The following is a 57,323-nucleotide window of genomic DNA, read 5'->3' on the forward strand; positions in this document are numbered from 1 at the left end:
GCAGCTTGTTGATCAGGCCGATCCCGCGGCCTTCGTGGCCGCGCATGTACACGACGACGCCGCCGTCCTTGTCGATGGCGTCCAGCGCGGCATCCAGCTGCGGTCCGCACTCGCATTTGAGCGAGCCGAACGCTTCGCCGGTGAGGCACTCCGAGTGGACGCGCACGAGCGGCGCCGCCTCGGAGAGATCGCCCGACACGACCGCGATGTGGTCCGTGCCGGTGATGCGGTCCTTGTACGCGAGGAAGCGGAAGGAGCCGTGCGACGTCGGCACCTGCGCCTCCGCGCGCAGGCTCACGCGTCGCTTGGGCGCATGGTCGGCGACGGGAGCGGGGTCGGTGCCGTCGAGGTGCGCGATCAGCTGCTCGATCGTGATGACGGGGATGCCTTCGCGCTCGCCCATCTCGATGAGGCCGGGCAGGCGCATCATCGAGCCGTCTTCGGCGACGACCTCGCCGATCGCGGCGACCGGCTGGAGTCCGGCGAGCTTCATGAGCTCCACGCCGGCCTCGGTGTGCCCGGCGCGCTCACGGACGCCGCCGTCGACGGCGCGCAGCGGCAGGATGTGGCCCGGCCGGATGACGGACGCGGGCGTGGATGCCGGGTTCGCGAGGACGTTCAGGGTGTGCGAGCGGTCGGTCGCGCTGATGCCGGTCGACACCTTGTCCGCCGCATCGACGCTCACGGTGTACGCGGTGCCGCGGGAGTCCTCGTTGACGGCGACCATGGGGGGCAGGTCGAGCCGATCGGCCCACTCCGCGGGCATCGGGGCGCAGAGAAAGCCGCTCGACCAGCGGATCGTCCAGGCGAGCCACTCGGGGGTGGCGAGCTCGGCCGACAGGATGATGTCGCCCTCGTTCTCGCGGTTCTCGTCGTCGGCGACGATGACCGGCTTACCGGCGCGCAGCGCGTCGAGCGCCTCGGCGATGGTGGACAGGCGCAGGGCCGGGGAAGGGCTCATCGGGAGCCTCCTTCGTTGGGGGTGTCGTTCGGCGCCGGGGATGCCGGCGTGGTGGTGAAGGCGAGGAGGCGCTGCACGTGGCGCGCGAGGATGTCGGTCTCGAGATTGACGACGTCGCCGGCGCGGCGCCCGCCCAGCGTCGTGACCTCGAGGGTTTCGGGAATGAGCGAGACCTCGAACCATGGGTCCGGCTCCGCGGCATCCGACACGGCGCTCACGGTGAGGGAGACGCCGTCGAGCGTGATCGAGCCCTTGTCGACGACGAGCGGGGCGAGATCCGCCGGGAGCGAGACGCGCAGCACCCGCCACTCGTCGCCGGGGCGCACGTCGAGCACCGTGCCCGTGCCGTCGACGTGGCCCTGCACGATGTGACCGCCGAGGCGGGTGTGCGTCGCGAGGGCGCGTTCGAGGTTGACCGGAGCGCCCGGTGCGATGCCGCCGAGGCTCGTGACGGCGACGGTCTGGTGCATGACGTCGGCGGCGAACCAGTCCTCGCCCTGATCCACGACCGTGAGGCACACGCCGCTGACCGCGATCGAGTCGCCCTGCGCGGCATCCGACACCGCCTGCGGCCCCCGGATCGTGAGCCGCAGGCCGTCGCCGGACGCTGCGACGGCGATGACCTCGCCGCGCTCTTCGATGATGCCCGTGAACATGTCAGTCCTCTCCGTCGTCCGCTGATCGCCCGTCAACCGGTGGTCGAGTGCCGGCGCGGGGGTCAACCGGTGGTCGAGTGCCGGCGCGGAGCGCCGGTGTATCGAGACCATCCCGCAGCGCCGGCCGCGCGACGATGAGGAGGTCGTCGCCGAGCAGCTCCGTGGCATCCACCCGCAGGCGCCGCTGCGCACCGATCGTCGCCACGCCGAGGTCGCCCGTCGCGAGGCGGTCGCCGCCGAGCAGCGTCGGCGCGACGTACACGAGCACCTCGTCGACGAGCCCGGCCCGCAGGAACGCCGAGGCGAGGGTCGGGCCGCCCTCGACGAAGACGCGCTGGATGCCGAGTTCGCGGAGGCGGCCCAGCAGGTCGGGCAGGTCGTCGCCCTCGTCCTGCATGAAGGGGAGGGGGTGCGCGCGCACGCGCGCCTCCTGCGGAACGGCGCGGGTGCCCACGACGACAGGCCGCGGCTGCGTTTCGTAGAGGGTGCCGTCCGTGCGGCGGGCCGTGAGCGCGGGGTCGTCGGCGAGGAGCGTTCCGGTGCCGACGACGACCGCATCGGCCTCCGCGCGCCGCATGTGCACGTCGGCGCGTGCGGCGGGTCCGGTGATCCACTGACTGGTACCGTCGGATGCCGCGGCGCGCCCGTCGAGCGACTGCGCCCACTTCACCGTGACGTGCGGACGGCCGAGCCGCTGCACCGTGAGCCACGAGTCGAGGAGTGCCCGTGAGTCGGCTTCGCCGACGTGCGCCGTCACTTCGATGCCCGCGGAACGCAGGCGTTCGGCGCCGCCGCCGGAGAGGGCTCCGGGGTCGTCGACCGCATAGACGACGCGGGCGACGCCGGCGTCGATGAGCGCCTCGGCGCACGGGCCGGTGCGGCCGGTGTGGTTGCAGGGCTCGAGGGTGACGATGGCGGTGGCGCCGTGGGCGGCATCCCCCGTCACCTTGGAGAGGGCATCCACCTCGGCGTGCGGGGTGCCGGCGCCGCGGTGCCAGCCCTCGGCGATGATCTCACCGGCGGGGGAGAGGAGGACGGCACCCACTTGCGGATTGAGTCCGCGCGGGCCGCGGCGCGCGAGTTCGAGCGCGCGCGTCATCGCGCGCTCGTCGCCCGCGCTGCGGTCGCCTTCGCTCCGCTCGTGCTCGTCTGCACCGGTCATCCGTCGTCCTTCGTCGGTGTCCGGGGTGTGCGATGCGCGATCGGCACGGCGAGCGCCGCGAACGGCTCCGCCCGTGCTGCCTCTCATCCGGACTCGCGGCTTCTTCCTCGCGGAAGAGCACCGCATCACCGTCGGTCCCGGAATTCCACCGGGTCGACCCGCGTCGCCTTTCGGGCGACGGGGCTCGCGGACTGTCACCGCCGGTTCGGATTCTCACCGACCCCGGAGCACGTGTGTTCTGCTCTCGATCCTACTCAACGCGCGCCGTCCGGTTTCATTCCGTGTCGGCGGCCCGGCGATACCGGTTGTCCCCGGTGATCGAGTGCCGCCGCGCCGCGGCGGTGCCCCCGGTGATCGAGTGCCGCCGCGCCGCGGCGGTGCCCCCGGTGATCGAGTGCCGCCGCGCCGCCGCGGTGTATCGAGATCACTTCAGCAGCCGGGAGAGCCGCCGATCGGCCAAGAGCTTCCCACCCGTCTGGCACGTGGGACAGTACTCGAGAGAATTGTCCGCGAAGAAGACGCTGCGGACCTTGTCCCCGCACACCGGACACGCCTCGCCGCGGCGGCCGTGCACGGCCATGCCGCGGCGCTTCGCGTCCTTCAGGTCAGCGGGCGGCCGACCGGATGCCTGGGCCACGGCATCCGTCAGCGTCGACCGCATCGCCTCGTAGAGGCGCGTGCGCTCGCCGGGGTCGAGGTTCGCCGCGAGGGCGTACGGCGACATCTTCGCGGCGTGGAGGATCTCATCGGAGTACGCGTTGCCGACCCCGGCGATGATCGACTGGTCCCGCAGGACACCCTTGATCTGCGTGCGCCGCCCCTCGAGGAGCGCCGCGAAGACGTCGCGCGTGAACGCCGCGTCCAAGGGGTCGGGACCGAGGCGGGCGACCCCCGGAACACCCTGCGGATCGCGGACCACGTAGACAGCGAGCGACTTCTTCGTCCCGGCCTCGGTGAGGTCGAGCCCCGAGCCGTCGTCGAAGCCGACGCGCAGGGCGATCGGCGTCTTCCCCGGTCGGATGACGGTGCTGGGGAGTTTCTCGTACCAGCGCAGCCACCCCGCCTTGGCGAGATGGAAGATGAGGTGGAGCGGGGCGTTCGCGGCATCCATCGACAGGTCGATGAACTTGCCGTGCCGGGTTGCCGCAGTCACGTGAGCGCCGCGGAGCGCCTCGATGGGCGGGTCGTAGGTCTTCAGCGCGGCGATGTTCGCGACCATCGCCGTCGTGACCCCGAGGCCGACCGCGCGCTCGGCGAGGAAATCGACGAGACCCTGCACTTCGGGCATCTCCGGCATGGGGCCATCCTGGCACGTTGCACCGACATGCGGGTCGGACGTCTGGCCCAGGCGCGTGGCTCGGATGCCGGGCTCAGCCGTGGGGCGACGGCCACACCTGAGGGGTGCGATCGTCGGCCTGGAGGAGTGCCGCCGCCCAGCCGTCGACGCGCCCGGCCTCGCCGATGAGCGCGTCGCGCCGCACGCCCTCGAATCGGAACCCGAGCGCCTGCGCGACGCGCGCCGAGGCGTCGTTGCCGACGACGGCGTGCCATTCGATCCGGTGCAGTCCCGCCCCGCTCGGCGCGAAGCCCCAATCGAGCACCGTCCGTGCGGCTTCGGTGAGCAGTCCGCGCCCCCGCGCGGGTGCGGCGAGCCAGTACCCGAGTTCACCCGATCCACGTCCGTCGACGCGGTACAGCCCGACGATCCCGACCAGGGCGCCCGCGTCGCGGATCGCCCAGACGAGGTGCTCGCCGCTCGCCCAGCCGGCGTGCGCCTTGGCGATGAGCTGGTCCGCGTCTGCCCGCGCGAACGGGGAGGGAACGGAGGTGTACCGCGGGATCTCGGGGTCCTGACACGCCGCCAATACCGCGTCGGCGTCCGCCGCCTCCGGCACCGACAGCTCCAGGCGGGCCGTCCGCAGCATCACCGGTTCCATCCTCCGACCCTATCCGCCGCCCTCGGCGCGGTGGCGCCGGTTGTCCCGACGTACCGTATTCAGTCTCGCGGGTACCGCGACGGGCGCGCCTGCGCGTAATCCCGCAGGCCAGCGTCGTTTCCGTGCCCGCGCAGACTGAATACGGTACGCGCCGCGCTGCCCAGCCGTCGTCATCGTGACCTCCACAAGGCCGCATTCGGAGGATTGATCCACAGATCGCGATCTCGGCCGCCGCGCGCACGGCGTGCGCAGGAGAGTGGCCGGATGTTCGATGTCTGGACCCGCGCCGAACTCCGCGGGAAGGGGATGACCGTTCGCCAGATCCGCCACGCGCTCGCGTCCGGCGCGCTCGTCCGCGCGCGTAAAGGCTTCTACGTCTCCGGGGACGCGCCAGACGCACACCTTCGCGCAGCGCGCATCGGAGGACGGCTGGCGTGCCTTTCGCTGCTCGCCGAGCTCGGAGTGTTCGTCTTCGACGCGTCGACGCTGCACGTGCACATGGAGCGTGGTGACAGCCGCATGCGCACGCCGCACGGCGGCGGTGCCCTGCGCCCGCGGCGTGACCGACGTGATGTCGTCCTCCACTGGCGGCGACTCGCCGAGCCCGCCTCAGCCGGCGCGGTCGACATCGTCGACGCGGTGGCGCACGCGGTCCGGTGTCAGGAGCCGGGTCGGGCCATCGCGACGATCGACAGCGCACTGAACACGCGGCTCCTCTCCGAAGGCCAACTCGACGATGTCTTCGCCCAGCTTCCTCGCCGCCATCAGGTGCTGCGACTTTTCGTCGACGGTCGCGCGGAGGCCGGCACCGAGACACTGATGCGGCTCATCCTGGTGAAGCTGGGATGCCGGGTCGAGGTGCAGGTCCGCATCGATGGCGTCGGGCGCGTCGATCTCCTCGTCGACGGGTGGCTGGTCGTCGAATGCGATAGCAAGCAGTTCCACAGCGAGTGGGCGCAGCAACGCACCGACTATCGCCGTGACATGGCGCTCGCCGTGCGGGGGTACTTCCGCATCCGGTTCCTGGCGGAGGACATCTTTTACCGGCCCGAGACTGTGATCGCAGCCCTCCGAGGTGTGCTGCGGTCGGTCCGGCGCCCGGTCTGACTGTCGGGACGCCGACAGCGGATCGCGCGTCGCGTACCGTATTCAGTCTCCCTGAGCGCTTGCAGGCCGCTCGACCCCGCATTCGGGCGGGATCACGGATACAGCGCGCAACGCAGAGACTGAATACGGTACGCCGCGCGGCCCGACGAACCGCCCCGAAGCGCGGCCCGGCGAGCCCAGGTTGGCCCGGGGCGGCCCGGATCAGCCTCGGCGCAGCAGCCCGACTTTGTCGTACACGTCGGTGAGGGTCGCATCAGCGACCTCGTCGGCGCGCGCGGCGTTCGCGGCGAGCACCCGATCGAGCTCGGCGGGGTCGGCGAGCAGCTCGAGCGCGCGCTGACGGACGGGTCCGAACTCGTTCACGACGACCTCGGCGAGACCCTTCTTGAAATCGCCGTACCCGCGACCGGCGTACTCGTCCTCGATCGACGGGATCTGCCGACCGGTGAGCGCCGCGTAGATCGTGAGCAGGTTCGAGACGCCGGGCTTGGACTCGCGGTCGTAGCGCACGGTCCCGTCGTTGTCGGTCACGGCGCGCATGATCTTCTTCGCCGAGACGGCCGGGTCGTCGAGGAGCCACAGCACACCCGCGTCGGACTCGGCCGACTTCGACATCTTCGCGGTCGGGTTCTGCAGGTCGTAGATGCGCGCGGTCTCCTTCTGGATGACCGGGATCGGCACCGTGAAGGCCGCGCCGTACCGCGAGTTGAACCGCTCGGCGAGGTCGCGCGTGAGCTCGACGTGCTGCTTCTGATCGTCGCCGACCGGCACGATGTCGGTCTGATAGAGCAGGATGTCGGCGGCCATCAGGACGGGGTAGGTGAAGAGTCCGACGTTCGTCGCGTCGGTGCCGTAGCGGGCCGACTTGTCCTTGAACTGCGTCATCCGGCTCGCCTCGCCGAAGCCCGTGATCGTCGACAGGATCCACGCGAGCTCCGCGTGCGCGCGCACGTGCGACTGGACGTACAGGGTCGACTTCGACGGCTCGATCCCGGCGGCGATGTACTGCGCGGCGGTGCGGCGGGTCTTCTCGCGCAGCTCCGCGGGGTTGTTCGGCTGGGTGAGCGCGTGCAGGTCGACGACGGAGAAGAAGGCCTCGTAGGCATCCTGCAGGTCCCGCCACTGCAGCAGCGCACCGATGTAGTTGCCGATCTGGAGGGAGTCGGCGGACGGCTGCATTCCGGAGTAGAGGCGGGGCCTGGTCATCCCTCCAGTCTATTGAGTGGATGCCACGGGCCCGATCACGTCCGGACTGAGCGCAGCCCGCGTGCGGCCGGCACCCCGCCGCCGATCAGAACGCGTAGTCGGCGACGACGGGGGCGTGGTCGCTCCAGCGCGTGTCCCACGACGGCGCGCGCACGATGCGGTAGTCGACCACGCGCTCCGCGAGCGCGGGCGTCGCGAGGTGGTAGTCGATGCGCCAGCCGGTGTCGGTGTCGAACGCCTTGCCGCGGTTCGACCACCACGAGTACGGCCCATCGACCTCGCCCGCCCAGCGCCGACCCACGTCGACCCAGCCGAGCCCCGGTCCGGTCGATCCGTCCACACCCGTCACCGCCTCGCCCGCGGGTCCGAGGAACCGGTCGAAGTAGGCGCGCTCCCGCGGCAGGAACCCCGCCTTCTTGACGTTGCCCCTCCAGTTGCGGATGTCGAGTTCTCGGTGCCCGACGTTGAGGTCGCCCGTGATCACCGCGAGGGGGCCGAGCTGCGGCATCCGCGCCGTCATCGCGTCGAGGAAGGCGTACTTCGCGTCCTGCTTGGGTGTGCCGTCTTCGCCGGTGAAGACGTAGGCGCTGACGATCGTGACGGTCTCATCGCCCATGCGGATATCCGCCTCCACCCACCGGCCCTTCGAATCGAGCGCGTCGTCGCCGAGCTCGATGCGCCAGACGTCGAGCGGCTCCCGGGTGGCGATCGCGACGCCCGCGCGCCCCTTGGCGAGCGCCTCGTCGTTCACGACGTGCCACCCCGGGAGCGCCGCAGCGAGGTCGGATGCCTCGGCGCGCACCTCCTGCAGGGTCAGGACGTCGACATCCGCGGCATCCAGCCAATCCCGCATGCCCTTCCGGACGGCGGCGCGGATGCCGTTGACGTTGACGGATGCGAGGCGGAGGTTCTGGGGCACCGGGACAGCCTAACGAGGGCCGCCCACACCGCCGATTCCGGCAGGCGTCTCCGCCTCGAGCCGGGCGAGTTCGTCCTCCGCGCGCCGCAGGTCGCGGGTCGCGGCCCAGCGTCCCCACCACGCCGCGTCGGCGCGCGCGACATGCGCATCGCGGACGCGCACCCGCGCGGCGATCAGCAGCGCCTCGTGCTCCTGTCGCCGGCGTTCCTCCTCGGTGACCGGCACCATCGGCACGTCGGCATCCCGCGCGGCGAGGGCGACCCAGGATGCCGCGACGAGGATGACGATCCCAACGAGTCGGAACCACAGCAGGAAGCCGATGAACACCGAGAAGGTCGCGAGGAGCGGGTTCGAGGGGGAGTAGTAGAGGAGGAGCCCCGCGCCGAGCTGGAGGACGACGAGCGCGCCCCCGCCGAGCGCGGCGCCGGGGAGGATGAGCCGCCAGCGCAGCGAGGTTCCAGTGAGGAACCGGATGAGCGCTGCGAGGGCGGCCGTGTTGATCACGAACGCGACGAGCGCCGACGCGAGACGCCCGGCGATCCAGACCCATCCCGACGAGCTCTTCCAACCGAAGAACTCGAAGACCGCCTCGATCACCCCCGTGGTGACGCCGGCGAGAGCCGCGCCGATCAGCAGGGCCAGGCCGAACATCGCCGCGGCGACGAAGTCGCGCGCCTTCAGCAGCACGTAGTTGCGCGTGTCGAACGGCAGGCCGAAGATGTCGCGCACGGCGCGGCGTGTGAAGGTGACGAACCCGATCGCCGTCCACAGGGCGACGACGAATGCGACCGCACCGGTGATCGCGAGGACGCTGCCCGACTGCTGGGCGATCTCCGCGACATCCGTCTCGGTGACGAGGCCCTGCCCCTCCTCCTTGCCGATGATCCCCGGGATGTACGAGTTCATGATCGAGATGAGCCTGGCGACCGCCGACGCGCTGCCGCCCAGCCAGATGCCGACGACGGCGAAGGCCGTGTAGATGACGGAGAACATCGCGAACAGCGACTGGTAGCTGATCGCCGCGGCGAGGAGGAACCCGTTGTTGCGCAGGAAGTTCCGCCACACCCGGATCGGGAACCATGCGAGCGTCTTCCGCGTCAGGTTCGTCGCCCGCTCGATCGGCTCGTCGAGCCGCTCCCGCAGGGGAGACTGCTCCCAGCGGGCACGCCAGACGTCGTCGATCCGGTCGGGTGTCTCGCTCACGCTGTCAGGATATCGAGCGCGGATGCCGGGCCGAGGACGCGCCCCGGGTGCTGACGAGCCGCGGGCGCGGTCAGTGCCGCAGGACGGCCTGCTTGACCTCGGCGATCGCCTTCGTGACCTCGATGCCGCGGGGGCACGCCTCGGTGCAGTTGAAGGTCGTGCGGCAGCGCCACACGCCCTCCTTGTCGTTGAGGATGTCCAGTCGCGTCGTCGCCGCGTCGTCGCGCGAGTCGAAGATGAACCGGTGCGCGTTGACGATCGCCGCCGGCCCGAAGTACTGCCCGTCGGTCCAGAACACGGGGCACGACGAGGTGCACGCCGCGCACAGGATGCACTTGGTCGTGTCGTCGAAGATCTCGCGGTCGACGATCGACTGGATGCGCTCCTTACCCGCTTCGGGCTTGGAGTTCGCGATGAGGAACGGCTGCACCTCGCGGTACGACGCGAAGAAGGGCTCCATGTCGACGATGAGGTCCTTCTCCAGCGGCAGACCCTTGATCGCCTCGACGTAGATCGGCTTCGAGATGTCGAGATCCTTGATGAGGGTTTTGCAGGCGAGGCGGTTGCGGCCGTTGATGCGCATCGCGTCCGAGCCGCAGATGCCGTGCGCGCAGGAGCGGCGGAAGCTCAGCGATCCGTCGACCTCCCACTTGATCTTGTGCAGCGCGTCGAGCACGCGGTCGGTGGGATAGAGCTCGACGTCGTAATCGACCCAGCGGGGCTCGGCGTCGGTCTCGGGGTCGAACCGGCGGATGTTGAAGGTGACGAGGTACGACTGGATCGGGGCCTCGCCCGTCGATTCCACGACGGCGGTATCGTCGGCGACGAGCGTCATCAGTACTTCCTCTCCATCGGCGGGTAGTTCAACTCGCCCGCCTCGTTCTTCGTGAACACCACCGGCTTCCAGTCCAGACGGATGTGGTCCTCCGGGTCGGGGGAGTGCGGGTCGCCCGTGAGATAGGCCATCGTGTGCTGCATGTAGTTCTCGTCGTCGCGCTTCTCGTAGTCCTCGCGCATGTGGCCGCCGCGGCTCTCCTTGCGGTTGCGGGCGGCGTAGGCGACGATCTCGGCGAGGTCGAGGAGGAACCCGAGCTCGACGGCCTCGAGCAGGTCGGTGTTGAACCGCTTGCCCTTGTCGTCGACGTGGATGTTCTTGTAGCGCTGACGCAGGTCGTGGATCGTGCCCATTACGTTGGTGAGGGTCTCCTCCGTACGGAAGACCTGCGCGTTGGCATCCATCTCCTCCTGCAGCGTCTTGCGGAGAACCGCGATGCGCTCGGTGCCCGGGTTGTTGCGCAGGCCCTCCAACATCTCGCGGACCTCCTTCGCCGGGTCCTCGGGGAGCGGGACGAACTCGGCCGTCTTGACGTACTCGACGGCCTGGCGACCCGAGCGCTTGCCGAACACGTTGATGTCGAGGAGCGAGTTCGTGCCGAGGCGGTTGGCGCCGTGGACGGACACGCACGCGCACTCGCCGGCGGCGTAAAGGCCCGGGACGACGGTGTCGTTGTTCTGCAGCACCTCGCCGTTGTTGTTGGTCGGGATGCCGCCCATCGCATAGTGCGCGGTCGGCATGACCGGGACCGGCTCGGTCACCGGGTCCACGCCCAGGTACGTGCGCGCGAACTCGGTGATGTCGGGGAGCTTCGTCTCGAGGACCTCGGCGCCGAGGTGGGTGCAGTCGAGGTAGACGTAGTCCTTGTGCGGGCCGGCGCCGCGCCCTTCGAGCACCTCCTTGACCATGCAGCGGGCGACGATGTCGCGCGGAGCGAGGTCCTTGATCGTCGGGGCGTAGCGCTCCATGAACCGCTCGCCCGAGGCGTTGCGCAGGATCGCGCCCTCACCGCGGGCGCCCTCCGTGAGCAGGATGCCGAGGCCGGCGAGACCGGTCGGGTGGAACTGGAAGAACTCGATGTCCTCGAGCGGCAGCCCCTTGCGCCAGACGATGCCGACGCCGTCGCCCGTGAGGGTGTGGGCGTTGGAGGTCGTCTTGTAGATCTTGCCGAAGCCGCCGGTCGCGAAGATGACCGCCTTCGAGTGGAAGACGTGCAGGTCGCCGGTGGCGAGCTCGTACGCGACGACGCCCGCGACCTGGGTGTCGCCCGCGGCATCCTTCACCGTGATGAGGTCGAGCGCGTAGTACTCGTTGAAGAAGTTGATGCCGAGCTTGACGCAGTTCTGGAACAGCGTCTGCAGGATCATGTGGCCGGTGCGGTCGGCGGCGTAGCACGCGCGGCGCACGGGCGTCTTGCCGTGGTCGGCGGTGTGACCGCCGAAGCGGCGCTGGTCGATCTTGCCCTCGGGGGTGCGGTTGAAGGGCAGCCCCATGTTCTCGAGGTCGATGACGGCGTCGATCGCCTCCTTGGCGAGGATCTCCGCGGCGTCCTGGTCGACGAGGTAGTCGCCGCCCTTGACGGTGTCGAAGGTGTGCCACTCCCACGAGTCCTCTTCGACATTGGCGAGCGCGGCCGCCATGCCGCCCTGCGCGGCGCCCGTGTGCGAGCGTGTCGGGTAGAGCTTCGTGATGACGGCCGTGCGGGCACCGGGGCCCGCCTCGATCGCCGCACGCATGCCGGCGCCGCCGGCACCGACGATGACGATGTCGAACTCGTGGTAGTACACGCCGTCACGCAGGACGGCTTCGGGATGCGCGGTGGTCGCGGTGCTCACGTCAGGGATGCCTTCGTCTTCTTCTTCGTCGTCTTCTCGAGCGCGCTCAGGATGCCGCTCAGGCGGCCGAGCACATCTCGATCAGCCAGTCGGTCGTCGAGTTCTCGATGCCCAGGCACGGGTCGAACGTGAAGACGACGAGCGTGCCGAGGAGGATCAGGAACCCGGCCGCGATCCACAGCGCCCACACCAGGACCTTGCGGGTGGTCGCGCCGGTCACGTAGTCGTTCACGATCGTGCGCATGCCGTTGGCGCCGTGGATGAGGGCGAGCCACAGCATCAGCACGTCCCACCACTGCCAGAACGGGCTCGCGAACTTTCCGGCGACGAACGCGAAGTCGATGCCGTGGATGCCTTCGCCGAGCATCAGGTTCACGAAGAGGTGCCCGAAGATGAGCACGACCAGCAGCACACCCGAGATGCGCATATACAGCCAGCCGAACTTCTCGAGGTTGCGGCCCCGGCCGCGCGGGCGGGGAGTGCGGGGGGCGGCGATGTCGGCGAGGTGCGCGTCGAGCTCGCGTTCCTGTGCGTCGTGGACGAAGGACATCAGTGACCCCCTCCCGCGTTCGCGAAGACGTTCATCAGGTGGCGCGGCGCGAAGCCGGCGAGCGTCACGGCCCACAGGCCGATGACGCCCCACCACAGCTGACGCTGGTGGCGCGTCGCCCAGGGCCAGAGATCGACCGCGATGATGCGCAGGCCGTTGTAGGCGTGGTAGGCGATCGCGGCGACGAGGAACACCTCGCCGATGCCCATGATCGGGTTCTTGTACGTGCCGATGACCGCGTCGTACGCCTCGGGGGAGAGGCGGATGAGCGCCGTGTCGAGCACGTGCACGAGCAGGAAGAAGAAGATGGCGACGCCGGTGATGCGGTGCAGGACCCACGACCACATGCCCTCATTGCCGCGGTACAGCGTGCCGCGCGGGGTCTTGGACGTGGTCTGGGCTACCGACGGTGTGACGCGTGCTGGTGCAGACACGGTCGTCCTCCCTTGGTGTGATCGGACGCGACGCTGCGGCGAGCGGGACGTCCGCGGGGCCGCGGGGCCCGACTCGTCGCACACGGGGCGCAATCTCATCCTAAGTCGCCCTCCCGCGACCCGGCGAGGAAGGGGACCCTAACTTCTCTCGATATCGAGAGATCGGCAGGAAAGGGCCTTCTTTCGGATGGGCGGCGGTCCCCCGTCTTTCGGGGGTGGAGCGTGGATGCCGCGGGGGATGCGCGCGGACCCTCCCGGAAACATGGGACCGATAGTCTCGAACCATGGTGCACCCCATCGACGACTTCTACGCCGTGATCCCCGCCGGAGGGGTGGGCTCGAGGCTCTGGCCCCTGTCGCGGGCCGATGCGCCCAAGTTCCTCCACGACCTCACCGGGTCCGGCCACTCGCTGCTGCGCGACACGTGGGACCGGCTCGAGCCGCTCACCGGACACGACCGGATCGCCGTCGTGACCGGGCGCGCGCACCGCGCCGCCGTCGAGGACCAGCTCCCCGGCATCCCCGACGCGAACGTCATCCTCGAGTCGGAACCGCGCGACTCCGCGGCGGCGATCGGTCTGGCGGCCGCGATCCTCCACCGCCGGGAACCCGACGTCATCATCGGCTCGTTCGCGGCCGATCACGTCATCCGCGTGCTGCCGGTGTTCCACTGGGCCGTCGAGCAGGCCGTCGCCGTCGCCCGCCAGGGGTACATCTGCACGATCGGGATCACCCCGACCGAGCCCTCCGTCGGCTTCGGCTACATCAAGAAGGCCGACATCCTCACGGTCGAGGGCGCGCCCGAAGGAGCTCTCGTCGAGCGCTTCGTCGAGAAGCCCGACCTCGAGACCGCCAAGGAGTACGTGGCATCCCGCGACTACCTGTGGAACGCGGGCATGTTCATCTCGCGGGCGGACGTGCTCCTCGCCGAGATCGAGGCGAACAACCCCGAGCTGTACGCGGGCCTCATGGAGCTCGCCGAGGCGTGGGACGACCGCGAACGGCGCGGCCCCGTCGTCGACCGGGTGTGGCCGCGGCTGGAGAAGATCGCAATCGACTACGCCGTCGCCGAGCCGGCCGCCGCGAAGGGCCGCCTCGCCGTCGTGCCGGGCCACTTCGACTGGGACGACGTGGGCGACTTCGCGAGCCTCGCGAAGCTCAACTCCGGCGGGCGGAAGAACGATCTCGCGATCCTCGGCGAGAACGCCCGCATCCTGTCGGATGCCGCGAGTGGCATCGTCGTCAGCCACACGAACCGCGTCATCAGCCTCATCGGCGTCAAGGACATCGTCGTCGTCGACACCCCCGATGCCCTCCTCGTGACGACGAGCGAGCACGCGCAGCGCGTGAAGGGCGTCGTGGATGCCTTGAAGCTGACCGGTCGCGGCGACGTCCTCTGACGCGCCACCGTTGATCGAGTACCCGCGCGAAGCGCGGGTGTATCGAGATCCGCGCTCGTATCGGGATCATTGCGTCTTTGTAACCATTCGCATCCACACGGGCGCTCGGCGTGCAAACCGGTCGTCACACTGGGTAACTTCGATCCGTGCGCCCGCGAGATCCGCGGGTCTATCAATGTGGAGGCTGCATTGACCATCTCGACCCCTAAGAAGCTCGCGGGCATCACTGCCGCCGCCGGGCTCATCATCGCCCTCGCCGGCTGCGGCTCGGCGCCCGACGCATCGAACACGGGCACCGCCGGTGCCGGTGGCGCCGTCGACGGCTTCAAGCCGTGCATGGTCTCGGACGCGGGCGGCTTCGACGACAAGTCGTTCAACCAGCTCGGCTACGAGGGCCTGGAGAAGGCCGCCGGCGAGCTCGGCGTCGACTTCAAGGCCGTCGAGTCCAGCTCCGAGTCGGACTACGCGCCGAACCTGCAGAGCCTCGTCGACGACGGCTGCAAGCTGATCATCACGGTCGGCTTCGCGCTCGCCGCCGCTGCGGGCGAGTCGGCTGCCGCGAACCCCGAGATCGAGTACGTCTCGATCGACGACATGGTCGACAACGACTTCGACGGCAAGACCGACCAGCCGAACATCAAGCCCATCATCTTCGACACCGCGCAGGCGGCGTTCATGGCGGGCTACGCCTCGGCGTCGTACTCCACCGCGAAGAAGGTCGGCACCTTCGGCGGCATGAACTTCCCGACGGTCTCGATCTTCATGGACGGCTTCAAGCAGGGCGTGGAGTACTGGAACAAGGAGAAGAGCGACAACGTCCAGGTCATCGGCTGGGACGGCACCGACGGTGTCTTCACCGGTGGTTTCGAGGCCAACCAGGACGCGATCAACGCCGCGCAGGGCATCGTCGACCAGGGTGTCGACGTGCTGCTGCCCGTCGGTGGCCCGATCTACCAGTCGGCCGCCTCGGTCATCCGCTCCTCGGGCCGTGAGATCGCGCTCATCGGCGTCGACGCCGACGTGTTCGAGACCGACCCGTCGGTCGGCGACCTGCTCCTCACCTCGATCCGCAAGCTCATCGACGTGGGCGTCGAGGACGCCGTGATGGCCGCCGGTCAGGGCAACTTCGACCCGACCCCGTTCATCGGCACGCTCGAGAACGAGGGCGTGGGCCTGGCCCCGTTCCACGACTTCGCGTCGAAGGTCTCGCCCGACCTGCAGGGTGAGCTGGACAAGATCAAGGCCGGCATCATCGACGGCTCGATCACCGTCAAGTCGTACCTCGCGGGCTGATCCCGCACGCGGGCGGGGAGGCCGGTTCGCCGGCCTCCCCGCCTTCTTTTCGTCCCCTGCATCCGTGCGCCCGGTCCACCCTCAACCGGCGCTCGCCCGTTAACTAGGATCGAACCCATGAAGCTCGAACTCCGCGGCATCACGAAGCGGTTCGGCAGTCTCGTCGCCAACGATCACATCGACCTCGTCGTGGAGCCCGGTGAGATCCACTGCCTGCTCGGTGAGAACGGCGCCGGCAAGTCGACCCTGATGAACGTCCTCTACGGGCTGTACACGGCCGACGAGGGCACGATCCTCCTCGACGATCACGTCCAGGCCTTCCGCGGCCCCGGTGACGCCATGCGTGCCGGGATCGGCATGGTGCACCAGCACTTCATGCTCGTCCCCGTCTTCACCGTCGCCGAGAACGTCATGCTCGGTCACGAGCCGACGAAGACCGGCGGCATCCTCGATCTCGCCACCGCGCGCGAGCGGGTGCGCGAGATCTCCGCGCGATTCGGGTTCGACGTCGACCCGGATGCCGTGGTCGAGGACCTGCCCGTCGGCGTCCAGCAGCGCGTCGAGATCATCAAGGCCCTCTCGCGCGACGCGAAGGTGCTCGTCTTCGACGAGCCGACCGCCGTCCTCACCCCGCAGGAGACCGACGAGCTCATGGCGATCATGCGCCAGCTCAAGGCATCCGGCACCTCCATCGTCTTCATCACGCACAAGCTGCGGGAGGTCCGCGAAGTGGCGGACCGCATCACCGTGATCCGGCTCGGCAAGGTCGTCGGCGAGGCCAGCCCGACCTCGTCGAACACCGAGCTCGCCTCCCTCATGGTGGGCCGAGCTGTCGAGCTCACCGTCCACAAGAACCCGCCCGTCCTCGGCGAGGAGGCACTCGTCGTCGAGCACCTCTCGGTGATCGATCCGGGGGGTCAGATCGTCGTCAACGACGTCAGCTTCACGGTGCGCGGCGGTGAGGTGCTCGCGATCGCGGGCGTCCAGGGCAACGGCCAGACCGAGCTCACTGAGGCGCTCATCGGCATGCAGCCGCTCGTGCGCGGCTCGATCACGCTCAGCGGTGAGCAGCTCGTCGGGCGCAGCATCCGCCGCGTCCTCGACGAGGGCGTCGGCTTCGTCCCCGAGGACCGCAACGTCGACGGCCTCGTCGGCGAGTTCACGATTGCCGAGAACCTCATGCTCGACCGGGCGAACGGGGCGCCCTTCGTCAAGCGCGGCACGGTCCAGCGACGCGTCCGCGACGAGTTCGCGCAGGCGAAGTTCACCGAGTTCGACGTGCGCGCCCCCTCCCTCGACACGCCCGTCGGACGTCTCTCCGGCGGCAACCAGCAGAAGGTCGTGCTCGCGCGCGAGCTCAGCCGCGACCTGTCGCTCTTCGTCGCGGCCCAGCCGACGCGCGGCGTCGACGTGGGATCGATCGAGTTCATCCACAAGCGCATCGTGGAGACGCGGGACTCCGGCATCCCCGTGATCGTCGTCTCCACCGAACTCGACGAGGTGTCGGCTCTCGCCGACCGGATCATGGTGATGTACCGCGGCCGCATCATCGGCATCGTGCCCGGCGACACGCCGCGCGATGTCCTGGGCCTCATGATGGCGGGGGAGAACCCCGACGGGGAAGGGGTGGCCGCGTGAGCAGCACGTCCAGCGCGACCGACACGCCAACGCCGCGCACGGCGCGGGGCATCGAGACACCGCCGCCCGGCAAGTGGCACGACACGTTCGTGCGCATCACGCAGGGCAACGCCCTGATCTCGGTGCTCGCCGTGGTCCTCGCCCTCATCGTCGGCGGCATCATGATCGCCGCGACGGATGCCGAGGTGCAGCGTACGGCGGGGTACTTCTTCGCCCGCCCCGGCGACATGCTCGCCGCGATCGGCAACGCCGTCGGCGGGGCCTACGCGGCCCTCTTCCGCGGGTCGATCTACAACACGGGCGCGCCGGACTTCGCCCGCGGCATCCGTCCGTTCACCGAGACGCTCACCTTCGCGACGCCCCTCATCGCCGCGGGTCTCGGCGTCGCGCTGGCGTTCCGCATCGGCATGTTCAACATCGGCGGGCGCGGGCAGATGCTCATGGCGTCGGCCGGCGCCGGCTGGATCGCGTTCGGCTTCGACCTGCCGTTCCCGCTGCACATGGCGCTCGCCGTCCTCGTCGGCATGCTGTGCGGTGCGCTGTGGGGCGGCATCGCGGGCCTCCTGAAGGCCCGGACCGGCGCGCACGAGGTGATCGTGACGATCATGCTGAACTACGTCGCGTTCTATCTGATCTCGTGGATGCTGCGCACCCCCGGCCTCCTGCAGGCGCCGGGATCGAGCAACCCGAAATCGCCCGCGATGAAGGAGACGGCGGTCTTCCCGGACCTCCTCGGCACGGGCTACAACCTGCACTTCGGGTTCATCCTCGTGATCCTCGCGACTGTCGTCGTGTGGTGGATCCTCAGCCGCTCGAGCCTCGGATTCAAGTTCCGCGCCGTCGGCGAGAACCCGAACGCGGCGCGCGTGGCCGGCATCGACGTCAAGAACATGTACGTCTACGGCATGCTCATCGCGGGCGCCCTCGCGGGCCTCGCGGGCGTCAACCAGGTGCTCGGCACGATCACCACCGGTTTCACGGCGGGTATCGACGCGGGCATCGGCTTCGACGCGATCACGGTCGCGCTGCTCGGGCGCTCGACGCCGTGGGGGACCTTCGCCGCCGGCATCCTGTTCGGCGCGTTCAAGGCCGGCGGATTCGCGATGCAGGCCAGCCAGCAGATCCCGATCGAGATCGTCACCGTCGTGCAGTCGCTCATCGTGCTGTTCATCGCGGCGCCGCCGCTCGTGCGCACGATCTTCTTCCTCCCCTCGCCCGAACGCGACGCGCGTCGTCGCGAGAAGGCCCGCGAAAAGGAGCTCAAGCGCAAGGTGGATGCCGATCCGTCGACCGACGCTCAGGGGATCGAGTCGAAGGGGGTGTCCGCATGACCATCACCGGAGACGCCGTCGTCACGACGCCGCCGAGCGCGCAGCTGCCCGAGACCACCGTCATCCGCAGCTGGAAGACGCCGATCGCCCTCGCGATCTTCTCCGTCCTGTTCGGCGTGCTGCTGCTCGCCGCTCCCCGCACGGGGGAGACGACGTTCCACCTCTCCACGGCGGCCGACGTGCTGCAGCTGCCCGAGATCCTGGCGCCGGTCATGCCGACCGCGTGGGTCACGCTCGTCATCGGCATCCTCCTGACCGCGGCGGCCGCGTACTTCGTGCGCGCGTTCGGGCGCGCACCGCTGTGGATCGTCGCGGCATACATCATCGTGGTCGTCGTCGGCTTCCTCACGTGGGCCGCCGCCGGCGGCACCGTGCCGATCGCGGGTCTGCTGGCGGGTTCGCTGGGACTCGCCGTGCCGCTCATCTACGGTGCGCTCGCGGGCGTCATCGGCGAACGTGCGGGCGTCGTGAACATCGCGATCGAGGGGCAGCTGCTCGCCGGCGCGTTCACGGCCGCTCTCGTGGCATCCCTCACGGGGCAGCCGATCCTGGGGCTTCTCGCGGCCGCGGTCGCCGGCATGCTCGTCGCTTTCGTCCTGGCCGCCTTCGCGATCAAGTACCTCGTCGACCAGGTCATCGTCGGTGTCGTGCTGAACGTGCTCGTCGCCGGTCTCACGAGCTTCCTGTTCTCACAGGTGCTGCAGCCGAACGCGGCGACCCTCAACACGCCGCCGCGCTTCGACCGCATCCCGATCCCGATCCTCAGCGAGATCCCCGTCCTCGGGCCCGTGCTGTTCCGGCAGACGATCATCGTCTACCTCATGTACATCGCCGTCGCGCTCGTCTGGGTCGGGATGTTCAAGACGCGCTGGGGCCTGCGCCTGCGCGCCGTCGGTGAGCACCCGCAGGCTGCCGACACGGTCGGGATCAAGGTCAACGCGACCCGGTTCTGGAACGTGATCCTCGCGGGCGCCATCGCGGGCATCGGCGGCACCGTGTTCACGATCGGAAACGGCATCGCGTTCAACAAGGAGATGACGGCGGGTGCCGGCTTCATCGCCCTCGCGGCGGTCATCTTCGGTCAGTGGGACCCGATCAAGGCGACGCTCGCGGCGCTCCTGTTCGGGTTCGCGTCGAGTCTGCAGAACACGCTCAGCGTCATCGGGTCTCCCGTGCCGAGCGAGTTCATGCTCATGCTGCCGTACCTCGTGACGATCTTCGTCGTCGCCGGGGTCGTCGGAAAGTCCCGTGCGCCCGCCGCTGACGGCGTCGCGTACGTGAAGGGGTGAGGTCTGTGACGGATATCGATTGGGACGAGCTGCGCTCGGTCGCCACCGAGGCGATGGCGCGTGCGTACGCGCCGTACTCGCGCTATAAGGTGGGGGCGGCCGCCCTCGTGAGCGACGGGCGGATCGTGTCGGGCTGCAACGTCGAGAACGCCTCCTACGGCGTCGGGCTCTGCGCCGAGTGCGCGCTCGTCGGCGATCTGCACATGTCGGGCGGCGGCCAGCTCGTCGCGTTCGTGTGCGTCAACGGCGAGGGCGAGACGATCATGCCGTGCGGGCGCTGCCGGCAGCTGCTCAACGAGTTCGCGCTCCCCGGCATGCTCCTCGAGACGGTGTCCGGCATCCGGACGATCGCCGAGGTGCTGCCGGATGCCTTCGGTCCGCGAGACCTGGAGGCGGCGCGATGACCGCGGCATCCGATTCGGCGGCGGAGGCTGCGCCGGAGCCGTTCGACGCGGTCGACGTCATCCGCACCAAGCGCGATAAGGGCGCCGTCCCCGAGGACGCGCTGCGCTGGATGATCGATGCGTACACGCGCGAGTACGTCGCCGATTCGCAGATGGCGGCGTTCGCGATGGCGGTGCTCCTCAACGGCATGACCCGCGACGAGATCCGCGTCATGACCGACGCGATGATCGCCTCGGGCGAGCGGATGAGCTTCGCGGGTCTCTGCAAGCGCACGGTCGACAAGCACTCCACCGGCGGAGTCGGCGACAAGATCACGCTGCCGCTGGCGCCTCTCGTCGCCTCCTTCGGCGTCGCCGTCCCGCAGCTCTCCGGCCGCGGACTCGGTCACACCGGCGGCACGCTCGACAAGCTGGAGTCGATCCCGGGCTGGCGTGCCGCCCTCTCGAACGAGGAGATGACCGCGCAGCTGCGCGGCGTGGGCGCCGTCATCTGCGCGGCCGGCTCGGGCCTCGCACCGGCCGACAAGCGGCTCTATGCGCTGCGCGACGTCACCGGCACCGTCGAGGCGATCCCGCTCATCGCGTCGAGCATCATGTCGAAGAAGATCGCCGAGGGCACCGACGCGCTCGTCCTCGACGTCAAATTCGGCTCGGGCGCCTTCATGCGCGACGTCGAGAAGGCGCGCGAGCTCGCGCGCACGATGGTCGCGCTCGGCACCGACTCGGGTGTCGCGACGACCGCCCTCCTGACCGACATGAACACGCCCCTCGGGCTCGCGATCGGCAACGCCAACGAAGTCCGGGAGTCGGTCGAGGTGCTCGCCGGCGGCGGCCCCGCCGACATCGTCGAGCTGACGGTCGCGCTCGCGCGCGAGATGCTCGCGCTCGCCGGCCAGCCCGACGCCGACGTCGAGCGCGCGCTGCAGGACGGGCGTGCGATGGACGCCTGGCGCGAGATGATCCGAGCGCAGGACGGCGACCCGGATGCCGCGCTCCCGACCCCGCGCGAGACCCACACGGTCGTCGCGCCGTCGTCGGGCGTCGTCACCCGGATGGACGCCCTGCCGTTCGGCGTCGCCGCCTGGCGCCTCGGCGCGGGGCGCGCGCGTGCGCAGGACCCCGTGATCCACGCCGCCGGCATCGATCTGCTCGTCAAGCCGGGCGACGAGGTCGCGGAAGGTCAGCCGCTGTTCACCTTGTCGGCGGATGATGACAAGCGGTTCGCCCGCGCGCTCGACGCCCTCGAGGGAGCGTACGAGATCGGGGCGGAGGCCCCGGCATCCACCCCGCTCGTCCTCGAGCGCATCACCGCCTGATCTTTACCCACCGGTCCCTGAGCTCGTCGAAGGGCCACCCGAAGGAGCCCCTCATGGCCATCGCACAGCACGGCGACCCCACGCTCGAGGGCGTCTCGATCCGGTCGCTCCCGAAGGTGTCGCTGCACGACCACCTCGACGGGGCGCTGCGCCCGCAGACGATCATCGAGCTCGCCGACGAGATCGGTCACGAGGTGCCGACCGGCGACGCCGATGACCTCGCGGACTGGTTCGAGGACCAGAGCGACTCGGGGTCGCTCGTCGAGTACTTGAAGACGTTCGACCTGACGACAGCCGTCATGCAGACCGCCGACGGGCTGCGTCGCGTCGCGCGGGAGTTCGTCGAGGACCTCGCCGCCGACGGCGTGATCTACGGTGAGGTGCGCTGGGCGCCCGAGCAGCACCTCGCCCGCGGCCTGTCTCTCGAAGAGGCGGTCGAAGCCGTCCAGGAGGGCATCGAGGAGGGGGAGGATGCCGCCTCCTCCGACCGTCGAGGCGGCCGCGACATCCGCGTCGGCCAGCTCATCACGGCGATGCGGCACACGAACCGGTCGCTCGAGATCGCCGAGCTCGCGGTCGCGTTCCGCGGGCGCGGGGCGGTCGGGTTCGACATCGCCGGCCCCGAGGACGGCTTCCCCGCGTCGAATCACCGGGTGGCGTTCGACTACCTGGCATCCGAGTTCTTCCCGGTGACGGTGCACGCGGGGGAGGCGGCGGGTCTCGATTCGATCCGCTCAGCGCTCATCGACGGGCGTGCGCTGCGGCTCGGCCACGGCGTGCGCATCGCGGAGGACCTCGAGATCGTGCAGCAGAAGGGTGACGAAGTGCTCGTCACCTTCGGCGACCTCGCCCGGTGGGTGCGCGATCGCGAGATCCCGCTCGAGCTGTCGCCGTCGTCCAACCTGCAGACCGGCGCGATCGCGAAGTGGGGGACGGCCCTCGAGGACCACCCCTTCGATCTGCTGTACCAACTCGGGTTCGCGGTGACGGTCAACGTCGACAACCGCACGATGAGCCGCACCTCACTGACCCGCGAACTGGCTCTTCTGGCGGAGACGTTCGACTACCGCCTGGAAGACCTGGAGGCCTTCCAGCTGAACGCCGCCGCCGGTGCCTTCCTCTCCGTCGAGGAGCGGGAGGAGCTCATCGAACTGATCGGTGAGGGCTTCGCCGGCTGAGCCGCGTGCGGCAGGGCCGGCCGCGGTTATCGCCGCGAAAACTCCGGTGATCCGGCGGCGATCAGGACGATAACCGCCCGCGAAGCCGCGATGATCGCCGAGATGGTGGAGTTGTCGCGTGCCGCTGGTCGAGCGTGCGCCGGAGCATCTCGAAGACCACTTCGGGCCGATCGAACACGTCCTCTGCGATCGGCCGGACCGTCGTGTACCCGAGGGCCGCCGCGGCGAGATCCCGACGTGTGTCGCGTCGACGATCCTCCCACGATCCGTGGTGGGCGCGGCTGTCGCACTCGACGATCAGCCAGCCGTCGACGAGGAGGTCTACGCGCCCCACGCTCTGAATGTCGACCTGGAGCTCGACGGTGCAGCCCAGAGCGCGCACCATCAAGCGAACCAGACTCTCGGATCCCGCTTCGGCACGACGATCGAGGAGAGCTCGGAGCACCCGGTAGCGGCGGGGGAGTCGCGCGAATACCGCCGCCACCCCCGCTTCGTCGACGAAGCCGAGGTGCCAGGCGCTGTCCAACGTGGCGATGGCGTCGCGCGGCGCCTGGCAGCGGCACGCCTGAGCCAGCGCCTCGATGATGTCCGCGGCCAGACGGGTGCGGTCACAGGCGGTGTGGCGCCAGTGGCGACGGATGGCGGCATCAGGTGCAGGCAGCCGACTGGAGTCGGCGTCGATCTGGACGTGCAGCGGACCGTGGCGTTCGCGCACGAATATGCCGAGCGCGGTCAGCAGCGACACGCAGTCGAGGCGCCCGCCCGCGCGGGCCGCGGCCGCGAGCGCCGGAAGACAGTCCGGGCCGACGTAGCGACCGTTGCGAAGACGGATCAGCGCACCAGACTGCACGAGCCGTCGTATCCGGTGCGGGCTGAGCCCATGCGACGCGAGATCGGACGGCGAGAGGTATCGGGCGAAGAGAACCGCCGCGGTGTTGTCGGACATTCCCGTAGTCGACACGGTCAGGGGACCGGGCGGGCGCCGGAGGAGACTTCTGTGGACGGTTCGACGAAATCCCGCGTTGGGGAGGAGTCGATGAAACTCCACCGATTCGGGGGTGCAACGACACGATCGGCGGGTTATCGGCCGTAGGAGGGTCCGATGGGTGGAGTTTCGCGCAGCGGCGGGCGCCGATCAGCGGCGGGCGACGCCGGGATGGGCGGCCAGGTAGGCGTCGAACGCCTCGGCGGAGGTGAGGCGGGGGGTGTAGCCGAAATCGCGCTTCAGCGCGTCGTTCGCGAGGACGGGCCGGTAGCGCAGAAACCCGACCTGCTCGGGTCCGTGCACGGTCAGGCGCAGGGCGCGGCCGATGCGCAGCCCCGCCGCGAGGACCGATGCCGGAACCACCAGCAGGGGCTTGCGCAGCCGCGCCGCGATCTCACGCACCGTGAGTCGACCGTCGCCGGCGACGTTGTAGATGCCCGGCGGGCCGTCGGTGGCGGCGCGGGCCATCGCCCCGGCGACGTCGTCTACCCAGACGAACACGAAGGGCGAGTCCGATCCGCGCACGGCGAGGATCCGGCGGCCGTCCCACAGCGCCGTGATCTGGTTCCGCACCGTCTCGCCGAGGATCGTGCCGATCCGGAAGACGACCTGCTCGAGCTCGGGATGGGCGCTGCGATAGCCCGCCAGCATCTCTTCGACGAGGCGCTTGTGTCGCGAGTAGGCGAACTCGTCATTGCCGCGCACGGGGTCGCTCTCGCGCAGCCAGTCCGGGTTGTCCGGGTGGTAGCCGTAGGCCGCGCCCGACGACGAGACGACGATGCGGCGGACCCCCGCGTCCACGCAGGCCTGCAGGACATGTCGCGTGCCGTCGACGTCGACGCGGTACTCGAGGTCATGGTCGCGGCCCGGGTTGACGATCGCCGCGAGATGGACGACCACGTCGATCCCGTGGCGCTGCAGCAGCGGCGCGAGCGCGCCCGCGCGCGTCACGTCGCACGTCTCGTAGACGACGCCCGGCACGAGGTCGGCGGGCATCCGCACGTCTCCCGCGACCACCAGCTCGACATCGGCACGGGCGGCGAGGGCGGATGCCACGTGCCCGCCCAGGAACCCGGCTCCGCCGGTGATGAGCACCCGTGTCACGCCGCCGCCCCCGCACGCGCGCGCCGCGTCGCGTCCCCCGATGCGGATCCCGTCCGCACCTTCGTGTGCCGCGCCCAGAGGCCGGCGACGACGAGCCCGGCGATGATGTCCCAGATGCCCCACCAGCCGGCGACGATCGCCATGCCGCCGAGCCCACCGAAGAACGTGAAGATGAGGCCGAGGCCCAGTCCGGCGTTGCGGATGCCGACTTCGAACGTCATCGCCTTGCGTTCGCGTGTGCCGAGCCCGCCGACGGTCGCCGTCGTCCATCCGATCGCGAGGGCGACGGCGTCGTGGATCGTGACGGCGAGGAGGATGAGGCCGAGGAAAGCGACGAAGTACTGCCAGTTCCCCGCGAGCGCCGCGACGATGAAGGCGAGGAGTGCGAGGAGTGAGAACCACTTCACGAACGGCTGCACGCGCCCCGCGAGCCTCGGCGCCCGGTGTCGCACCCACAGCCCGACCGCGAACGGCACACCGATGACCAGGAGGATCTCGAGGAGCATCTGCCAGCCGTTGAGCGACACGACGTGCAGGAGCTGCTTCGTGTCGGGCCGCAGTGATCCCCAGAAGGCGACCGAGAGCGGCAGCACGAAGATGTAGATGAGGTTCGACACCGCGGTCATCGACACGGACAGCGCGACGTTTCCGCCCGCCCGATGCGTCAGGACTTGCGAGATGTTGCCCGGCGGGCAGCAGGCGACGAGGATCATCCCTAGCGCCATCGACGGCGTCACCGGCAGCACCAGGGTGAGCCCGAAGGTCACGGCCGGCAGGACGACGAGCTGCGCGATGATCGCGATGATCATGGGTTTGGGCTTGCGCGCGACGATCCGGAAGTCGTCGACCGTCACGTCGAGGGCGACCCCGAGCATGATGAGCGCGAGCACGACGTTCAGAGCGACGAGCGTGCCGGGGGTGAAGTTCAGGAGGACGTCGTCCGGGTTCATCGCCGTGCCTTCCGGGAGGGGGAGGGGATGCTGCCGCGCCGCGCCGAGGCGCCGGGTGCCGACCCGCGCAGAGCCGTGACCGCGCGGCGCACGGCCGCCCGGTAGGCATCCTTATTCACGTAGTAGGACATGCGCGCGAGCCCGAGGTAGCGGTACCCGCCGGTGAGATCGGGCCAGGCGTCCTCGCGCACGGCGCGACGGAACTCCGTCTGCGCCGCGGGCGTCGCGGTGAGGTAGGCGGCGATGAGGTCGGCCTGCTCGTAGCGGCCCTGCCAGCCGATGCCCGACGCCTCGATCATGCCCATGACGTAGAGGCCGTCGAACGCGGGCGGGAAGACGTTGAGGTAGAGCCGCGGCGACGCCCCCGTCCAGTTCAGCGCCGCACGGTCCACGAACGGGTAGTCGAGGGTGTAGCCGGTGGCCAGCAGGACCGTGTCGTACTCGCCGCTCGATCCGTCCCGGAAGTGCACCGTGGTGCCGTCGAAGCGGTCGACGTCTCCGCGGATGCCGAGGTCGCCCTGGCCGAGGTGGTTCAGCACGAGGGTGTTGACGATCGGGTGCGATTCGTAGATGCGGTAGTCGGGCTTCGGGAATCCGAACCGCACCGGGTCGCCCGTGAACGCCCGGAGCACGCGCGTGTCGACGAACTGCTTGATGCGCGCCGGCAGCGGACGGCCCTGATTGAGCGTGTCGGAGGGTTTGCCGAAGAGGTATCGCGGCACGAAGTAGTACCCGCGCCGGACGCTCATGTCGACGGATGCCGCGTGGTGCACCGCGTCGACGGCGATGTCGCAGCCGGAGTTGCCCGCGCCGACGATGAGGACGCGCTTGCCGTCCAGCTGCCGTGCGTTCTTGTACTGCGACGTGTGGAAGATCTCGCCCGTGAACTCGCCTCGGAAGGCGGGCACCTGCGGCTCGGCGAGCGTGCCGTTCGCGAGGATCACGGTGTCGAAGTGCTCGGTGCTCTCGCCGGCCGGTCCGCTGGAGGCCACGTCCCATCCGCCGCCCGCGGCGGCCGTGACGGCGGTGACCTTCGTCTCGAAGCGGAAGTGCGCCGTGAGGCCGAAGCGGTCGGCGTAGCCGCGGAAGTAGTCGATCAGCTCGCGGTGGCTCGGGTAATCGGCATCCGTCTGCATCGGGTACTCGGCGAACTGGGTCGTCGTCCGCGAGGAGATGAGGTGCGCGGACTCGTACATCGTCGAGCGCGGGTTGTCGATGTCCCAGAGCCCGCCGACGCCGGTGGATGCCTCGAAACCCGTGAAGGCGATGCCGGCGCGTTGCAGAGCGCGGGCGGCGGCGAGACCGGACGGGCCCGCGCCGATGATCGCGCATCGCGCCGTGATCTGCGTGTCAGTCATGTGCAGTTTCCCCAGCCTTGCCCGCGACGGTGCGGGATCGTGTCGACGTCGACCGCTCCAGGTTAGTGGTTCATAACTGAAATGCGGAATCAGCGCGTCAGGACGACAGCGCCGCGGCGCCGCGCACGATGACGAGGACCGCCCCGCCCCAGGCGATGACCAGCATCGCGCGGCGCGCGATCCCCGGCGGGACGGCGCGCGCGAGGAGGGATCCGGCGACGATCCCCACGGCGGTCGCCGCCGCGAGGAGCGCCAACTCGGTCGGCGGCTCGGCCGGGAGGCCGCGCAGCGCGACCGTGATCACGCCGAACGCCGCGAAGATGACCTGCACGCTCGCCGAGAAGGACCGTTGCGGCCAGCCGTCGCCGACGGCGTGTGCGGCCAGCGGGGGGCCGGCCAGCCCGCTCGCGACGTTCATGAAGCCGGCCGCCGCGCCGGCCGCGACCGCGCCCGAGCGCCCCGTGAGGGCACGCGCGAACTGCGGGATCCGCCCCGCGACGAGGGCGAACACCGCCAGGGCGCCGATGACGAGGAGGAGCGCGGGCTCGGGCAGCAGCCGCACGAGCAGGAGGCCGGCGGGCGCCGCGACGAGACCGGGCCAGACGAGCCAGGCCGTGCGACGCCAGTCGACCTCCCGCCACACGAGCGGCACCGCGATCGCGGCGGCGACGAGGGCGAGCAGCACGCCGACCGTCACGCCCTCGATGCCGCCGTAGATGAGGACGAACGGGCCGATGAGCACGAGCATGAAGCCGAGGCCGGTGATGCGCTGGATGACGGCGGCGACGAACGCCGTGAGCGCGGCGACGATGAGGAGCACGGTCGGGCGCTCAGCCCAACAGTCGGGCGAGATCGGCGACGCGCGTCGTCACGACGGCGCGGACCTCGGCATCCGTCGCGGTGGCGACACCGTCGCCGGGCTGCGCGCCGTAGTCGCCGAACGAGGCGTGCGACGCCCCCGGGATCGCGACGAGGACGGCATCCGCGGGCAGCAGCGGGCGCGCCGCGTCGATCTTCTCGGGGGTGGACAGGCCGTCCTCCGTGCCGCTGATGCTGAGCACGGGCAGCCCCGAGCTCGACAGGTCGTTCGCGCAGTACGAGCCGAGGAGCAGGAGCGCGTCGGCATCCGTCGCGAGCTGGCACGCGCGCACGCCGCCGAGGGAGTGCCCGCCGACGATCCAGCTCGTGACCTCCGGGGCGAGATCGGTGAAGCTCGAGAGCGGCCGCAAGTCGAAGAAGGCGAGGTTCAGCCACGGCTTCGTGATGACCACGGTCAGGCCGTCGTCGGTGACGAGCCCCGACAGGATCGACGCGTACGCCCACGGGTCGACTTTCGCGCCCGGGATGAAGACGAGCCCGACGTCGCCCGCGGGGTCATCCGCGTCGGATGCCGGGGAGGCGGGCGTCATCACGATCGCCCCCGCGTCGTCGGTGATCGCGACACGGTCGTCGGCGCGGACGGCCGCGAGCGGCTCGGGCTCGGCGGCCATGACGCCGACCTGGCTGTAGACGAGGATGCCGATGACGGCGGCCACGAGGAGACCCCCGACGATCCCGAGGGTCCAGCGCAGGATTCGGCGGCCCCGGGATCGCTTCTTCGTCACCGCGGCAGTCTACGGCGCTCCCACGACACCGCGGTGACGCAGCTCAGCCGGGATCCGGGGCGTCGGGCGAAGAGCCGGGATCCGGGCCCGGGCTCCGGGCGAAGAGCCGGGCTCAGTCGAGCTCCGCCTGCCGGGCGCGCACGACCTCCTCGACCTGTGCGAAGAGGGGGTGGTCCTCGTCGAGCCCCGTGACCGACGCGGTGAAGGCCGCGGCATCCTCGTCGCGCAGCCGCTGCTGCAACTCGACGGACTGGGGGTCGTCGGGCTCGTCGAAGGCGAGCGCGGCACCCATCGCTGCGACGAGCGCGCGGGTCGGGAGTCCTCGCTCGGCCGCCGCGGCGGCGGGACCGACGAAGCGCTCGTGGCGGGAGAGCTTGCGCAGGGGCTGTCGCCCGACGCGCTGCGCGGTGTCGGGGAGCTCCGGGTTCGCGAACCGGCGCAGGATCGTCGCGCGGTACTCGGCCAGCTCGGCGGCATCCAGCCCGTGCACCGCGTGCAGCAGCGCCGAGGTCTCCTCGAGCGTCGCCGTGACCTTCGCGGCGATCGCGGGGTCGGCGAGGGCGTCGGAGATCCTCTCGATGCCGGCCTGCGCGCCGTAGTACGCGGTCGTCGCGTGACCGGTGTTGACGGTGAAGAGCTTGCGCTCGATGTACGGCGCGAGGTCGTCGACGAAGTGCGCGCCAGGGATGTGCGGCGGGTCATCGCCGAAGGGGCCGCGCTCGATCGCCCACTCGAAGAACGGCTCGACCGTGACGTCGATGCCGGACCCCTCCGGCTGGGCCGGCACGATCCGGTCGACGGCGGTGTTCGCGAAGACCGCGCGGGCGGCGAGCCCGTCCCACGCGTCCCCGGCGAGGGCGCGGATCTCCTCGTGCAGCAGATCGGTCGCGCCGATCGCGTTCTCGCACGCCATCACCTGCAGCGGCGCCCGAGAAGGGTCTCGCAGGGCGAGGCCCGCGAGCACGTGCGGTGCGACGAAGCGCAGCACGGTCGGTCCGACCGCCGTCGTGACGACGTCGGCGGTGGCGATCTCGTCGGCGACGGCGGCGGGGTCGGCCTGGCTGTCGACGGCGCGGAAGCCCGTCACGACCTTGTCCGAGCCCCCCTCGCCGACTTCGTGCACCGTGTACTCGTCGGCGGCGTTGAGGGCGTCGACGAGGGCCGTCGCGACGTCGGAGAAGACGAGCTCATAGCCGCCTTCGGCCAGGAGCAGTCCGACGAACCCGCGGCCGATGTTGCCGGCGCCGAAATGGACGGCCTTCATGATCCGGTCCCCTCAGTCGTTCACGGAAGAGAGCAGGGCGTACAGGTCTTCGGGCGTCGCCGCCGCCTTGAGGCGCTCGACCTCCTCATCTTCGGAGAAGATGAGGGCGATCTGGGAGAGGATGTCGAGGTGCTCGTCGCCCTTGCCGGCGATGCCGACGACGAAGGTCACCTTCTCGCCGTCCCAGTCCACGCCTCCGTCGTAACGCACGAACGACAGCGCCGAGGCGAGGATCGCGTCCTTCGTCTCGTTCGTGCCGTGCGGGATCGCGAGCTCGTTGCCCATGTAGGTGGAGACCGTCTGCTCGCGCTGGCGCATCGCGTCGAGGTACGCGCCGGTGACGGCCCCGGCATCCTGCAGGATGCCGGCGGCCTCGGCCATCGCGTCGTCCTTGGCGACCGAGCCGGGGTGGATGCGGATCTGTCCGACGTTCAAGACGCTCATGTTCTCTCCTCGGGGGATGTCGGGATGTCGGGGTGTCGGGGGTGGCGCGGGCCGGGGAGTCACCTCTCCGGCCCGCGCGTCGGTCACTTCTCTTCGTGCTGCCCGCGCACGAGGTCGACGACCTCGTCGTACTTCGGCGAGTTCATGAAGTTGTCGACCGAGACGTGCAGCGCGTCCGGCGTGCGCCCCCGGGCGCGGTCGGTGAGCTGCTGCTGGGTGATCACGAGGTCCTCGCTGCCGTCGAGGTTCGCGATGGCCTTGTTGGTCACCGAGACGTCGTCGAAGCCGGCCTTCTTGATCTTGTTGCGCAGGACGCTCGCGCCCATCGCCGACGACCCCATGCCCGCGTCGCAGGCGAACACGATGGTCGAGATGTGCTTCACCTCTCCGCCCGCGGCGCCGCCGGCGATCGCGTCGGCCGCGAAGTCGGAGTGCACCGGTGCCTGACCGCCGCCGACGGCCGCGTTCGACGCCGCGCCTGCGCGCAGATTCGACAGCGCGTCGGACTTCTTGCCCTTGTTGGCCTCGGTCTGCGCGATCGCGGCCTCGAAGGATGCGGATGCCTCGGCCTCGGCGGCCAGGTCGCGCTTGCGCGAAGCGCGCAGGATCACGCCCGTGATGAGGAAGGTCACCGCCGCCGCGAGGACGACCGACAGGTACACCACGAGCAGGTTGCCCACGCCGCCGGCCTCGGGGGTCAGCGCCGCGGCCGTGACCGCGATGATGCTGCCCGGGGCGGCGGGGAAGGACAGGCCGCCGTTGAAGATCATGTTCGTCGTGACGCCCGTGGCACCGCCCGCGATGAGCGCGAGGATGGTCAGCGGCTTGCTGAGGGCGTAGGGGAAGTAGATCTCGTGGATGCCACCGAGGAACTGGATGATCGCCGCGCCGGGGGCCGAGGCCTTGGCCGCGCCGACACCGAAGAAGGTGAAGGCGAGGAGGAGGCCGAGACCTGGGCCGGGGTTCGCCTCGATGAGGAAGAGGATCGACTTGCCCGTCTCGGTGGCCTGCTGGATGCCGAGCGGGGTGAACACGCCGTGGTTGATGGCGTTGTTGAGGAACAGCACCTTGGCCGGCTCGACGATGATCGACAGCAGCGGCAGCAGGTGCGCGCCGACGAGCCACTCGACGATGCCGCCGAGGAACGTCGAGACACCGAGCATGACCGGACCGAAGGCGAAGAAGCCGAAGATCGCGAGGAGCATGCCGAGGATGCCGGCGGAGAAGTTGTTCACCAGCATCTCGAAGCCGGGCTTGATCTTGCCGTCCCACAGCTTGTCCATCTGCTTGGTGATCCACGCGGCCAGCGGCCCCATGATCATCGCGCCGAGGAACATCGGGATGTTGGTGCCGACGATGACACCCATCGTCGCGATCGAGGCGACGACACCGCCGCGCTCGCCGTAGACCATCCGGCCGCCGGTGTTGGCGATCAGGAGGGGCAGCAGGTAGGTCACCATCGGCCCGACGAGGCCGACGAACGTCGTGAAGGTGACGCCGTCCTCGCTCTGGCTCAGGGTGGTCATCGCCCCCTGCCAGCCGATCGTGGCTGCATCTCCGAACCCGCCGAGCAGGTTGGAGACCGGGAACCAGCCGCCCAGCCAGCCGGCCGAGATGAAGAGCATCGTGATGAAGCCCCACGCGATGAAGGCCGCGATGTTGGGCATGATCATGCCGGAGAGGAAGGTTCCGAACCTCTGTACTCCGACGCGGGCGCGACCTACGCCCGTGTTCGTGGTGGCTGACGCCGTTGTCATTGTTCCTGTCTCCTTCGGGTGGTCCGCGGCTATGCGGCGTTGGTGGGTTCGCTGGACTGGGCCGCAGCCTGAGCTGTGGATCGTGCGGATGCCGCGTCGTCGGCGGCGAGAGCGGCCGCGGCGATGCGCTCGGCATCCTCGCGGGTGTAGTGCAGCAGCGACGCGCGGACGTCGGCGAGCGCCGTCGGCGCCATCGACAGCGTCGTCGCCCCGATCCCCACGAGGACGACGGCCAGGAGCGGATCGGCGGCGGCCTCGCCGCAGATCCCGACCGGCTTGCCGTTGCGCTTCCCGCCCTCGGCGGTCGCCTGGATGAGACGGAGGACAGCGGGATGCCACGGATCCTGGTAGGAGGCGACCGAACCGAGCAGACGGTCGGCGGCCATCGTGTACTGCGTGAGGTCGTTCGTGCCGATCGAGGCGAAGTCGGCCTCGGCGAGCACGCGGTCGGCCATGAGGGCGGCGGACGGTACCTCGACCATGACGCCGGCCGTCTTGATGCCGTAGTCCTTCGCGAGGGCGACGAAGTACTCCGTCTCCTCGACGGTCGACACCATGGGCGCCATGACCCAGAGGTCCGCCTCGGTCGCCGCGTCGGCGTTCGCGAGGGCCGTGAGCTGCTCGCGCAGGATGTCCTCACTCGCGCGGAGCGCGCGGAGACCCCGCAGGCCCAGCGCCGGGTTGTCCTCGTGCGCGTCGTTGAGGAACGCGAGCGGCTTGTCGGCACCGGCATCCAGAGCGCGGACGACGACCTTCTTGCCCGGGAACGCCTGCAGCAGCTCGGTGTAGGCCGTCGTCTGCTCCTCCACGGTCGGGGCCTGCGTCGCGGAGAGGAAGAGGAACTCGGTGCGGAAGAGGCCCACGCCCTCCGCCCCCAGTTCCACGGCCTCGGCGGCACCGCCGGGCTTGCCGAGGTTCGCCAGGAGCGGCACGGCGGTGCCGTCCTTCAGCGCACCGGGAGTGAGCGGTGCGGAGGCGGCCGCCGCGCGCGCGTCGGCCCGGTTCTGCGCCTGCGCGAGCTCGTCGGGGGTCGGGTTCGTCGTGACGACGCCCTTCGCGGCATCCACGATCACCGTCTCGCCGTCGGTGAGGTCCTTCGCGGCGGCCGCGCCCACGATCGCGACGATCGACTTCTCGCGCGCGAGGATCGCGGTGTGCGAGGTCGGGCCGCCGTCGGTCGTGATGAGCGCGAGCACCTTGTCGAGGTCGAGGAGCGCGGTGTCGGCCGGAGCGAGGTCCTTCGCGACGAGGACGAACGGATGCCCCGGGTCCGGCACGCCCGGCGCCGGCAGCCCGCGCAGGCGCGCGATGACGCGCTGGGCGACGTCATCGAGGTCGGCGGCGCGCTCGCCGAGGTAGCCGCCCATCTTCGCGAGGGTGTCGCGGAAGCTCGCGAACGCGTCGGAGACGGCGAACTCGGCGGTCTTGCCGACCGATGTGCGGGACTCGACCTCGGCATCCAGCGTGGGATCCTCGGCCATCATCGCCTGCGCCTCCAGCACCTCGCGGGCGAGGCCGCCGGCCTTCGACCCGCGCTCCTCGAGCTCGCGCGCGACCACCTGCACGGCGTCGCGCACGCGGGCGAGCTCCTCCGCGGGGGTGAGGGTGCTGGGCGTGTCCGCGGGGGCCGGGAGGTGCTCCGCCATGCGGGCCACCGGGCCCTGGGCGACACCGAGTCCGATGCCCACTCCGCGCAGTTCGGTCATGTCCGTAATCTCCTTCGATCGCTGTCGTGCGTGTCGTATGTCGGGGTTCGTCTGCGGCCGGGGCCCGGTCAGGCCTCGTCGTGGTCGGTCGTCAGCAGCTCGGCGAGGTGATCGAGGACCTCCACCGCGTGGTCGCCGTCGGCCGTGAGGGTCACGTAGTCGCCCTTCTCGGCGCCGAGCGAGATGACGCCGAGGATGCTCGCGGCGTTCACGGGCGCACCCGAGCCCTTCGAGATCGTCACCGGGATGCCGGAGTCCTTCGCCGCCTGTGCGAAGAGCTTCGCGGGGCGTGCGTGCAGTCCGTTCGACGATCCGACGCGGATCGTGCGGCTGGCCTCGGTCATGCGGGTGTCCTCTCCGTGGGGGTGTCTGTTGCGCGCGGCGCGGGGTCCGTCGGCGCGTTCGTGCTCGATGCGCGGCCCCGCGCGCCGAGCGCCTCGTCGACGATCGCCAGCGTGCGGGAGCCGTCGACGTCCGCGAACACGTCCGCCGGCAGCAGCACGACGATCACGCCGCGCGGCGCTGCGGCCGCGCGGATGCGGTCCAGCGCGGTGTTCAGATGGGGTCCGACGAGCACGATGTCCGCCGCATCGAGGTCGATCGGCAGGGACTGCTCCGTGCCGGCGACCGCGCTCACCGTCCGCCCCGCCGCCTGAGCGGCGTGCCGGACGCGCTGCGCCACGAACGTGCTCGACGCTCCCGCGCCGCACACCACGAGGATCCTCATCGATCCGCCTCCATGTCGCCATTCTTGTGAAAGCGCTGAGAAGAGACAACCAGTCCGCCTTCCGCGGGGGCGGAAGGGCGATGAGGTCGCCGTGGTTGACTGGTCGCGTGAGCAGAGCGCGCCAGGACCGGGTGATGGGGGTCCTCGTGCGCGGCGGCGGTTGGGTCACGGCCGCTGAGCTCGCCGACATCGTGGGTGTGACGCCGCGCAGCATCCGGACCTATGTCGCAGCGCTCGCCGCGCGCGTCCCGGGAGGAGTCGTCGTCGAGTCGGGACCGCTCGGCTACCGCGCGGGAACGGATGCCGCGGCGGCGCTGCGCACCCAGACCGACGCCGACTCGCCGCGCGAGCGCGTGCATCGGCTCGTGCGCGCGCTCGTCGCCGACCCGGACGGCATCGATGTGTTCGACGAAGCGGAGCGCTTCCACGTGAGCCCGGCGACGCTCGAGGGCGACCTCGGGCGCGTGCGCGCGCTCCTCGGCGGTGGTGCCAGTGGTGGTGACGGCGGGGGACTCGTGCTCGAGCGCAGCGGGGCGCGGGCGCGGCTCCGCGGCACCGAGATGGCCCAGCGACGTCTTCTCTCCCACCTCGTGCACGAGGAGACCGATGAGGTCGGTTTCGACCTCGTGGCGGTGCGCCGCACGCTCGGCGAGGATTCGATCGGCGCCGCCGCCTTCGGGCCGTTCAAAGCCGACCTCGTCGCCGGGCTCGGCGAGCTCGGCTACTTCGTCAATGAGTTCGGCATCGGCGACGTCATGCTGCACATCGCGATCACCGCCGATCGCGTCGCGCACGGCCGAGCCCTCGACGTCACCTCCGAGACGCCGCCGCCACCCGCCTACGAGCGGGTCGGACAGCTCGTCGACCGTCTCTGCGACGAGCACCTCGGCGTGCGCCTCGGGGCGGGCGACCGACGCCACCTCGCCGCCCTCGTCATGAGCCGCGTCGTCGCACCCGGTGCGGATGCCGCGGCATCCGATGTCCGCTCCCGCCTGCCGGCGGACGTGGAAGCGGCCGTCCGTGACGTCGTCCGGCGCGCCTCGACCGCCTTCCTCGTCGATCTCGACCACGACGAGTTCGTGCTGCGTCTCGCGCTCCACGTGCAGAACCTGCGTCTGCGCGCGCGAGAGCAGGCGTGGTCGCGGAACCCCCTGACGCGATCGCTCAAGTCGACCTACCCGATGATCTTCGAGATCGCGGTGTTCATCGCCGACGGGCTCAGCGACCTGCTCGGCATCCCGCTGATGGACGATGAGATCGCGTACATCGCGATGCACGTCGGCGGGCGGCTCGAACGCAGCCGGCACGCCGGCGCGGTGCTCACCGCCACGATCGTCTGCCCCGGGTACTACGAGCTGCACGAGCTGCTGCGCTCGAGCGTCGACCGCTCACTCGGCCAGGCCGTCGACGTCGTCGGCGTCGAGACGCGCGCCGACCCGGACTGGAGCGCGATCGACACCGATCTCGTGCTGACGACGATCGACCCGCCGATCGTGTCGGACCGGTTCGTGCGGATCCAGCCGTTCCTCACCGAGAGCGACATCGAGCGCGTGCAGGCCGCGGCCGGCCGCGTGCGCCGTGGGCGCCGGCTCGCGCGGCTGCAGGGCGAGCTCGGGCGCTATTTCTCGCCGGATGCCTTCATCGGGCGCATCGACCCCGCCGCGACGCCGGACGAGGTGATCCGCGCGCTCGGAGCGCGCCTGGTCGCGCAGGGGGTCATCGACGACGACTACGTGGAGCGGACGCTCGAGCGCGAGCGCCTGTCCTCGACGGCGTTCACCGATGCGCTCGCCGTGCCGCACGCGCTCGGGATGACCGCGACGCGCACGGCGATCGCCGTCGGCGTCGCCGACCCGGCGATCGCGTGGGGCGACGGGCGGGTGCACGTCGTGGCGATGGTGGCGTTCTCGGCGAGCGATCGCGAGGCGTTCCAGACCGTGTTCGAGCAGCTCGTCGAGGTCTTCAGCGAGCGCGACAGCGTGCAGCGGATCGTCCGCCGCGGCACGACCTTCGGCGCATTCCTCGACGAGCTCGTCGCCGTCATCGACGGCTGAGCGCCGCCCCACCCCCGTCGTCCCACTTCGGGCAGGCGTTGTCCCACTTCGGGCGAGGGCTGTCCCACATTCGGTCGTTCCCGGGCCTCGAAACCGACCATAAGTGGGACAAGGGTGGGGATAGTGGGACGGGGTTGCGAGCGGCGGGATGCCGGAGCGCTCAGCGGGGCGGGATGCCGGAGCGCTCAGCGGGGCGGGATGCCGCGCGCTCAACCCCGAGGTCAGCCCGAGCTCAGCCCCGCGCGAGACGCGCGTCCAGGCCCCGGCGTACGGCGGGCCACTCGTGCGGCAGGATCGAGTAGACCACCGTGTCGCGGAGGGTCCCGTCGGGGCCGAGGCGGTGGTTGCGCAGCACCCCGTCCTGCTTCGCGCCCAGGCGCTCGATTGCGGCACGCGACTGCCGGTTGTGCCAATGCGTGCGGAACTCGACGGCGATCGCGTCGCACGTCTCGAAGGCGTGACCGAGGAGCAGCCGCTTCGCCGCGGTGTTGACCGCGGTGCGCTGCACCGTCGGGGAGAGCCACGTGTAGCCGATCTCGACATGCCGATCCGCCTGGGCGATGTTGCAGAAGGTCGTCATGCCGACGGGGCGGTCGCCCGCGACGACGGCGAAGGGGTTCATCCGCCCCGCGTCGCGCTCGCCGAGCCGGCGGCCGATCTCCTCGACGGCCGACGCGGGCACGGAGGTGTACCACGCGTACTCGAGCCCGCGGCTCGCGACGTCGAGGTCTTCCGCGTGCGCGGTATCCAGCGGTTCGAGGCGGACATGGGGGTTTTCGAGGACGACGGGGTCGGTCAGCAGCACGGTCAGAGCCTACGCGCGTTCACAATTCAGTCTGCGCGGCGCCCCGGCCGCGGTCGACCGACGAGATTCCGCGGCCGCGCGTCGCTGCGCACGGCGAGGAGACTGAATTGTGAACGCGGCGCGGGGGTGACCGGACCGGACCGGCTGGGTCAGCCCTGCGCCGCGGCGATGAGGGCGCGTGCACCCTCATCGAGGGCCGCGAGCCGCGCGGCGGCGTCGGATGCCGAGTCGCCGCGCACGTCGAGGTACGCCTTGAGCTTCGGTTCCGTTCCGCTCGGGCGCACGATGACGCGCGATCCGTCGGCGAGCCACAGGCGCAGGACGTCGCCGGGCGGGTAGTCGGCCACGCCGGCGAGCAGGTCGTCGATGCGCTCGACGGCGACCCCGCCGATCGCTGCGGGCGGGTCCGCGCGCAGCGCCGCCATGATGCGGCCGATGATCGAGGTGTCCTCGACCCGCAGCGACACCTGCCCGGACTGGAAGAACCCGAACGTCTCGGCGAACTGCGCGAGCACATCGGCGAGCGTGCGTCCTTCCTCTCGGGCCTCGGCGATCATGCCGAGAATCGCGACGGCGGCGGAGATGCCGTCCTTGTCGCGCACGGTCTCGGGGTTGACCAGGTAGCCGAGTGCCTCCTCGAACCCGAAGACGATCCCGGGCGCGCGCGAGATCCACTTGAAGCCGGTCAGCGTCGCGTGGAAGTCGAGACCGTAGTGTGCCGCGACGGCCTCCAGGCCGGGGGAGGAGACGAGCGAGCAGGCGAGGGATGCCGGGGCATCCGCCGCGCCCGCTGCGCCGCCCGCCGCGCCACTCGACAGGGCGGCGCGCTGCGCCGCCCGCCACCCGAGGAGCAGCCCCGTCTCGTTGCCCGTGAGGCGGCGCCACCCGCCGTCGGCGTGTGCGTCGGGGATCGCAACCGCGAGGCGGTCGGCGTCGGGGTCGTTCGCGAGGATGAACTCCGCGCCGGCGTCTCGGGCCGTGGCGAAGGACAGGTCCATCGCCCCGGGTTCCTCGGGGTTCGGGAAGGCGACCGTCGGGAAGCGCCCGTCGGGCTCGATCTGCTCCGCGACGACGACGGGCAGCGGATAGCCCGCGAGCTCGAGGATCGCGCGGAGCGTCTCGTACCCCACGCCGTGCATCGCCGTGTAGACCCAGTTCATGCTCGCGGCTCCCGCCGGCGCCGGGGCCACTGTGGCGGTCGCGGCGACGTAGGCGGAGACGACCGCCTCGTCTGCGACCTCGTATTCTCCGCGGGGAATATCGGGAACCGCGGTCGCCGCGGCGACGCGCTCGATGTGCGCGGCGATCTCGGCATCGGCGGGCGCGACGATCTGCGACCCCTGGTCCGCGCCCCCGAGGTACACCTTGTATCCGTTGTCGTCGGGCGGGTTGTGCGACGCGGTCACCATGACGCCCGCCGCGGCATCCAGATGCCGCACGGCGAAGGCCAGCACGGGCGTCGGGAGGAGGCGCGGCAGCAGCACCGCCCGCAGCCCCGCACCGGCGAAGATGGCCGCCGAGTCCGCCGCGAAGACGTCCGAGTTCCGCCGCCCGTCGTAGCCGATGACGACCGTCGGCGTGGCATCCGGCCCCGCCTTCTCGCGCAGGTAGGCGGCGAAGCCCGCCGCCGCCTGCGACACGAGCACGCGGTTCATGCGATTGCTGCCGGCGCCGAGGCGCCCGCGCAGACCCGCCGTGCCGAACTCGAGGCGCGCGCCGAAGCGGTCGTCGAGGTCGGCGGATGCCGCGGCATCCCCGCCCTCGGCCGCCGCGATGATCGCGGCGAGCTCGCCCCTCGTCACCTCATCGGGGTCCTGTGCGAGCCACGCGCGCGCGGCCTGCAGCGAGGAGGGCGCGGACACCGGGCTGGTCACAGCGCGCCGACCACGCGCGCGAGGAGGTCCGAGATGACGGGCTCCGCCAGCTGGCCCGCCTCGATGACTTCGGCGTGGCTGAGAGGGGTCGTCTGGATGCCGGCGGCGAGGTTCGTGATGAGCGAGAACCCGAGGATCTCCATGCCCGCCTGACGCGCCGCGATCGCCTCGAGCGCGGTCGACATGCCGACGATGTGACCGCCGATCGTCTTCGCCATGCGCACTTCGGCGGGGGTCTCGTACTGCGGCCCGCGGAACTGGCAGTACACGCCCTCGTCGAGCGACGGGTCGATCCGGCGGGCGACGTCGCGCAGCCGCGTCGAGTAGAGGTCGGTGAGGTCGATGAAGGTCGCGCCCTCGAGCGGCGAGTCGCCCGTGAGGTTGATGTGGTCGCTGATGAGGACGGGCGTCCCGGGCGTCCAGGTGTGCTTGATGCCCCCGGCGCCGTTCGTCAGCACCATCGTCTTCGCTCCCGTCGCGGCGGCGGTGCGGACGCTGTGCACGACGCGGCGGACGCCGTGGCCCTCGTAGTAGTGCGTGCGTGCGCCGATCACGAGCACCCGCTTGCCGCCCGGCGTGAGGATCGAGCGCAACGACCCGACGTGGCCGGCCAGGGCGGGCTTCGAGAAGCCGGTGACCTCGGTGGCGGGGATCGTGGTCGTCGTCTCACCGATGAGGTCGGCGGCCTTGCCCCAGCCGCTGCCGAGGGTGAGCGCGATGTCGTGACGCTCCACGCCGGTGAGGCGAGCGATGTCGGATGCCGCCTGCGCGGCGACCTCGAAGGGGTCTGCCGCGGGGTCGTCGAGAGGATTCGTGTACGAGGACATCCCCCTACTTTAGGAACCCGGGCGTCGGTGGGCCAGGCGACGGCCTGGAAGAATGGAGGAATGTCCGCGAGCTTCGTCCATTCCCAGTCGGTCGCCGTGCTCGGCGGCGGCCCCGGCGGCTACGAAGCCGCGCTCGCCGCGGCGCAGCTGGGGGCTGAGGTGACGCTCGTCGAGCGCGCCGGAGTCGGGGGCGCCGCGGTCATCACCGACGTCGTCCCCTCCAAGAGCCTCATCGCGACGGCGGATGCCGCGGTCGCGATCTCCGAGGCATCCGACCTCGGCGTCGAGTTCTTCGCGAAGGGCGAGTCCGGCCGCCCCCTGAAGCCGGAGGTGGCGATCAACCTCGCCGCCGTCAACAAGCGTCTGCTCTCCCTCGCGCGGCAGCAGTCCGACGACATGCGGGCGCAGCTCGTGGATGCCGGGGTGCGCATCATCTCGGGCCACGGCCGCCTCGAGGACCACCACTCGATCGTCGTCGCGACGGGCCCCGGTGGGACGGACTTCGACCGCGTCGAGGCGCACACGCTCGTCGTCGCGGTTGGCGCGGCGCCCCGCGAGCTGCCGAGCGCGCAGCCCGACGGCGAGCGGATCCTCACATGGACCCAGCTGTACGACATGAAGGCCCTTCCCGAGCACCTCATCGTCGTGGGGTCGGGTGTCACCGGCGCCGAGTTCGCGTCGGCGTACATGAACCTCGGCGCCGCGGTGACGTTGATCTCGTCGCGCGAGCACGTGCTCCCCGGCGAGGACCGTGATGCGGCCGCGGTGCTGGAGAAGGTGTTCCGTCGCGGCGGGATGACGGTGCTGTCGCGCTCGCGCGCGGAGCGCGTGGAGCGGGTCGGCGACGGAGTCGTCGTGACGCTCTCCGATGGCCGCACCGTCGAAGGCAGCCACTGCCTGATGGCGGTCGGGTCGATCCCGAACACCGCGGGGATCGGTCTGGCCGAGACGGGCGTCGAGCTCACCGATTCGGGTCACATCCGCGTGAACCGCGTCGCCCGCACCTCGGTGCCCAACATCTACGCCGCCGGCGACTGCACGACGTTCGTGCCCCTGGCATCCGTCGCCTCCATGCAGGGGCGCACCGCCATCTTCCACGCGCTCGGCGACACCGTGATTCCGCTCGAGCGTCGCCGCATCACGGCGAATATCTTCACGGCGCCCGAGATCGCGACGGTCGGGCGCCAGGAGAGGGACCTCGAGACCGGCGCCATCAACGGCTACGTGCACAAGCTCCCGCTCGCGGCGAACGCCCGCGCGAAGATGATGGGCATAGGGGACGGCTTCGTCAAGATCATCGCGCGCGAGGGGTCGGGCACGGTCATCGGCGGCGTCATCGTCGCGCCGCGCGCGTCGGAGCTCATCTACCCGATCGCGATCGCCGTCGAGCGCCGCCTCACGGTCGACCAGGTCTCGCGCGTGTTCGCGGTGTTCCCCTCGCTCACGGCATCCATCACGGATGCGACGCGCGCGATGCATCAGGTGAACCGCGACGACGACTTCTTCGGCTGAGCAGCGCGGCTCTGCGCTCGCGCGGCCGAAAACTGCTCGCGCGGCCGAAAGTTCGATGGCGCGTGCAGCATTCGACCGCGTCAGGTTCCGCAGGGGCTACTTCTGCAGGGCCGCGACCCAGTAGCCCTCGCCGTCGGGCGAGGTGGCGGATGCCGCGAACCGCGTGAGATCGCCGACGGCGATCGGGATCGCGATCGGGGTCAGCGCGCCGCCCTGGTGACAGACGATCTCCTGCGTGACGGTCGTGGCCTCACCCGTGCCGGTGTAGGTCAGGGTGAACGTCGCGCGGTCGGTCCCATCGCAGCGGAGCTCCACGGCGCGATACGGCTGCGCGGGCGAGACGTCGACCGGGGTCGCGTCGTCGGGCGCGGAGAACGCGGCGCCCGTCGCGATGCCGCCCCCGGCCTCCATCGCCTGTTCGAACCACGCGCGCCACGCGGCCCGGTCCTCAGCGGTCGGGCCCGCCAGTGCGGCGCAGCCGCCGAGCGCGATCAGCAGGGCCGCCAAAGCGGTGGTGGCCAAAGCGGTGGTGGCGGTCAGGGGGCGGCGGGACACCGTCACAGGGTACGCCCGCTCAGGAGATCGTGAGCAGCTGGTGCCCGGCCGACACCGTCGTGCCGGGGGTCGCGTCGATCGCGCCGATCACGCCGTCCTTGTGGGCCTGCAGGGGCTGCTCCATCTTCATGGCCTCGAGGACGACGACGAGGTCGCCCTTGACGACCTGCTGGCCCTCCTCCACCGCGACCTTGACGATCGTCGCCTGCATCGGCGCCTTGACGGCGTCTCCCGAGGCGCCCGCGTTCACGGTGGTCGCGTGCGAGCGGCGCGAGGGCGGCGCGGCCGCGGGGCGCCCGATCTTCACGGGCGCGACCGCGATGCGGTCGGGGAGGCTCACCTCGAGGCGCTTTCCCGAGACCTCGACGACGACGGTGTGCCGCGGTTCGGCCTCTTCCGGCGACTCGAGCTCGCCGTCCCACGGCGGGATGTCGTTCTCGAACTCGGTCTCGATCCATCGGGTGAACACGCCGAAGTCGCCGTCCTCCGCCGTGAACGCGGGATCGCGGACGACCTTGCGGTGGAAGGGGATCACCGTCGGCATGCCGGAGACCTCGAACTCGTCGAGGGCGCGGCGGGCGCGCTGGAGCGCCTCGGCGCGGTCGCGGCCGGTGACGATGAGCTTGCCGAGGAGCGAGTCGAACGCGCCCGAGACGCTGTCGCCCGCGGTGACACCCGAATCGAGGCGGATGCCGGGGCCGCCGAACGTCTTGAACTGGTGGATGCGCCCGGGCTGCGGCAGGAAGCCCCGGCCCGGGTCCTCGCCGTTGATGCGGAACTCGATCGAGTGCCCGACGGGCTCGGGGTCGCGGTCGTCGAGGAGCCCGCCCTCGGCGAGGCGGAACTGCTCGCGCACGAGGTCGAGGCCCGTGACCTCTTCCGACACGGGGTGCTCGACCTGCAGGCGCGTGTTGACCTCGAGGAACGAGATCGTGCCGTCGGCGCCGATGAGGAACTCGCACGTGCCCGCGCCGACGTAGCCGACCTCCTTGAGGATGGCCTTGGATGCCGCGTAGAGGATGCGGTTCTGCTCGTCGGTGAGGAACGGCGCCGGGGCCTCCTCGACGAGCTTCTGATGGCGGCGCTGCAGCGAGCAGTCGCGCGTCGAGACGACGACGACCGTGCCCGCGGCATCCGCGAGGCACTGCGTCTCGACGTGCCGCGGCTTGTCGAGGTACTTCTCCACGAAGCACTCGCCGCGACCGAAGGCGGTGATCGCCTCGCGCGTCGCCGACTCGAAGAGCTCGGCGACCTCATCGAGCTCGCGCGCGACCTTGAGGCCGCGTCCGCCGCCGCCGTAGGCCGCCTTGATGGCGATCGGCAGGCCGACCTCTTCCGCGAACGCGATGACCTCGTCGGCGCCGGCGACGGGGCCGGGCGTCCCCGGGGCGAGCGGGGCGCCGACCTTCTCGGCGACCGCGCGGGCGGTGACCTTGTCGCCGAGGGCCTCGATCGCCTCGGGCGTGGGGCCGATCCAGACGAGGCCCGCGCCGATCACCGCGCGGGCGAAATCGGCGTTCTCGGCGAGGAAGCCGTAGCCCGGGTGCACGGCGTCGGCGCCGGAGCGGCGTGCGACGGAGAGGATCTTCTCGATCGAGAGGTACGTCTCGGCGCTCGTCGCGCCCTCGAGCGCATAGGCCTCGTCGGCCAGCTTCGCGTGCATCGCATCGCGATCCTGATCCGCGTAGACGGCGACCGAGCCTTTGCCCGCGTCGCGGGCGGCGCGGATCACGCGCACGGCGATCTCGCCGCGGTTCGCGACGAGCACCTTCGTGATCACTCGCTGGGTGTTCACGCGGGGGGCGGTCGGGCGCGCCCCGGATTCGACGGTCTCGGGCGCAGGCACGGAAAGCGGCATGGATGCCAGCCTACTCAGCACACCCCACCCGTTTTTGGATCCCTCGCACAAGATCCGCGAGAAAACATGGTGTGAACCTACGAGGCGTCAGGGGAGGCCCACAGATCGGTCCAGCGGACGCCGAGCTCCGTGCACAGGTGTCGCAGCGTCGACAGCGACATCCCGACGACCGTGGACGGGTCGCCCTCGACCCGTTCGATGAAGGCTCCGCCGAGGCTGTCGACCGTGAACGCGCCGGCGACCTGCAGGGGCTCGCCGGTGGCGACGTAGGCGTCGATCTCGGCATCCGCCACGTCCGCGGCGAAGGTGACGGATGCCTCCGCGACGGCGTGCGCCTCACGCGGTGTCGTGCCCGGGGCGAGGCGGAACACGCTGTGGCCCGAGTGCAGGACGCCCGTGCGCCCGCGCATCTCGTGCCAGCGCGCGGTCGCGACCTCGGGGCGGTGCGGCTTGCCGAGGATCCGCCCGTCGAGCTCGAACATCGAGTCGCCGCCGATGACGATGCCGTCGAAGCCCGGATCCTCCGCCGCGACGGCTGCCGCGACGTCCTGGGCCTTGCGGCGCGCGAGCAGCAGGACGTGCTCGTCCGGGGCGAGCGTGCGGCCCTCGCCCGATTCGACCGCCGCGATGACCGCCTCCTCATCGACCTGCGGCGCGCGGGTCACCGGTTCGATGCCCGCCTGCCGCAGCAGCATGAGACGGGCGGGGGAGGTGGAGGCCAGGCACACGCGCATGGCTCCAGCGTACGAGGCCGGGGGTGCGCGGTCCGGAGAAACTGCCCGGCCCGGTGTGCGACCATCGGGGGATGCAGGATGGCGATCACCTCGACCTCGAGATCACTGACGTGGCCCACGGGGGCGTCTTCATCGCCCGGCACGACGGACGGGTCGTGTTCGTCGAGGGCGCGATCCCGGGAGAACGGGTGCGCGCCGTGCTCACCGACACCTCCAAGGCCGCTTTCTGGCGTGCCGACGTCGTGGACGTCGTGGATGCCTCGCCGCACCGCCGCCCGCACGTCTGGGCCGCGGCCGATGTCGCCGTGCCGCCGGAGGACCGCCCGGGAGGTGCCGACTTCGGTCACATCGACCTGGCCCACCAGCGCACGCTCAAGAAGCAGGTGCTCGACGACGCGCTGCGCCGCTTCGCGGGCATCGATGCGCCCGACACGACCATGGCCGCCGCCGGAGCGGCCGGCGCCGACGACCGCTCGGACGGGCTGCACTGGCGGACGCGCGTGAGCCTGCACGTCGACGACGAGGGCCGCATCGGACCGTTCGCGGCGCGCAGCCACCGCGTCACCCCGACCCCCGATCTGCCGCTCGCGACGGAGGCGATCGCGGAGGTCGCGCGCGGCCTCGAGGGGTTCGCCCCCGGCCGCGTGGATCTCGTCGAGCCGTCCGAGGGTGGCGTGCACGTCATCGTGCGCCCCGCTCCGCAGCCCCGCGCGCCGCAGAGCGCAGCCCCGCAGCCCCGCAGCCCCCGCGGTGGCGCCGGAGCGCGCCGCCGGGGCGGCCCGCGCCCCACGTCGCGGCCCACGCCGCACCGCGCGCCGGAGGACCCGACAGCTCGCGAGGTCATCGTCGAGCGGGTCGGCGCGCGGCGCTTCGCGGTGGATGCCGGCGGCTTCTGGCAGGTGCACCGCCTCGCGGCATCCACGCTCACCGCGGCGGTCCGCTCGGCTCTCGACGCGGCGGGCGGGGTCGATCCGGACGGGGCGCACCTCGACCTGTACGGAGGCGTCGGGCTGTTCGCCGCCACGATCGCCGAGATCGGGGGCCCGACCACGCGGGTCACGAGCGTCGAGGCGGACGCGCGGGCCACCGAACACGCGGGGGCCAACCTCGCGGAGTGGGTCGGTGCCCGCGCCGAGACTGAGCGCACCGACCGCTTCCTCGGGCGTCTCGTCGCGCAGGCGAGCGCCGCGGAGCGGGCGCGACTCGCCCGTGGCGTGGTGCTCCTCGACCCGCCGCGCGCGGGCGCGGGGCGCGAGGTCGTCGAGCGGATCGCCGCGCTGACCCCGGCATCCGTCGTCTACGTCGCGTGCGATCCCGTGGCCCTCGCGCGGGATCTCGGCACGTTCCGCGCTCTCGGGTACGAGGCTGCGCGCATCGACGCCTTCGACCTGTTCCCGCACTCGCACCACCTCGAGGCCGTCGCCGTCCTGCGCGCCACGGGCGCCGGCGCTCGCTAGGCTCGGGGCGTGTCCAGCGTCGCACTCATCGATGACCACGAATCCGTGCGTCTCGGGCTCGAGGCCGCCTGCGCACGCGCCGGTGTCGGCGTGGTCGTCCACTCGAGCGCCTCGGTGCGCGCCTACCTCGCGTGGCGTCGCGCCGTCGCGGCACCTCCTGCCGATGTCGTCGTGCTCGATCTGACGCTCGGCGACGGCACGACCGTCACGGAGAACGTCGATGCGCTCGTGCGCGAGGGATCAGCCGTGCTCATCCACAGCGTCGCGGACCGGCCCGCTGCGGTGCGCGAGGCGCTCGCCGCCGGAGCCGCCGGCGTCATCAGCAAGGCCTCCCGCACCGACGACGTCATCGCGGCGATCCGCACGATCGCGAGCGGGCAGCCGCTCGAGAACCTCGAATGGGCCACGGCGATCGACGGTGATCGCGCGTTCGCGGATGCGCAGCTGGCCAACCGTGAGCGGGAGGTGCTGCGGCTGTACGCGGCCGGGCTGCCGCTGAAAGCGGTCGCCGAGCGTCTGGGTATCTCCTACAACACCGCGAAGGAGAACATCACACGCATCCGCGTGAAGTACATCGAGGTCGGCTGTCCCGCGCCGACCAAGATCGACCTGCTGCACCGCGCGATCGAGGACGGACTCGTCGACGGGCGCGGCCGCGACGACGCGCATGACGACCTCGCCGCCCGCTGACCCCGCCGACCGCGCCGGTCACGACCCCGCAGGCGCGGCGGTCGCGGCGTCCCCCGCCGCGACCGTAACGGTCCCGGCCATCGCATCGGGTGCGCCGCGGCTCCCGCCGACGGGTCTGCGCGCGGAGAGCGGCGTCGCCGCGGAGCGCTTCACCGAGCGACGCATCGAGCGCATCCTGGCACTCGTCGTCGCCCTCGGCAGCGCCGTTCTCGGGACGCAGGCCTTTCTCAACGCACTCACCTCGACCCAGGAATCGGCCGCCTGGCACGTCGGGCTCATGATCGGGGCGTTCGCGCCGCTGGTGCTCATGATCGTCGCGCTCGCGGGCGGCGTGCTCACCCGTGCCGCCTCCGGGGTGTGCGCCGTCGCGCTCGCTCTCGTCTTCGTGTGCTGGCCGTTCGCGGCCGCGGGCGGTACGCCCGTTCCCGGCGTCGATCCATGGATCTGGTACTTGCTCAACGTCGCGTCGGCGGCCGCCGCGATGGCGTTCCCGCTGGCGTTGCAGATCGGCTGGACGGTCCTGGTCCCGGCCCTCTACGTCGCTGCACGGCTGTCTCCGTTCGGCCCGGCGACGGCGGACACCGTGACGCTCGTGCTGGATGCCGCCTTCGCACTCATCCTCGGCGGTGTCATCGTCGCGCTCGCATGGATGCTGAGGTCGGTCGCCGTCGGCATCGATCGCGCACGTCGCGACGCGATCATGTCATATGCGGCCGCGGCCGAGGCCGACGCCGTCGAGGCCGAGCGTGTCGCGGTCGCCGCCCTCATGCACGACAGCGTGCTCGCCGCCCTCATCGCCGCCGAGCGCGCCGCGACCCCGCGCGAGGAGGCTCTCGCCGTCGCGATGGCGCGCGAGGCGCTCACCCGACTCGCCAACGCCGAGCAGGATGCCGGCGAGGGCCCCGACGAACCCGTGCCGATCGCCGCTCTCGCCGGCGGCATCCGCCGGTCGGTCGGCGCCCCCCTCGACAGCGAGGATCGCGCGCTCGACGTGCGCGAGGACATCGGCGACGACGCGGGGGAGATCCCCGGGCGCGTCGCACGTGCGATCGTGCTCGCCGCGACGCAGGCGATCGCCAATGCGGTGCAGCACGCCGATGGCGCCGGCCTCGCCGTGACGGTGCGGGCGGATGCCGCCGGCGTCGCCGTGCGGATCGTCGACGCCGGCCGGGGCTTCGATCCCACCGACGTCGCGCAGGACCGCCTCGGCATCCGGGGGTCGATCGTCGCGCGCATGGCCGCGGTCGGCGGCCGTGCGCGCGTCAAGACGGGGCCTGCCGGAACGAGCGTGCTGCTCGAGTGGGAGCGGACGCGATGACGGCGCGCGCGGTGCACCGACCGCGTTCCGTCGGGCGAGGCGGGGACGGCGGCGTCGGCGGGCGGAGCGGCTTCCGCGTGGCGCTCTCGCTCCTCGCGGTCGCGTTCACGACGTATCTCGCCGTCGGCGGTCTCGTCTGGACGACGGAACCCGAGCACCCGATCGTCCAGATCGGGACGGTCATCCTCTACGTGCTCACGACGTGGGTCTGCATCTTCTGGAACGCGCGCAGCGAAGACCCCGCCGACCCCGTCCGGTCGCGGCTCGGACCGCGGCGGATCATGCCGGCATGGGCGGCCGTCCTCGCCCTCGCCGCCGCCGCGACGGTGCCCAACGCCAGCTGGTACGCCGCGGACGCCTCCGGCCGACTCGAGGGCTACGCCACCTGGAGCCTCGGTGCGATCGGAGCCCTCGGCGCGATCGTGATGGTGCGCCGCCGGCCCGTCGCCGCGTGGGCCTGCGTCTTTCTGGCGGCGGTGTCGGCGGCCGCGTGGATCGGCCCGCTCGACGCCCTCGCGCTGGGCGCGGTCGGCGCCGCCCTCTGGGTGGGGGTCGCGCAGCTCATCTCGTGGCTCATGGATCGCGCCGCCCGTGACACGGCCCAGCTCACCGAAGCGCAGCGCGAGGCGTCGGAGTGGCTCGCCTCGCAGGAGGGCATGCGGCGGGAGCGACGCACTCAGGTCCAGCGCGCGCTCGCCGTCGCCGGTCCCGTGCTCGCGCACACGATCGCGGTCGGCGGTCATCTCGACGCGCGCGAACGCGAGCTCGCGCGCGTCGCCGAGGCGACGCTGCGCGACGAGCTGCGCGGGGCGGCGCTCCTCGACGACGATGTGCGCGCCGCGCTGGCCGCGGCGCGCAGTCGGGGGGCGACCGTTTCGGTGCTCGACGAAGGCGGGCTCGACGAAGTGGATGCCGACGCGCGAGCGGAGCTCCGCGCCGAGCTCGCCGCGGTCCTCGACTCCGCCCGCTCGGAACGGCTCTACGTCCGCACGTCGACGCACGCGGACGTCGCCGTCACCGTCGTCGGCCGCTCCGAGGGGGAGGACGGCGAGGAAGAGGTCGACCTCTGGCACGAGGTGCGACGGCGACCCTGAGAAAGACAGGGGTCTCTGGGAGACTCGCGGTCTCCGGGGGAGAAGGAGGCGAGGGGCGGCGAAGCCGCCCGCCCCTCGCCGTGCGAGCCGGTTACCCGAAAACCTGCTCGCGAGGGTGCGGCGCGCCGCACGGAGTGCGAGCGCGTGCACCGAACGCAGAAGCGTTCCAGCACGACAAGTCTCTCGCGGCATCCCGCGTCTGTCTGTAGGTAGTTCGGGTGACAAAGATCAAGTGCTACCCGCCGAAGCGGCCCCAGCCGATCTCCCGCCGCAGCGGTGCGCGCAGCGAACGTGCCGAGATCCGCCACGCCGAGGGGCGTGGTTCGGTGTCGGCGATCGCGCCGGCGGCTTCGTGGGTGTACGCCTCGGTCACGACGGCGACGACGGCGGCGAGCTCCTCCGGCGTCGGATCGCCGCTCCGGATCTCGACGCGCACCGTCGCCGGAGCGGCGGCTGCGGCATCCACCGACGTGTCCGCGGCGCTCACAGCGGAATGTTCCCGTGCTTCTTCGCGGGCAGGCTGGCGCGCTTGCCACGGAGCGCGCGCAGCGCCTTGGCGACCGAGACCCGCGTCTGCGCGGGCTCGATGATGCCGTCGAGCTCGCCGCGCTCGGCGGCGAGGAACGGCGAGGCCACGTTGTAGGTGTACTCGTTGGCGAGCTTCGTGCGGACGGCGGCGACGTCCTCGCCGGCCTCCTCGGCCTTCTTGATCTCGCCCCGGTAGAGGATGTTGACGGCGCCCTGGCCGCCCATCACGGCGATCTCCGCCGTCGGCCACGCGAGGTTGACGTCGGCGCCGAGCTGCTTCGAGCCCATGACGATGTACGCGCCGCCGTAGGCCTTGCGCAGGATCACCGTGACGAGCGGCACGGTCGCCTCGGCGTAGGCGTAGAGCAGCTTCGCGCCGCGGCGGATGACACCCGTCCACTCCTGGTCGGTGCCGGGCAGGTAGCCGGGGACGTCGACGAGGGTGAGGATCGGGATCGAGAACGCGTCGCAGAACCGCACGAACCGGCTCGCCTTCTCGCCCGCCTCGATGTTGAGCGTGCCCGCCATCTGCGAGGGCTGGTTCGCGATGATGCCGACCGTGCGCCCCTCGATGCGGCCGAAGCCGATCGCGATGTTGGGGGCGAACAGCGGCTGCACCTCGAGGAAGTCGCCGCCGTCGACGACGTGCGAGATCACCTGCTTGATGTCGTACGGCTGGTTCGGGGAGTCGGGGATGACGGCGTTGAGCACGCGGTCGTCGTCCGTGGTCTCCCACTCGAAGGCGCTCTCGTAGACGGGGATCTCCGACATGTTGTTGTCGGGCAGGAAGCCGATCAGGGTCCGCGCGTAGTCGATCGCGTCGTCCTCGTCCTCGGCGAGGTAGTGTGCGACGCCCGACCGGGTGTTGTGCGTGTACGCGCCGCCGAGCTCCTCCATGCCGACGTCCTCGCCCGTGACGGTCTTGATGACGTCGGGGCCCGTGACGAACATCTGCGAGGTCTTGTCGACCATGATGACGAAGTCGGTGAGGGCGGGGGAGTAGACCGCGCCGCCCGCGGCGGGTCCCATGATGAGCGAGATCTGCGGGATGACCCCGGATGCCGCGGTGTTCAGGCGGAAGATCTCGCCGTACTTGCCGAGGGCGACGACGCCCTCCTGGATGCGCGCGCCGCCGGAGTCGAGGATGCCGATGATCGGCATCCCGCCGCGGAGGGCGAACTCCACGACCTTGATGATCTTCTCGCCCGCGACCTCGCCGAGCGAGCCGCCGAAGGTCGTGAAGTCCTGTGCGTAGACGGCGACCGTGCGTCCGTGAATGGTTCCGACGCCCGTGACGACGGAGTCGCCGTAGGGCCGTGAGCGGTCCATGCCGAAGGCGCTCGTGCGGTGACGGACGTACTCGTCGAGCTCGACGAACGACCCCGGGTCGACGAGCAGCTCGATCCGCTCGCGCGCGGTCATCTTGCCCTTGGCGTGCTGCTTCTGCTGCGCCGTGACTTCCGCGTCGACGACGGCTTCCTGGTACCGCGCGCGAAGGTCGGCGATCTTGCCGGCGGTGGTGGAGAGGTCGCCGTGGATGGTCTGATCTGTCACGCGTTCCACCCTAGCGAGCGGCGTGCGCGCTCGGTTGGGAGACTTCCACAACGGCTCGTGTGATCCGCTGTGGCATCCCGCCAGCAGGTCGATGCTCGGTTCCGTGCGCAGATATGCCGCGATCCGTCGTGAAGGCTCAGGGGTGGCGACCCGTCGTGACATGTCTGCGTAGCGGAGTTGGACAGATGTGGCGCGTTCGGTCGCTGAGCGGTGGTCTGGCGACGCTTCGCGACATGTCTGCGCCGAGAATCCGTGGATGCCACGGGGCTCCGCGGCGCATAGTGTGGCCGCATGACGATCCCTGCCGAAGGCTACCCGCTCGCCGCCGCCGTCAGCCCGCGGGTCCAGGTGCTCGATCACACCGATTCGACCAACGCGAAGCTGCTGCGGGATGCCGCGGAGAGCCCCGACGACCATCCGCACCTGTCGCTCGTGCTCACACGCGATCAGCGCGCGGGGCGCGGACGCCTCGACCGCGTCTGGTCCGCGCCACCGGGGACGGCGCTCGCCGTCTCGGTGCTGCTGCGCGTCGGCGCGGTCGCGATCGCCGACCGGGGATGGATCCCGCTCGTGGCGGGCGCTGCGCTGCGCAGTGCGATCGCGGCGCAGCTTCCGGGCGAGGACGTGAGCCTCAAGTGGCCCAACGACGTTCTCGTCGGCACGGGTGCGGGAGCGCGGAAGATCAGCGGCATCCTCGTCGAGGTGCTGCCCTCGGACCCGCAGACGGTCGTCGTCGGAGCCGGCGTCAACACCACGATGGCCGCGGTCGACCTGCCCGTCCCGACGGCGACCTCGTTCGCCGACCAGCGGGCGCAGGCCGATGAGGACGAGCTGCTCGCCGCCTTCCTCACCGCCCTCCGCGACGGCATCGCCGATCTCGCCGTCGGCGGGGGTGCCGCCGTCGCGGACCGCCTCGCGGCGCACTGCAGCACACTCGGCACCGAGGTCGTGGTGTCGCTGCCGGACGACACGACCCTCCGCGGCCGCGCCGTGCGGCTCGATCCCGCCGGGCGCCTCGTCCTCGAGGCACAGGGCGTCGAGATGGTCGTCGGGGCGGGAGACGTCGTCCACGTGCGCTGAGGCGAGCTCTCGCCTGAGCGCGCTGGCCGCGCCGATTCGTTCCGAAAGCAGGGCGGATCGGCCGTCGGCGCCGCGAACCGCTGCGAACCACCGCGAATCGGCCGGATGAGCCTGCTTTCGACCCGGATGACCGCCACAATGGAGGGGTGACTCAGCCGACCGCGTACACGGGCCGCCCGGTGACGCCGGCCCCCGGCGCCGAGGCGCGCGAGCTGCGTGTCGCGCGGGTGCGTGGTCACGCGCGCCGATTGTTCTGGTGCGCGGCGGTTCTCGTCGTCGCCAGCGCCGCCGTCGGCTACTTCACCGGGAACCTTCCCGCACCCTTCGAGGACTGGATGCTGTGGGCGGCGGCCGGGCTCGTCGTGCTGCTGCTCGTCGTCGTCCCGTTCCTGCGCTGGTTCGCCCGCACGTACACCGTCACGACGCGGCGGGTCGTCGCGCAGTCCGGGGTCCTGCGGCGCACGCGCACCGAGATCGGGCATGCCCGCGGCTACACGATCAGCGAGCGGCGTGGGCCGATCCAGCGGATGTGGGGCGCGGGGACCCTCACTCTCTCCAACGGCGTGGATGCGCCGCTGCGGATGGTCGACATCCCCTCGGTGCGTCTCATGAACGAGGCCCTCGCCGACCAGGTCGAGGTGAGCCAGATCCTCGCTCACCGCGACTCCCATGTGATGCCGATCGTCCCCGGTCCGCCCCCGCCCCTCCCGACCGACCTCTGAGCGGGCGCACGTCGGTCTCAGTGGCCTCCGCCGACCTGGGAAGATGGATGCCGACGGAAAGGGATGCCATGGCGTTGACACTCGGAATCGTCGGAGGCGGCCAGTTGGCGCGCATGATGATCGCACCCGCCGTCGAGCTCGGCATCGACGTGCGCGTGCTCGCGGAGGAGCCGGGCATGTCGGCCGCGCTCGCCGAAGCCGCGACGGGCGATTACCGCGACCTCGAGACGGTGCGCGCGTTCGCCCGCAGGGTCGACGTCGTGACCTTCGACCACGAGCACGTGCCGCAGGAGGTGCTGCGGGCCCTCGTCGCCGACGGGGTGGCCGTGCACCCGGGGCCCGACGCGCTGCAGTTCGCGCAGGACAAGCTGCGCATGCGCGCGCGCCTCGCCGAGCTCGGTGCGCCGCAGCCCGAATGGGCGGAGGTGTCGGATGCCGCGCAGCTGCGGGCCTTCCTCGACGCGAACGGAGGCCGTGCCGTCGTGAAGACCCCGCGCGGCGGCTACGACGGCAAGGGCGTGCGTGTCGTGTCGCACCCGGACGAGGTCTCCGACTGGTTCGGCGACGGGCCGCTGCTGGCGGAGGAGCTCGTCGAGTTCTCGCGCGAGCTCGCGCAGCAGGTCGCGCGCCGCCCCTCGGGCGATCTCGTCGTGTATCCCGTCGTGGAGACCGTCCAGCGCGGCGGCGTCTGCGCCGAGGTCATCGCGCCGGCCCCGCCCGGCGCTCCGCGCCTCGCGGAGGTCGCCGCCCGCATCGGCACGTCGATCGCGGAGGGCCTCGGCGTCACCGGCATGCTGGCAGTGGAGCTCTTCGAGACGACCGACGAGCGCCTGCTCGTCAACGAGCTCGCGATGCGCCCGCACAACAGCGGGCATTGGGGCCAGGACGGAGCGATCACGGGGCAGTTCGAGCAGCACGTGCGGGCCGTGCTCGACCTGCCGCTGGGTGACCCGTCGCCACGGCAGCCGTGGACGGTCATGGTCAACATCCTCGGCGGACCGGTCTCCGACACGCTCGAGAGCCGGTTCCCCGCGGCGCTGGCGGCGCACCCCGAGGTCAAGGTGCACACGTACGGCAAGGCGCCGCGCCCCGGCCGCAAGGTGGGTCATGTGAACGCCGTCGGCGACGACCTGGATGCCGTGGTCGAAGGCGCCCGCGCCGCGGCGGCGTTCTTCGCCGGCTGACGCCGGCTGCGCGCCGTTGCGGGGTTTCCCCAGGGTGTCGCCCTAGCCTTGTCGGGTGACCTCGCCGCTGCACTCCTCGCCCTCCCCGCTCATCGGCGTCGTCATGGGGTCGGACTCGGACTGGCGTGTCATGAGCGACGCGTCGCAGGCCCTCACCGACTTCGGCATCGCGCACGAGGTCGAGGTCGTGTCCGCGCATCGCACGCCCGACAAGCTCATCTCGTACGGCCGCACGGCCCGTGCGCGCGGGCTCAAGGCGATCATCGCGGGTGCGGGCGGCGCCGCGCACCTGCCCGGCATGCTGGCATCCGTCACCGCGCTTCCGGTGATCGGGGTGCCCGTACAGCTCGCGACGCTCGACGGGATGGACTCGCTGCTGAGCATCGTGCAGATGCCCGCCGGTATCCCCGTCGCGACGGTGTCGATCAACGGGGCGAAGAACGCCGGGCTCCTTGCGGCGCGCATCCTCGGCGCCTCGGACGCCGACATCGCTGATCGCGTCGAGCAGTACGCGCGTGACCTGGAGGCCCAGGTCGAGGAGAAGAACCGCCGCCTGAAGGAATCGCTGTGAGCGCGGGGGAGTCGCTGTGAGCGTGTCGGCCCCGCCCCGCCCGGGCATGCCCGGCGGTGCGCCGCGCGGCCCGTCGTCGCAGGGCGCACGACAGGCCGGGGTCATCCTGGGCGACCAGCCGCTCCGGCGCCCCGATACGCGCTCGCCTCAGGTGATGACGCGGCGGGCGTGGTGGCTCGTCGTGCTGAACTTCCTGCTGCCGGGTGCGGCGCAATCGCTCGCGGGCAGCCGCCGGCTCGCGCGGGTGGGGCTGACGGCGACGCTCGTCATGTGGCTGCTCGTCATCGCCGGCATCGGCGTGACGATCGTGTCGCCGGGTCTTCTCACGTCGCTCATGACGAACGGGTTCTTCCTGCTGCTCGTGCAGATCGTGCTGCTCGCGTACGCGGTCCTCTGGGTCGTGCTCACGATCGACACGCTCCGACTCGTGCGGCTCGTGAAGCTGAAGCCGAAGGCGCGGCCGCTCGTGGCGCTCCTCGCGATCGTGGGGCTCGTGATCGGGGGCGGTGGGGTGACGTATGCCGCGCAGCAGCTCATCGCGCCGGCGCGTGAGGCCCTGGCATCCATCTTCACGAACAACGATCCGCCCGTGCCGCCCTCCAACGGGTACTACAACTTCCTGCTGCTGGGTGCCGATTCGGGCCTCGGGCGCGACTCGATGCGGTTCGACAGCATCTCGGTGGTCTCGGTGAACGCGGAGACGGGCGGGGTGCACATCACCGGCATCCCGCGCGATCTCGCGTACGTGCCGTTCGCCGACGGGCCCATGCACGACCTCTACCCCGACGGTTTCGAGGGTCACTACTCGGAGACGTGCGGGTGGGGTCCCGGGATCAACCAGCTCATGAACGCCGTCGAAATCTGTCAGGACGACGGCGGCACAGGCCTGTATCCGGATGCCGCGGCGCACTCCTCGACGCCGGCGATCGAGGCGACGAAGTCTGCCGCGGAGGGCATCCTCGGCATCGAGATCCCGTACTACGTCTTCGTCGACATGAAGGGCTTCGCCGACATCGTCGACGCGCTCGGCGGGGTCGACATCACGGTGCAGGAGCGGCTGCCCGAGGGCGGCGGGCCGTCGTATGAGGGCGAGCCCGCCGAGGACTGGGCGATCGGCTGGATCGAGGCCGGTCCTCAGCACATGGACGGCGACACCGCGCAATGGTACGCGCGGTCGCGCTACACGACGAGCGACTGGGACCGGATGCGCAGGCAGCGCGAGCTGCAGCAGGCGATCCTCGCGCAGGCGAACCCGGCGAACGTGCTCCTGCGGTTCCAGCAGGTCGCGGCGGCGGGCGAAGACCTCGTGCAGACCGACATTCCGAACGGGCTGCTGTCGTTCCTCGTGCCCCTCGCGGCGAAGGCGAAGGAACTGCCCGTGCAGACGCTCGAGCTCACTCCCGAGGGTGCCGGGATCGACACCGACGAGCCGACCGCGGATGAATACGCGCACGTGCGCGACCTCGTCCAGCAGAACCTGTACCCGCCGTCGCCGACGCCCACGCCGGAGGGCTGAGGCCGTGCCCGCGGTGCTGAGGGTCGTGCTCGACCAGCTGGTCGCGCCGACGCATGCCGATCTGGGCATGGCGTCGCGGGAGCTGACGCGCGCTCTCGTACGGGCGGCGCCTGCGGGGTGCGTCGTCGCGGGGATCGTGCCCGCGGCATCCGACGTCGCGGGGGTTGTCGAGGGCGCGGTGCCGGGTCTCGCGGATCTCTCGCGGATGGCGCTTCCGCGGCGGGAGCTCGCGGCGTCGTGGCAGCTCGGGGTCGCGCCAGGGGTGGGCGGCGGCATGATCCATTCGCCGACGCTCCTCGCTCCGCTCGTCAAACACGATCGCGTGCACGCGAGCGATCAAACCGTCGTCACGCTGTGGGATCTGGATGCCTGGGACCGGCCCGCCGAGCTCGCGCGCGGCGCCGTCACGTGGCACAAGGCGATGCTGAAGCGCGCGGTGCGCTTCGCGGACGCCGTCGTCGTGCCGACGCACGCCATGGCGGTGCGGGTGTCGGAACTCGGATCGTTCGGCGATCGGGTGCGGGTGATCGCGGGCGCCGCGCCCGAGGGGTTCGCCGTGCCGGTCGATGAGATCGGTCGACGGCGTGCGCTGGACCTGCCGGAGGGCTTCGTGCTGGTATCGGGGTCGTCGGCACCGTCGGCGGGCGTGTCGGATGCCTTCGCTGCCGTCGTCGCCTCCGGCATCGATCTGCCGGTCGTGGTGCTGGACGCGCCCGAGGGGGATGAGCCAGGGGTGTTGGATCTCGCCGCGGCGGCGGGTCTCGGCGAGGGGCACGTGCACGTGCGAGGCGCGCTGGAGGATGCCGATCGCGCGGCCGTACTCGGCGGTGCGGTTGC

General features: G+C 71.0%; 53 protein-coding genes (2 of these 53 only partly in view). 21 read left to right on the forward strand and 32 right to left on the reverse strand.

The genetic code is table 11. The features are described 5' to 3' along the window. The 5 genes from ribA to J0I43_RS15285 all read right to left on the reverse strand — a co-directional run. Positions 1–943, reverse strand: the 5' portion of a protein-coding gene (ribA, locus tag J0I43_RS15265) for a GTP cyclohydrolase II (RefSeq protein WP_292865959.1). It extends 347 nt beyond the left edge of the window; 943 of the gene's 1,290 nt are visible here — the first part of the coding sequence; it begins with the start codon at positions 941–943; its stop codon lies beyond the left edge, outside the window. Between the two features lie 14 nt (positions 944–957). Beyond that, positions 958–1,617 (reverse strand): riboflavin synthase, encoded by a 660-nt coding sequence (locus J0I43_RS15270; protein WP_292865784.1) that lies wholly within the window; start codon positions 1,615–1,617, stop codon positions 958–960. 1 nt (position 1,618) lies between these two features. Beyond that, entirely contained in the window at positions 1,619–2,779 is a 1,161-nt protein-coding gene (gene ribD / locus J0I43_RS15275; protein WP_292865787.1) for a bifunctional diaminohydroxyphosphoribosylaminopyrimidine deaminase/5-amino-6-(5-phosphoribosylamino)uracil reductase RibD, read from the reverse strand. Positions 2,780–3,203: 424 nt separating this feature from the next. Beyond that, positions 3,204–4,076, reverse strand: a complete 873-nt coding sequence (locus J0I43_RS15280; protein ID WP_292865790.1) for a DNA-formamidopyrimidine glycosylase family protein — start codon at positions 4,074–4,076, stop codon at positions 3,204–3,206. Between the two features lie 73 nt (positions 4,077–4,149). Then, positions 4,150–4,716 (reverse strand): GNAT family N-acetyltransferase, encoded by a 567-nt coding sequence (locus J0I43_RS15285; protein ID WP_292865793.1) that lies wholly within the window; start codon positions 4,714–4,716, stop codon positions 4,150–4,152. A gap of 264 nt (positions 4,717–4,980) precedes the next feature. Here J0I43_RS15285 and J0I43_RS15290 point away from each other — a divergent pair, with 264 nt between their 5' ends. After that, positions 4,981–5,823 (forward strand): endonuclease domain-containing protein, encoded by an 843-nt coding sequence (locus J0I43_RS15290; RefSeq protein WP_292865796.1) that lies wholly within the window; start codon positions 4,981–4,983, stop codon positions 5,821–5,823. A 201-nt stretch (positions 5,824–6,024) separates the two neighbouring features. Here the strand turns inward: J0I43_RS15290 and trpS are convergent, their stop codons facing one another. The 7 genes from trpS to sdhC all read right to left on the reverse strand — a co-directional run bounded on the left by trpS (position 6,025) and on the right by sdhC (position 12,805). Further along, positions 6,025–7,029 (reverse strand): tryptophan--tRNA ligase, encoded by a 1,005-nt coding sequence (gene trpS / locus J0I43_RS15295; RefSeq protein WP_292865799.1) that lies wholly within the window; start codon positions 7,027–7,029, stop codon positions 6,025–6,027. 85 nt (positions 7,030–7,114) lie between these two features. Beyond that, the gene (locus J0I43_RS15300) at positions 7,115–7,948 is read right to left on the reverse strand and encodes an exodeoxyribonuclease III (RefSeq protein ID WP_292865802.1); all 834 of its coding nucleotides are present in this window, start codon (positions 7,946–7,948) and stop codon (positions 7,115–7,117) included. 9 nt (positions 7,949–7,957) lie between these two features. Next, positions 7,958–9,151 carry a YihY/virulence factor BrkB family protein gene (locus J0I43_RS15305; protein WP_292865805.1) on the reverse strand — a complete coding sequence of 398 codons (1,194 nt, stop codon included), beginning with the start codon at positions 9,149–9,151 and terminating at the stop codon, positions 7,958–7,960. Between the two features lie 70 nt (positions 9,152–9,221). After that, positions 9,222–9,986, reverse strand: a complete 765-nt coding sequence (locus tag J0I43_RS15310) for a succinate dehydrogenase iron-sulfur subunit (protein ID WP_292865808.1) — start codon at positions 9,984–9,986, stop codon at positions 9,222–9,224. Next, positions 9,986–11,821 carry a succinate dehydrogenase flavoprotein subunit gene (gene sdhA / locus J0I43_RS15315; RefSeq protein WP_292865811.1) on the reverse strand — a complete coding sequence of 612 codons (1,836 nt, stop codon included), beginning with the start codon at positions 11,819–11,821 and terminating at the stop codon, positions 9,986–9,988. Before sdhA ends, J0I43_RS15310 begins: the two co-directional genes overlap by 1 nt. A 58-nt stretch (positions 11,822–11,879) precedes the next feature. Then, entirely contained in the window at positions 11,880–12,371 is a 492-nt protein-coding gene (locus J0I43_RS15320; protein ID WP_292865814.1) for a succinate dehydrogenase hydrophobic membrane anchor subunit, read from the reverse strand. Beyond that, complete coding sequence (gene sdhC / locus J0I43_RS15325) at positions 12,371–12,805, reverse strand: succinate dehydrogenase, cytochrome b556 subunit (protein ID WP_292865817.1); 435 nt, start codon at positions 12,803–12,805, stop codon at positions 12,371–12,373. Before sdhC ends, J0I43_RS15320 begins: the two co-directional genes overlap by 1 nt. A gap of 284 nt (positions 12,806–13,089) precedes the next feature. Here sdhC and J0I43_RS15330 point away from each other — a divergent pair, with 284 nt between their 5' ends. The 8 genes from J0I43_RS15330 (at position 13,090) to J0I43_RS15365 (ending at position 22,654) form a co-directional block, all read left to right on the forward strand. Further along, positions 13,090–14,205, forward strand: coding sequence for a mannose-1-phosphate guanylyltransferase (locus tag J0I43_RS15330; RefSeq protein WP_292865820.1), 1,116 nt, complete (start codon positions 13,090–13,092; stop codon positions 14,203–14,205). A gap of 189 nt (positions 14,206–14,394) precedes the next feature. Further along, complete coding sequence (locus tag J0I43_RS15335) at positions 14,395–15,498, forward strand: BMP family ABC transporter substrate-binding protein (RefSeq protein WP_292865823.1); 1,104 nt, start codon at positions 14,395–14,397, stop codon at positions 15,496–15,498. A gap of 117 nt (positions 15,499–15,615) precedes the next feature. Beyond that, a complete protein-coding gene (locus J0I43_RS15340) occupies positions 15,616–17,136 on the forward strand; it encodes an ABC transporter ATP-binding protein (protein ID WP_292865826.1) in 1,521 nt (506 codons plus the stop codon). Between the two features lie 50 nt (positions 17,137–17,186). Next, entirely contained in the window at positions 17,187–18,467 is a 1,281-nt protein-coding gene (locus J0I43_RS15345) for an ABC transporter permease (protein WP_292865962.1), read from the forward strand. After that, on the forward strand, positions 18,464–19,756 hold the full coding sequence (locus J0I43_RS15350; RefSeq protein ID WP_292865829.1) for an ABC transporter permease: 1,293 nt from the start codon (positions 18,464–18,466) through the stop codon (positions 19,754–19,756). Before J0I43_RS15345 ends, J0I43_RS15350 begins: the two co-directional genes overlap by 4 nt. Positions 19,757–19,761: 5 nt before the next feature. Continuing rightward, positions 19,762–20,160, forward strand: coding sequence for a cytidine deaminase (locus tag J0I43_RS15355; protein WP_292865832.1), 399 nt, complete (start codon positions 19,762–19,764; stop codon positions 20,158–20,160). Next, positions 20,157–21,476: a thymidine phosphorylase gene (locus tag J0I43_RS15360; protein WP_292865835.1), complete on the forward strand. Its 1,320-nt coding sequence runs from the start codon at positions 20,157–20,159 to the stop codon at positions 21,474–21,476. Before J0I43_RS15355 ends, J0I43_RS15360 begins: the two co-directional genes overlap by 4 nt. A 53-nt stretch (positions 21,477–21,529) precedes the next feature. Beyond that, entirely contained in the window at positions 21,530–22,654 is a 1,125-nt protein-coding gene (locus tag J0I43_RS15365) for an adenosine deaminase (RefSeq protein ID WP_292865838.1), read from the forward strand. 61 nt (positions 22,655–22,715) lie between these two features. On the opposite strand, the gene J0I43_RS15370 is transcribed toward J0I43_RS15365, so the two are convergent. The 12 genes from J0I43_RS15370 to J0I43_RS15425 all read right to left on the reverse strand — a co-directional run bounded on the left by J0I43_RS15370 (position 22,716) and on the right by J0I43_RS15425 (position 34,553). Continuing rightward, a complete protein-coding gene (locus tag J0I43_RS15370) occupies positions 22,716–23,600 on the reverse strand; it encodes a type IV toxin-antitoxin system AbiEi family antitoxin domain-containing protein (protein WP_292865841.1) in 885 nt (294 codons plus the stop codon). A gap of 189 nt (positions 23,601–23,789) precedes the next feature. Beyond that, entirely contained in the window at positions 23,790–24,743 is a 954-nt protein-coding gene (locus J0I43_RS15375) for an SDR family oxidoreductase (protein ID WP_292865844.1), read from the reverse strand. Next, positions 24,740–25,693 carry a bile acid:sodium symporter family protein gene (locus J0I43_RS15380; RefSeq protein WP_292865847.1) on the reverse strand — a complete coding sequence of 318 codons (954 nt, stop codon included), beginning with the start codon at positions 25,691–25,693 and terminating at the stop codon, positions 24,740–24,742. Before J0I43_RS15380 ends, J0I43_RS15375 begins: the two co-directional genes overlap by 4 nt. Then, positions 25,690–27,051 (reverse strand): NAD(P)-binding domain-containing protein, encoded by a 1,362-nt coding sequence (locus J0I43_RS15385; protein ID WP_292865850.1) that lies wholly within the window; start codon positions 27,049–27,051, stop codon positions 25,690–25,692. Before J0I43_RS15385 ends, J0I43_RS15380 begins: the two co-directional genes overlap by 4 nt. A gap of 97 nt (positions 27,052–27,148) precedes the next feature. Then, a complete protein-coding gene (locus J0I43_RS15390; protein WP_292865853.1) occupies positions 27,149–27,871 on the reverse strand; it encodes a TSUP family transporter in 723 nt (240 codons plus the stop codon). A 10-nt stretch (positions 27,872–27,881) separates the two neighbouring features. After that, a complete protein-coding gene (locus J0I43_RS15395) occupies positions 27,882–28,655 on the reverse strand; it encodes an alpha/beta hydrolase (RefSeq protein ID WP_292865856.1) in 774 nt (257 codons plus the stop codon). Between the two features lie 112 nt (positions 28,656–28,767). After that, complete coding sequence (locus J0I43_RS15400) at positions 28,768–29,919, reverse strand: mannitol-1-phosphate 5-dehydrogenase (protein WP_292865859.1); 1,152 nt, start codon at positions 29,917–29,919, stop codon at positions 28,768–28,770. A 12-nt stretch (positions 29,920–29,931) separates the two neighbouring features. Beyond that, positions 29,932–30,363 (reverse strand): PTS sugar transporter subunit IIA, encoded by a 432-nt coding sequence (locus tag J0I43_RS15405; RefSeq protein ID WP_292865862.1) that lies wholly within the window; start codon positions 30,361–30,363, stop codon positions 29,932–29,934. An 83-nt stretch (positions 30,364–30,446) separates the two neighbouring features. Then, on the reverse strand, positions 30,447–32,120 hold the full coding sequence (locus J0I43_RS15410; RefSeq protein ID WP_292865865.1) for a PTS mannitol transporter subunit IICB: 1,674 nt from the start codon (positions 32,118–32,120) through the stop codon (positions 30,447–30,449). A gap of 29 nt (positions 32,121–32,149) precedes the next feature. After that, positions 32,150–33,826, reverse strand: coding sequence for a phosphoenolpyruvate--protein phosphotransferase (ptsP, locus tag J0I43_RS15415; RefSeq protein WP_292865868.1), 1,677 nt, complete (start codon positions 33,824–33,826; stop codon positions 32,150–32,152). Between the two features lie 68 nt (positions 33,827–33,894). Further along, positions 33,895–34,170 (reverse strand): HPr family phosphocarrier protein, encoded by a 276-nt coding sequence (locus tag J0I43_RS15420; protein ID WP_292865871.1) that lies wholly within the window; start codon positions 34,168–34,170, stop codon positions 33,895–33,897. Beyond that, a complete protein-coding gene (locus J0I43_RS15425) occupies positions 34,167–34,553 on the reverse strand; it encodes a PTS sugar transporter (RefSeq protein WP_292865874.1) in 387 nt (128 codons plus the stop codon). The genes J0I43_RS15420 and J0I43_RS15425 overlap by 4 nt, the downstream gene beginning before the upstream one ends. A gap of 134 nt (positions 34,554–34,687) precedes the next feature. Between J0I43_RS15425 and J0I43_RS15430 the strand changes: the two genes are divergently transcribed. After that, positions 34,688–36,607, forward strand: a complete 1,920-nt coding sequence (locus J0I43_RS15430; RefSeq protein ID WP_292865964.1) for a PTS sugar transporter subunit IIA — start codon at positions 34,688–34,690, stop codon at positions 36,605–36,607. A 232-nt stretch (positions 36,608–36,839) separates the two neighbouring features. On the opposite strand, the gene J0I43_RS15435 is transcribed toward J0I43_RS15430, so the two are convergent. The 3 genes from J0I43_RS15435 to J0I43_RS15445 all read right to left on the reverse strand — a co-directional run bounded on the left by J0I43_RS15435 (position 36,840) and on the right by J0I43_RS15445 (position 40,113). After that, the gene (locus J0I43_RS15435) at positions 36,840–37,412 is read right to left on the reverse strand and encodes a GNAT family protein (RefSeq protein ID WP_292865877.1); all 573 of its coding nucleotides are present in this window, start codon (positions 37,410–37,412) and stop codon (positions 36,840–36,842) included. 149 nt (positions 37,413–37,561) lie between these two features. Further along, complete coding sequence (locus J0I43_RS15440) at positions 37,562–39,286, reverse strand: phospho-sugar mutase (protein WP_292865880.1); 1,725 nt, start codon at positions 39,284–39,286, stop codon at positions 37,562–37,564. Continuing rightward, a complete protein-coding gene (locus J0I43_RS15445) occupies positions 39,283–40,113 on the reverse strand; it encodes a purine-nucleoside phosphorylase (protein ID WP_292865883.1) in 831 nt (276 codons plus the stop codon). The genes J0I43_RS15440 and J0I43_RS15445 overlap by 4 nt, the downstream gene beginning before the upstream one ends. Before the next feature lie 60 nt (positions 40,114–40,173). On the opposite strand from J0I43_RS15445, the gene J0I43_RS15450 reads away from it, so the two are divergent. Beyond that, complete coding sequence (locus J0I43_RS15450; protein ID WP_292865886.1) at positions 40,174–41,625, forward strand: NAD(P)H-quinone dehydrogenase; 1,452 nt, start codon at positions 40,174–40,176, stop codon at positions 41,623–41,625. A 96-nt stretch (positions 41,626–41,721) separates the two neighbouring features. On the opposite strand, the gene J0I43_RS15455 is transcribed toward J0I43_RS15450, so the two are convergent. The 3 genes from J0I43_RS15455 to J0I43_RS15465 form a co-directional block, all read right to left on the reverse strand. Then, complete coding sequence (locus tag J0I43_RS15455; RefSeq protein WP_292865889.1) at positions 41,722–42,180, reverse strand: hypothetical protein; 459 nt, start codon at positions 42,178–42,180, stop codon at positions 41,722–41,724. Positions 42,181–42,199: 19 nt separating this feature from the next. Next, entirely contained in the window at positions 42,200–44,038 is a 1,839-nt protein-coding gene (locus J0I43_RS15460) for a biotin carboxylase N-terminal domain-containing protein (RefSeq protein WP_292865894.1), read from the reverse strand. A 77-nt stretch (positions 44,039–44,115) separates the two neighbouring features. Continuing rightward, the gene (locus J0I43_RS15465) at positions 44,116–44,772 is read right to left on the reverse strand and encodes a nucleoside triphosphate pyrophosphatase (RefSeq protein WP_292865897.1); all 657 of its coding nucleotides are present in this window, start codon (positions 44,770–44,772) and stop codon (positions 44,116–44,118) included. 71 nt (positions 44,773–44,843) lie between these two features. On the opposite strand from J0I43_RS15465, the gene J0I43_RS15470 reads away from it, so the two are divergent. The 4 genes from J0I43_RS15470 (at position 44,844) to J0I43_RS15485 (ending at position 49,331) form a co-directional block, all read left to right on the forward strand. Then, positions 44,844–46,229 (forward strand): class I SAM-dependent RNA methyltransferase, encoded by a 1,386-nt coding sequence (locus tag J0I43_RS15470; protein ID WP_292865900.1) that lies wholly within the window; start codon positions 44,844–44,846, stop codon positions 46,227–46,229. A 9-nt stretch (positions 46,230–46,238) separates the two neighbouring features. Continuing rightward, complete coding sequence (locus tag J0I43_RS15475) at positions 46,239–46,919, forward strand: response regulator transcription factor (RefSeq protein WP_292865903.1); 681 nt, start codon at positions 46,239–46,241, stop codon at positions 46,917–46,919. Further along, positions 46,897–48,237 carry an ATP-binding protein gene (locus J0I43_RS15480; protein ID WP_292865906.1) on the forward strand — a complete coding sequence of 447 codons (1,341 nt, stop codon included), beginning with the start codon at positions 46,897–46,899 and terminating at the stop codon, positions 48,235–48,237. The genes J0I43_RS15475 and J0I43_RS15480 overlap by 23 nt, the downstream gene beginning before the upstream one ends. A 77-nt stretch (positions 48,238–48,314) precedes the next feature. Beyond that, a complete protein-coding gene (locus tag J0I43_RS15485; protein WP_292865909.1) occupies positions 48,315–49,331 on the forward strand; it encodes a hypothetical protein in 1,017 nt (338 codons plus the stop codon). A gap of 235 nt (positions 49,332–49,566) precedes the next feature. Here the strand turns inward: J0I43_RS15485 and J0I43_RS15490 are convergent, their stop codons facing one another. Both J0I43_RS15490 and J0I43_RS15495 read right to left on the reverse strand, forming a co-directional pair. Beyond that, complete coding sequence (locus tag J0I43_RS15490) at positions 49,567–49,818, reverse strand: acyl-CoA carboxylase epsilon subunit (protein WP_292865912.1); 252 nt, start codon at positions 49,816–49,818, stop codon at positions 49,567–49,569. Beyond that, positions 49,815–51,413 carry an acyl-CoA carboxylase subunit beta gene (locus J0I43_RS15495; RefSeq protein WP_292865915.1) on the reverse strand — a complete coding sequence of 533 codons (1,599 nt, stop codon included), beginning with the start codon at positions 51,411–51,413 and terminating at the stop codon, positions 49,815–49,817. Before J0I43_RS15495 ends, J0I43_RS15490 begins: the two co-directional genes overlap by 4 nt. A gap of 291 nt (positions 51,414–51,704) precedes the next feature. On the opposite strand from J0I43_RS15495, the gene J0I43_RS15500 reads away from it, so the two are divergent. The 6 genes from J0I43_RS15500 to J0I43_RS15525 all read left to right on the forward strand — a co-directional run. Continuing rightward, a complete protein-coding gene (locus J0I43_RS15500) occupies positions 51,705–52,493 on the forward strand; it encodes a biotin--[acetyl-CoA-carboxylase] ligase (RefSeq protein WP_292865918.1) in 789 nt (262 codons plus the stop codon). 146 nt (positions 52,494–52,639) lie between these two features. After that, a complete protein-coding gene (locus J0I43_RS15505) occupies positions 52,640–53,215 on the forward strand; it encodes a PH domain-containing protein (RefSeq protein ID WP_292865921.1) in 576 nt (191 codons plus the stop codon). A gap of 68 nt (positions 53,216–53,283) precedes the next feature. After that, the gene (locus J0I43_RS15510) at positions 53,284–54,399 is read left to right on the forward strand and encodes a 5-(carboxyamino)imidazole ribonucleotide synthase (protein ID WP_292865924.1); all 1,116 of its coding nucleotides are present in this window, start codon (positions 53,284–53,286) and stop codon (positions 54,397–54,399) included. A gap of 103 nt (positions 54,400–54,502) precedes the next feature. Further along, positions 54,503–54,970: a 5-(carboxyamino)imidazole ribonucleotide mutase gene (gene purE / locus J0I43_RS15515; protein WP_292865966.1), complete on the forward strand. Its 468-nt coding sequence runs from the start codon at positions 54,503–54,505 to the stop codon at positions 54,968–54,970. 46 nt (positions 54,971–55,016) lie between these two features. Next, entirely contained in the window at positions 55,017–56,486 is a 1,470-nt protein-coding gene (locus tag J0I43_RS15520) for an LCP family protein (RefSeq protein WP_292865968.1), read from the forward strand. A gap of 4 nt (positions 56,487–56,490) precedes the next feature. Next, positions 56,491–57,323, forward strand: the 5' portion of a protein-coding gene (locus J0I43_RS15525) for a glycosyltransferase (protein ID WP_292865927.1). 295 nt of this gene lie beyond the right edge of the window; 833 of the gene's 1,128 nt are visible here — the first part of the coding sequence; it begins with the start codon at positions 56,491–56,493; its stop codon lies beyond the right edge, outside the window.

Origin of the sequence: Microbacterium sp. (assembly GCF_017305435.1) — a bacterium.
Lineage (GTDB): Bacteria > Actinomycetota > Actinomycetes > Actinomycetales > Microbacteriaceae > Microbacterium.

Bases quoted from the DNA above. Each gene is read 5' to 3' on its own strand.
- J0I43_RS15270 (WP_292865784.1), bottom strand. From the start codon at position 1,617: ATGTTCACGGGCATCATCGAAGAGCGCGGCGAGGTCATCGCCGTCGCA.
- ribD (WP_292865787.1), bottom strand. From the start codon at position 2,779: ATGACCGGTGCAGACGAGCACGAGCGGAGCGAAGGCGACCGCAGCGCG.
- J0I43_RS15280 (WP_292865790.1), bottom strand. From the start codon at position 4,076: ATGCCGGAGATGCCCGAAGTGCAGGGTCTCGTCGATTTCCTCGCCGAG.
- J0I43_RS15285 (WP_292865793.1), bottom strand. From the start codon at position 4,716: ATGGAACCGGTGATGCTGCGGACGGCCCGCCTGGAGCTGTCGGTGCCG.
- J0I43_RS15290 (WP_292865796.1), top strand. From the start codon at position 4,981: ATGTTCGATGTCTGGACCCGCGCCGAACTCCGCGGGAAGGGGATGACC.
- trpS (WP_292865799.1), bottom strand. From the start codon at position 7,029: ATGACCAGGCCCCGCCTCTACTCCGGAATGCAGCCGTCCGCCGACTCC.
- J0I43_RS15310 (WP_292865808.1), bottom strand. From the start codon at position 9,986: ATGACGCTCGTCGCCGACGATACCGCCGTCGTGGAATCGACGGGCGAG.
- J0I43_RS15320 (WP_292865814.1), bottom strand. From the start codon at position 12,371: ATGTCCTTCGTCCACGACGCACAGGAACGCGAGCTCGACGCGCACCTC.
- J0I43_RS15330 (WP_292865820.1), top strand. From the start codon at position 13,090: ATGGTGCACCCCATCGACGACTTCTACGCCGTGATCCCCGCCGGAGGG.
- J0I43_RS15340 (WP_292865826.1), top strand. From the start codon at position 15,616: ATGAAGCTCGAACTCCGCGGCATCACGAAGCGGTTCGGCAGTCTCGTC.
- J0I43_RS15350 (WP_292865829.1), top strand. From the start codon at position 18,464: ATGACCATCACCGGAGACGCCGTCGTCACGACGCCGCCGAGCGCGCAG.
- J0I43_RS15360 (WP_292865835.1), top strand. From the start codon at position 20,157: ATGACCGCGGCATCCGATTCGGCGGCGGAGGCTGCGCCGGAGCCGTTC.
- J0I43_RS15365 (WP_292865838.1), top strand. From the start codon at position 21,530: ATGGCCATCGCACAGCACGGCGACCCCACGCTCGAGGGCGTCTCGATC.
- J0I43_RS15370 (WP_292865841.1), bottom strand. From the start codon at position 23,600: ATGTCCGACAACACCGCGGCGGTTCTCTTCGCCCGATACCTCTCGCCG.
- J0I43_RS15380 (WP_292865847.1), bottom strand. From the start codon at position 25,693: ATGAACCCGGACGACGTCCTCCTGAACTTCACCCCCGGCACGCTCGTC.
- J0I43_RS15385 (WP_292865850.1), bottom strand. From the start codon at position 27,051: ATGACTGACACGCAGATCACGGCGCGATGCGCGATCATCGGCGCGGGC.
- J0I43_RS15400 (WP_292865859.1), bottom strand. From the start codon at position 29,919: ATGAAGGCCGTCCATTTCGGCGCCGGCAACATCGGCCGCGGGTTCGTC.
- J0I43_RS15405 (WP_292865862.1), bottom strand. From the start codon at position 30,363: ATGAGCGTCTTGAACGTCGGACAGATCCGCATCCACCCCGGCTCGGTC.
- J0I43_RS15410 (WP_292865865.1), bottom strand. From the start codon at position 32,120: ATGACAACGGCGTCAGCCACCACGAACACGGGCGTAGGTCGCGCCCGC.
- ptsP (WP_292865868.1), bottom strand. From the start codon at position 33,826: ATGACCGAACTGCGCGGAGTGGGCATCGGACTCGGTGTCGCCCAGGGC.
- J0I43_RS15420 (WP_292865871.1), bottom strand. From the start codon at position 34,170: ATGACCGAGGCCAGCCGCACGATCCGCGTCGGATCGTCGAACGGACTG.
- J0I43_RS15425 (WP_292865874.1), bottom strand. From the start codon at position 34,553: ATGAGGATCCTCGTGGTGTGCGGCGCGGGAGCGTCGAGCACGTTCGTG.
- J0I43_RS15430 (WP_292865964.1), top strand. From the start codon at position 34,688: ATGGGGGTCCTCGTGCGCGGCGGCGGTTGGGTCACGGCCGCTGAGCTC.
- J0I43_RS15445 (WP_292865883.1), bottom strand. From the start codon at position 40,113: ATGTCCTCGTACACGAATCCTCTCGACGACCCCGCGGCAGACCCCTTC.
- J0I43_RS15450 (WP_292865886.1), top strand. From the start codon at position 40,174: ATGTCCGCGAGCTTCGTCCATTCCCAGTCGGTCGCCGTGCTCGGCGGC.
- J0I43_RS15460 (WP_292865894.1), bottom strand. From the start codon at position 44,038: ATGCCGCTTTCCGTGCCTGCGCCCGAGACCGTCGAATCCGGGGCGCGC.
- J0I43_RS15465 (WP_292865897.1), bottom strand. From the start codon at position 44,772: ATGCGCGTGTGCCTGGCCTCCACCTCCCCCGCCCGTCTCATGCTGCTG.
- J0I43_RS15470 (WP_292865900.1), top strand. From the start codon at position 44,844: ATGCAGGATGGCGATCACCTCGACCTCGAGATCACTGACGTGGCCCAC.
- J0I43_RS15480 (WP_292865906.1), top strand. From the start codon at position 46,897: ATGACGACCTCGCCGCCCGCTGACCCCGCCGACCGCGCCGGTCACGAC.
- J0I43_RS15500 (WP_292865918.1), top strand. From the start codon at position 51,705: ATGACGATCCCTGCCGAAGGCTACCCGCTCGCCGCCGCCGTCAGCCCG.
- J0I43_RS15510 (WP_292865924.1), top strand. From the start codon at position 53,284: ATGGCGTTGACACTCGGAATCGTCGGAGGCGGCCAGTTGGCGCGCATG.
- purE (WP_292865966.1), top strand. From the start codon at position 54,503: ATGGGGTCGGACTCGGACTGGCGTGTCATGAGCGACGCGTCGCAGGCC.
- J0I43_RS15520 (WP_292865968.1), top strand. From the start codon at position 55,017: ATGCCCGGCGGTGCGCCGCGCGGCCCGTCGTCGCAGGGCGCACGACAG.